Source organism: Pseudomonas fluorescens, from assembly GCF_001648775.1.
Lineage (GTDB): Bacteria > Pseudomonadota > Gammaproteobacteria > Pseudomonadales > Pseudomonadaceae > Aquipseudomonas > Aquipseudomonas fluorescens_M.
The window spans coordinates 57,672-115,342 of record NZ_LVEJ01000005.1; the positions used below are offsets into that span (position 1 = coordinate 57,672).

Sequence of the window (57,671 nt, forward strand, 5' to 3'; positions counted from 1 at the left end):
TCATCGCCTGCGTGCGCAATGTCGCCTGGGTGATGGACAGTCTCGAACGGCTGTACCGCGCCAATCCCTTTGAAAACACCAAGCTGTTTGGCGATGCCGTCGAGCGCAACACGGTGTACAGCCGTTGCGAAACCCTGGCGCAGCGCAATCGCCTGGTGGGTTTTGCCTGGGCAGCGCTCAAGGAAGCCTATTACGGCGAGCATGCCGACTCATTGCTGATCATCGATTACGACCTGCTGACCCAAGCGCCGGAGCGCGTGTTGCGGCTGGTTTACGAGTTCATTGGCGAGCCTTGGTTCGAGCACGATTTCGAGCACCTGGCCTATGACGCGCCAGAGTTCGATCAAGGCCTTGGCCTGGCCGGCCTGCACAAGGTCAAACCGAAAGTGGCCTTGCAGTCACGGCGCACCATTCTGCCGCCCGACCTGTTCAAGCAATACGCTGATTTGTCCTTTTGGCTCGATGGCTCAGCCAGCGCCGCCAATGTCATTCGTATGAAGTCCGACGCCGCGATCAGTTGATCGCGGCGTTTTTCATTGATGCCTTACGTACCTTCGTTCGAGTTCGGGTGAGCAACATGTGGTGGAGCATTTTTGGCGGTGCAAAGGTCAAGTCTCGGGTAACCGCAGGTCAGCGTTCGCTGGCCGCGCCGATGATCATGTCGCTGGAGCCGCGCATGCTGTTCGACGGCGCGGTGGCCGCCACCGTGGCCGATACCGCTGCACAAGCCGACAGCCATGCACCCACCGCAGCCGAAGCGGCCAAGGCGCCGACGGCTGACCATCCCGTGGCGAGCAAGGACACCCACGGCCAGGCCGATGCCACGCCGGCAGCCAGCCCGGTCGCGGTGCCCGGCCAGAGTGTGGTGTTCGTCGACTCGCGGGTGAAGGATGCCGACAGTCTGCTGCAAGGCATTGCTCCCGGCACGCAAGTGGTGAAACTCGACGCCAGCAAGGACGGCTTGCAGCAGATCGCCGACTTCCTCGATCAACATCACGGCGTCAGCTCGGTGCAGATCATTGCCCACGGCAATGCCGGCGATTTGTGGCTGGGCAACAGTTATCTGTCGGCGGACAACGTCGCTCAACGCAGCGCGATCCTGGCGGAAATCGGCAAGGACATGAACGCTGGCGGCGACATCCTGATTTACGGCTGTTACACCGCCGAAGGTGATCGTGGCTTGAGTTTTGTCGACTCGCTGGCGCAACTGACCGGGCGTGATGTCGCCGCTTCGAACAACCGTACCGGTGTCGGCGGCGACTGGGATCTGGAAATCGCCACCGGCACCATTGAAAGCGCCAACGTGCTGTCGAGCAAAGCCATGAGCGAGTACCAGTGGGGCCTCGCCACCTGGACCGCGACCAACAACCTCAATTCCGGCGTCGGCTCGCTGCGCGCGGCGCTGGCGTCGGCGCAGAACGGCGACATCGTCACGTTCAGTTCCGGCATGACCATTCAGCTCACGTCTGAGCTGCTGATCAACAAAAGCCTCACCGTCGACGGCGACCTGAATAACGACGGCGTCGCCGACGTGACCCTCGATGGCCAATACAAAACCCGCGTGGTGGAAGTCGCCTCCGGCAATACCGTGACTCTGGATGGTCTGGTGATCACCAAAGGTCTGGTGGCGGGCAACGGTGGTAATGGCGGCTCAGCGGCGGCGGGCGCCATGGGCGGCGGCATTTTCAACGCCGGCATCCTTACCCTGAGCAACGTGACCGTTACCGCCAACGCCGCTTCCGGCGGGGGTGGTGGCGGGGGTGTGACCGGCGGTTATGTCGGCGGTGGCGGTGGTGGCGGCGGCGGTATCGGCGGCCAGAACGGTGGCCATGGCGGTTCTTCCGGCCCGGCCACCGGCACCTATGCCGGCGGGGCGGGCGGTGCCAATGCCGGCGGCTACGGCGGCGGTTACAGCCCGACCGACATGGGTGGCCGGGGCGGCACCAGCACCGGTGGCGTGGGCGGCAATGGCGGCAGCGCCGGTGCCGGTTACAGTCATGGCGGCAATGGCGGTTCGGCGAGCAATGGCAGCCTGTCGATTGGCGGCGGCGGTGGCGGTTCGGGCTGGGACAAAGTCGGCGGCGTCGGCGGCAATGCGGCCGGCGGTATCTACAACGCCGCGAGCGGCACCCTGAAAGTCATCGGCACCTCGGTCATCAGCAACAACATTGCTGCCGGCGGCGGTGGTGGGGGTGGCGGTGGTGTCGGCAGCAACGGTGCCGATGGCGGTGCCGGCGGTCGCGGCGTCGGGGCGATCTGGAACAACGGCGGCGTGGTGCTGATCACCGCGAGCAACTTTGCCGCGATCAGCGGCAACGGCGCCGCCAGCGGTGCCGGTGGGCTTTCCAACGGTGGTTCGACCGGCACGACGCCGAGCGCACTGGTGGGGATCTACAACAATGGCGGTACGCTCAACACCGCTTACGTGGAGCCGCCGACCGCCACCATCGTGGTCGCCGACACCGCGCTGAATATTGGCGAAACCTCACTGGTAACCATCACCTTCAGTCGAGCGGTCAGCGGTTTCACCAACGCCGACCTGACCATTGCCAACGGCACGTTGACCTCGGTGTCCAGCGCCGACGGCGGAATCACCTGGACGGCGACCTTCACGCCGACCAACAACATCACCGACACCACCAACCTCATCACCCTCGACAACACCGGGGTGACGGCAGTCTCCGACAGCGTGGCAGGCGTCGGCACCACCAACTCGAACAATTACGCGATCGATACCCAGCGCCCGACTGCGACCATCGCCATGGCCGACACCGCGCTGAAAATCGGTGACACCTCACTGGTGACCATTACCTTCAGCGAAGCGGTGTCCGGTTTCACCAACGCCGACCTGACGATTGCCAACGGTACGCTGACCAATGTCTCCAGTGCCGACGGCGGCATTACCTGGACGGCGACCTTCACGCCGACCAGCAGCATCACCGATGCCACCAACCTGATCACCCTGAACAACAGCGGTGTCGCGGATCTGGCCGGCAACGCCGGCAGCGGCACCACCGATTCGTCCAACTACGCGATCGACACCGTACGTCCGACCGCCACCATTGTGGTGGCGGACAACAGCCTGTCAGTCGGTGAAACCTCGCTGGTGACCATCACCTTCAGCGAAGCCGTGAGCGGTTTCACCAATGCCGACCTGACGATTGCCAACGGTACGCTGACCAATGTCTCCAGCGCTGATGGCGGCATTACCTGGACGGCAACCTTTACGCCGAATAGCAATATCACCGACGCGACCAACCTGATCACCCTGAACAACACCGGCGTCGCGGATCTGGCCGGCAACACCGGTACCGGCACTACCGATTCCAACAACTATGCGATCGATACGCTACGGCCGACCGCCACCATCGTGGTCGCCGATACCGCGCTGAAAATCGGTGAAACCTCGCTGGTGACGATTACCTTCAGCGAGGCTGTCAGCGGTTTCACCAACGCCGATCTGAGCATTGCCAACGGTACGCTGACCAATGTCTCCAGTGCCGACGGCGGCATCACCTGGACGGCGACGTTCACACCGACCAGCAGCATTACCGACGCCACCAACCTGATCACCCTCAATAACAGCGGGGTCGCCGATCTGGCGGGCAACACCGGCACCGGCACCACCGATTCCAACAATTACGCGGTCGACACCGTGCGGCCGACCGCCACCGTGGTGTTCGCGCAAAGCACCTTGAAAATCGGCGATACCGCGCTGGTGACCATCACCTTCAGCGAAGCGGTGAGCGGTTTCACCAACGCCGACCTGACCATCGCCAACGGCACCCTGACGGCGGTCAGCAGTGCGGACGGCGGGATTACCTGGACGGCGACGTTTACGCCGAGCGCGAACGTCACCGATGCGACCAACCTGGTGACACTGGACAACACCGGCGTTGCCGATCTGGCTGGCAACGCTGGCAGCGGCACCACCGATTCGAACAACTACAGCATCGACACCCAGCGGCCGACCGCGACCATCGTCATGGCCGATCCTGCCCTGAGCGCCGGTGAAACTTCGCTGGTGACGATTACCTTCAGCGAGGCGGTCAGCGGTTTCAGCAACGCCGATCTGGCCGTGCCCAACGGCACGCTCACGGCGGTCAGCAGCGCGGACGGCGGCATCACCTGGACGGCGACGTTCACACCGACCGTCGGGGTCAACGACAGCAGCAACATCATCACCCTGGCCAACACCGGGATCGCTGACTTGGCCGGCAACGCCGGCACGGGCACGACCAACTCCGGCAACTTCACCATCAATACCGTGGCACCGACCGCCACCATCGTCGTCGCGGACAACAGCCTGACCATCGGCGAAACGTCGCTGGTGACCATCACCTTCAGCGAAGCCGTGACCGGTTTCAACAACGCCGACCTGACGATTGCCAACGGTACGCTAACGGCGGTGAGCAGCAGCGATGGCGGTATCACCTGGACGGCGACTTTCACCCCGACCAGCAGCATCACTGACGCGAGCAACCTGATCACCCTCGACAACAGTGGTGTGCAAAACGCTTCCGGCAACGCTGGCAATGGCACCACCAATTCGAACAACTACGCCATCGATACCCAACGCCCAACCGCAACCATTGCACTCGCCGACTCGGCACTGGGCGTCGGCCAGACCACCACCGTGACCCTCACCTTCAGCGAGGCCGTCAGCGGTTTGACCCTGGCCGACCTGACCGTGGCCAACGGCACGCTCTCCGGGCTGAGCACCTCGGACAACATCACTTACACGGCGACGTTTACGCCGTCGGTGGGCGTCACCGACACCAGCAACATCATCACCCTGGACAACACCGGCATCACTGACATCGCGGGCAACACCGGCAGCGGCACCACCGATTCGGCCAACTACGTGATCGACAGCCAGCGTCCGACCGCCACCATCGTCATCAGTGACACCGATCTGCGCCCGAGTGAAACCGCGCTCGTCACCATCACCTTCTCCGAGGCGGTCAGCGGATTCGACAACAGCGACCTGAGCGTTGCGAACGGCACGCTGAGCAATGTCTCGTCGAGCGACGGCGGCATCACCTGGACAGCCACCTTCACGCCGACCATCGGCGTCAGCGATGCCACCAACCTGATCGTGCTGAACAACGCTGGCATCAGCGATCTGGCCGGCAATGCCGGCATCGGCATCACCAACTCGGCCAACTACGCGGTGCAGACCGAAGTGCCGACGGCGACCATCGTCGTTGCGGACACCTCGCTCAAGGCCGGCGAAACCTCGGCGGTGACCATCACTTTCAGCGAGGCGGTCAGCGGTTTCAGCAACGCCGATTTGACTATCGCCAACGGCACGTTGAGCAACGTGGCATCCAGCGACGGCGGCATCACCTGGACAGCGACGTTCACGCCGACCACCAACATCACCGACACCAGCAACCTGATCACCCTCGACAACAGCGGTGTGACCAACGCCTCCGGCAACAGCGGCGTCGGCACTACCGATTCGAACAATTTCGCCATCGACACGGCGTTGCCGACCGCGACCATTGTGGTCGCCGACAATCGCCTGGGCATTGGCGAAACCACCACCGTGACCATCACCTTCAGTGAAGCGGTCAGCGGCTTCGATCTGTCGGACATCAGCGTCGCCAACGGCACATTGGCCAACCTGACCAGCAGCGATGGCGGCATCACCTGGACCGCCACCCTGACGCCAACCGCCAACGTCAATGACAGCACCAACCTGATCATCGTCGACACCGCCGGGGTGCAGGATCTGGCCGGCAACCTGGGCGCCAGCATCGCCATCTCCAACAACTACGCGCTCGATGCGACCCGGCCAACGGTGGACATTGTGGTCGCCAATCCACATCTGGGCATCGGCCAGACCACTACGGTGACCTTCACTTTCAGCGAGGCGGTGAGCAATTTCGACCTGTCCGACCTGAGCGTGACCAACGGCGATCTGAGCAACCTCAGCAGCAGCGATGGCGGCAAGACCTGGACGGCGACGTTCACGCCGACCGCCAGCGTCAACGACCCGAGCAACTTCATCGCGCTGGACACCAGCAACGTCACTGACCTGGCCGGTAACGTCGGCAGCACGGTGGCGGTGTCGAACAACTATGCGCTCGACAGCGAACGGCCAACGGCGACGGTGCTGATTGCCAATCCGAATCTCGGCCTCGGCCAGACCTCACAGGTGACCATCACCTTCAATGAAGCGGTCAGTGGGTTTGATCTGGCGGACATCAATGTCGGCAACGGCACTCTGTCCAACCTGAGCAGCAGCGACGGCGGCAAAACCTGGACCGCGACCCTGACGCCGAATGCCAACGTCAACAGCGCCAGCAACGCTATCAGCGTCAACAGTGCCGGGGTCAGTGATCTGTCGGGCAACAGCGGCAGCGGTGTCAGCAGTTCGAACAATTATGCGATCAACACTGTGCCGCCAGTCGTGCCACCGACGCCGCCCACTGCGCCAATCAGTGTGGTCATTCCCGATCCACTGATTCGCAGCAGCGATCCGGTGGTGCCAGCACCGCCACCGAGCTTGCCGCTGCAACCGATCATCTTCACTCCGCCCACCGGCGATCTCGGCTCACCGCTGACCTTTGCGCCGCTGTTCGAGCAACGGGTGATCGGCAACGGCATTCGCCCGCTGGGCGATATTTTCATCAACCACGGCGCCTTGAGCCCAAGCTTTATTGCTCAGGTGTTCGGCAGCAGCGACAACGCGGGTGACGGCTCCGGTCATGGCTTCCTCGGTTTTGGCGGCGGCGATGGCGGCGTCTTCGGTAGCAGCACGCTGTCGAGCCTGTTCAACCAGAACAGCGGCGCCGAGCGCGATTCGCTGAACGCATTTGGCAGTCACTCACTCAAGGCCGGCGACATTTCCCAAGGCCTGCGCGGCGTGTTTGGCGCGCCGACGCTGGGCCAGCAATTGCAAGAACTCAAAGACAGCGAGCAACACCGGGTCGACAACCTGGCGGCGGCGTTGCAACAGGTCGGTATCAGCGAAATATCGGCCTGAAAAAACCATAACTCAACACTGTGCGGGACCTAGGGGCGATCCAGGGATGAAGAAAAGTCAGAAGTTGTTCGGCGCCAGCCTGCTGGCGCTGGCGATCAGCGGATGTGCAGTGACCAGTGAACCGATTGAACGCAGCGTCAGTGAACAGCGCGCGAAAACCGACCTGCAAAGCATGTACAAGGATCAGGAACCGCTGCGCGGCCCGTTGACCCTGCATCAGGCCATGGCCCGCGCCGTGAAGTACAACCTCGAAGGCCGTTTGAAAATCATGGAGGAAGCGCTGGCCAAGCGGCAGCTCGACCTCGCCAGTTTCGACATGCTGCCGCGCATGGCGCTGGACGCCGGTTACGTCGGACGCAACAACGTCAACGCCTCCAGCAGCCAGAGCGTGCGCACCGGCACCCAGTCTCTGGAGCCGTCGACCTCGCAGGATCGCGACCGTGACGTCGCCGACCTGACCATGGTCTGGAACGTCCTTGACTTCGGCGTCAGTTACATCAGCGCCAAACAGCAGGGTGACCAGCGACTGATCGTTCAGGAACGGCGCCGCAAGGTGATCAACACCATCGTCCAGGACGTGCGCTCAGCCTATTGGCGAGCGATGGCCGCCGAACGCCTGCTCAAACAAATCGACAGCCTGATGGCACGGGTGCAGACCGCCCGCGACAACAGCCAGACCCTGAGCGATCAACGCATTGGCGATCCGGTGCAATCGCTCGGTTATCAGCGTTCGTTGATCGAAGCGACCCGGCAACTGGAAGAGCAGCGTCGCGCCTTGTCGCTGGCGAAAACCGAACTGGCGACGCTGATCAACTTGCCCTTGGGCACCAACCTGACGCTGGCCACTGATGACGGCTATCAGATTCCCGAGCTCAAGGTCGATCTGGCCAAACTCGAACAGGAAGCCCTGACCAGCCGCCCGGAACTGCGTGAGCAGGATTACCAGACGCGGATCAGCGCCGCCGAAACCCGCAAGGCCATGCTGCGTTTGCTGCCGGGTCTGGAGTTCTCCGCTGGCGGGCATTACGACAGCAACTCGTTCCTCGTCGAACAGGGCTGGGCCGATTACGGCGTCAAAGTCACCTGGAACCTGTTCAACGTGATCTCCGCACCGGCGGCGATCAACGTTGCCAAGGCTGGCGAAGAAGTCGCCACGGCGCGGCGGCAGGCGATGTCGATCGCGGTGCTGGCGCAGCTCTACGTGGCCAACGCCAATTACCAGGAGGCGCTGCGGCAGTTCAAGACTAACCAGCAACTGTCGGACATCGACGGGCAGATCGTCGGTCAGTTGCGCAACCGTCATCAGGCGGCCGGAATTGGTGAGCTGGACCTGATTCAGGGCGAGCTGAACAACTTGCAAGCAGACCTGCGCCGCGATCTGTCGTACGCCGATCTGCGCAATGCCTACGGCCAGATCTTCGCCAGTGCCGGCCTCGATCCGCTGCCGGATCAGGTGCAGTCGACCGAAGTGCAGTCGATTGCCACCGCGTTGGCCAATCGTGAGTCGGCGTGGGCGGCGGGTGATATCTCGGCGCCGGTGGTGGCGCATGCTCCGGCCCAGTGAGGCCTGGGTTCAACCATGAGCCGGCCGGCGTTTGCGCGCCTGCCGGTGACGGTGGATTTGCCGCTGCTGTTGCAAGCGCTGGAGGCGATTGCCGACGACGCCTGGCGCAGTCACTTCAACGCTGAATATTTCTCCGGCGACTGGAGCGGCGTCGCGCTGATTTCAGCGGTCGATGCGCTGACCGAGTTGTCGCCCGGTCGCGGCGTACCGCTGCAACGCGCGCCTTGGCTGCGGGATGAGCGTTGGCGACAGGGGCTGCGCAATCTGTCGCTGGATATCGTCAGTGCCCGGCTGCTGCGTCTGGGGCCGGGCGGGCAGATTCATGAGCATCGCGATTACGATCTGGAGGGCCCGCAGGCCGATTTTCGCCTGCACGTTCCGTTGCTCAGCCCGTCACATGTCGATTTCTGGCTCGACGGCCAACGCATGCCCATGCAGGCAGGTGAATGCTGGTTTCTCGATCTCGCGCGCCCGCACCGTGTGGATAACCGTGATACCTCGGCGCGGGTTCATCTGGTCATCGACTGCCGGCCCGGTACCTGGCTTGAGCAGATGATCGCCGAAGGCTTGCCGAGCACACCTGCGCCGGGTTTGGCCGAGACCGCGTTGCAACGCTTTCAGACACTGGTCGCGCAAGATGCTGCGCTATCGCACGCCTTGTGTGCGCTGCACGACCCAGAAGCATTCATCAGCCAGACGCTGGCACTTGCCGCTGAACGTGGCCTGTGGTTTTCCCGCGAGCAATTGCGCGCGGCAATGCGCAACGGGCGGCGGCAGTGGAACGAACAATGGCGCGCTTGAGCTTCGACGGCTGGTTGCCGATTCGTGCCTGGCCGGTCGATGGCCAGTGGCAGGTGGATTGGTGCTGGTTCGGTGACACGCCGTTGCATCAGCCGTTTTTCCGCGAAGCGGTGGATCAAGCGTTACGGCTGCCGTTCAATCAGGCCTTTCGACGGCAGACACCGTTGTCGGCACTCAGCGATTGGCAGGCGCAGAGCCCCGGGCTCGCGCCGGGTGCATTCATTCTGCACGCCTCGCGCTGTGGTTCGACATTGATCAGCCAGATGCTCGCGCGGCTCGACGATCACATTGTGGTGTCCGAACCGCCGCCATTGGACGCGCTATTACGCAGTGATTTATCCGAGAACGAACGGCGTGCGGCCATTCGCGGATTGCTCTCTGCGTACGGGCAGCGCCGTCGCGGCATCGAGCAACGGCTGGTGGTCAAGCTCGACGCTTGGAACATTGGCGAGTGGCCGCTGCTGCAGGAATGCTTTCCCGATACGCCGTGGTTGTTTCTCTATCGCGACCCTTTGGAAATTGCCGTTTCCCACCTGCGCCGCCCGGGCATGCACATGGTGCCGGGGATGCTCGGCAATTGCGTGTTGGAGGATGGTTTGCCGTTTGAGGGGCGCGAAGATTTCATTGCCCGGCGTTTGGGGCGGTTGCTTGAAGCGGGGTGGGTGCATTGCCGGGATTCGGCGGGGTTGCTGGTGAATTACAACGAGCTGCCCGAGGCAATGGCCGGTCGCCTGGCGCGGTTTTTCCGCTTGAGCGAAACACAGCGCCAGCAAGTGTTCGCAGCGACCGCACAGCATGCGAAGCAACCGTCGCAACCCTTCGTTGCCGATGGCGAAGACAAACGCCGCGAGGCCTCGGCGTTGTTGCAAATGCGCGTGCACAACTGCACCCGCGCGCCCTATGAAGCGCTGGAAAAACTTCGCCTGAGTGCCACTGGCCTGGCTTCATGACTTGCCGGACAAATCCGCCATGCCCTTGAGCAACTCGATCGGCAACGGGAAAACAATCGTCGAACTCTTGTCGCCGGCAATCGAACTCAAGGTCTGCATATAGCGCAACTGCATCGCCCCGGGCTGGCGGCCAAGCATCTCCGCTGCCTGCATGAGTTTCTCCGACGCTTGTAACTCGCCTTCGGCGTGGATCACCTTGGCCCGCCGCTCGCGCTCGGCTTCGGCCTGTTTGGCGATGGCGCGGACCATCGATTCGTTGAGGTCGACATGCTTGATCTCGACGTTGGCGACCTTGATGCCCCAGGCGTCGGTCTGCGCATCGAGCACCTGTTGAATGTCGATATTCAACTGCTCGCGTTCGGCCAGCAGTTCATCCAGTTCGTGTTTGCCGAGCACGGCGCGCAGGGTGGTTTGCGCCAATTGGCTGGTGGCTGACAGATAATCTTCAACCTGAATAATCGCCTTCTGCGGGTCGAGCACGCGGAAGTACAGCACGGCGTTGACCTTCACCGACACGTTGTCGCGGGTGATTACGTCCTGCGGCGGCACATCAAGGACGACCGTGCGCAGGTCGACACGGACCATTTGCTGGACCACCGGAATCAGCAGGATCAGACCGGGGCCTTTGACCTGCCAGAAACGGCCGAGCTGGAACACCACGCCGCGCTCGTATTCGCGCAGGATGCGAAACGTCGAACCGGCCAAGGCGATGACCAGTAACAGCAGCGCAACAAAACCGATTTGCAGACCCATGATCACTCTCCGAGTGGCGCCGCGTCAGTCGCGGCCACTTGCAGCAACAATCCCTTGCGCGCCACCACGCGCACCGGTTGCCCGGTGTGCAGCGGCGTGGCGCTAAGCACTTGCCAGCGTTCACCTTGCAGTTGCACCCAGCCGTTGCGGGCATCGCCCGGTTGCACCGTGGTGATCGCGGTCACGCTGCCGAGCAGGCCGGCATCACCGCTGACGGCTTGGCGTGGGCGGGTTTTCAGGGCGCGAATCAGCAACGCGATCAACAGCAGGGCGCTGATCAGGCCGAGGCCGATCATCATTGGCACTGGCAACTCGGCGTTGCTCAGAATCAGCGCACCGATGACGAACATGATGATGCCGCCCAGACCGATAACGCCGTAATTGGGCAGCGCCGCTTCAGCGATCAGAAAGACGATGCCCAAGGTAATCAGCCACAAACCGGCCGGACTCATCGGCGGCAACGGGGTGTCAGCGGCGAGGGCTGAGCCGCTGATCAGCAGGAGCAAGGCAAGCGCACAACATCGGCTGTTCACGTGACTCTCCGTGAGCGTCATGGGCTGGTTCTTTCAGTCTAGTTGAGGGTTGTCCTGCATGAAGTTTGATCAATGTGCAGATATGTCCGGTGAGCGGATTTCCCTGCGCCAGACCCCCGCCGAACTAGACTCAAAGACACGGCAATCACCGTTCAGCGCAACACCGAGGTGCATCATGCGTATGGCAAGAAAGGTGCAGAGCAGCCTGAATCGGGCGCACTGCGAATACGACGTCGTCGCCCACCGACACTCGTCCAGCAGCCTGGAAACCGCACGGGTCGCCGGGGTGCCCGCCGAGCGCGTGGCCAAATCGATCATCCTCGACGATCACCACGGCCACTACCTGATGGCCGTGCTGCCGGCCAGTCGTCATCTGGACCTGAGCAAGGTGCGCACCAGCGGCGAATGGCAACTGACCCGTGAAAGCAATCTGGCGCACATCTTCGACGACTGCGAACGCGGCGCGGTGCCGCCGCTGGGTGATTCCTACGGGCTGGACATGGTCATCGACCCGCTGCTGACGCGGCAGAAGGATATTTATCTGGAGGCGGGCAATCACAACTATTTGCTGCACATGAGCATGCCCGAGTTTCTGAAAATGGTGCCGCATGCCGAGGTGCGGGAGTTGAGTGATTAGGTTTTGTGGCGCTGGCACTGACGCCTTCGCGAGCAGGCTCGCTCCCACAGGTTGATCGCATTCACCTGTGGGAGCGAGCCTGCTCGCGAATAATCTTCCAAACACCCCATTCATCAAGGAATTGCTCAATGGAAAGCCCAACGCACAGCTTGCCATCCCTGTTCAAACAACTCGGCCTGGACAACGACCCGACCAGCATCGACCGTTTCATCGCCACCCATTCCCCGCTCAAACCCGAGCTGCACCTGGCCGATGCGTTTTTCTGGACGAAGAGCCAGTCGCAGTTTTTGCGCGACGAGATTCTGGATGACGCCGATTGGGCGGAGGTGGTGGATCAGTTGAATGTGATGTTGCGCAAGGGGCGGGATGCGTAGGGCTGGCGCAAAAACTTATTACAGATTGCCTGACTGATTTCAACCTACATCGGAGTAGCGTTCCGGTTCTGAGAACCAGGAGAGCGAAGCGATGCCCCCGTTTTTGCCTGTAGAAACAATCAATTTTGCGCAATTAGCAGACAAACTTGAGGCAATCATCCAAAGCAGCAGATTCGGGCCGATTGCTGTGCAGAATCAGGATCAAACGGTGGCTTATTTGATATCCGCACCGTTGTATGAGGATCTACTGAACACGCTGGATGATCTCGAACTGGCTTCCGTCGTTCACTCACGCCGTGAGGAGGTTGGCCTTCCTCACGAGATCGACGAACTCTAAATGTTCTCACTCTGGGAAGATTTGTTTCAAAACTTGACTGAAATTCCCCTCCAATGCGATATTGATAGTTAGCAAACTAACAGTGTGCATTTCCCCGTGCCGAACGATCTCGACGCTCTCCAGATGAACATCAGCAGTGCCATGGTGGTGGCCGCCAGGCATTGGCGGAAGATCTGCCAGACCACGCTGGTCAACTACGGAATCTCCGAAGCTTGCGCCGTGCCGCTGTTGATGATCGGCCGTTTGGGCGAGGGCGTGCGGCAGGTCCAGGTGGCGCAGGCGGCTGGCATGGAGAGCCCGTCGCTGGTGCGTCTGCTCGATCAGTTGTGTCATTCCGGCTACGTCTGCCGCACCGAAGATGCCCAGGATCGCCGCGCCAAATGCCTGAGCCTGACCGACACCGGTCGTGAACTGGTGCAAGCGGTGGAGATCGAACTGGTGCGCTTGCGTCATGAGGTGCTCGAAGGCATCGATCAAAGCGATCTGGAAGCTACGCTTCGGGTACTCAGAGCTTTTGAGGCGGCCAATCCGCCTGTGGTGGTCAATTCTTGAACGGTTTTTTCTCCGGCATTCCGCCGGCCCGCGACTGGTTCTACGGGATCCGTACCTTTGCAGCGTCGATGATTGCGCTGTACATCGCCTTGCTCATGCAAATGCCGCGTCCGTATTGGGCGATGGCCACGGTGTATATCGTCTCCAGCCCGTTTCTCGGGCCGACCAGTTCCAAGGCCTTGTACCGCGCCATCGGTACCTTTCTCGGCGCGGCGGCGGCGGTTTTTTTCGTGCCGATGTTCGTGCAGAGCCCGTATGTGCTGGTGGTGGTCATCGCGCTGTGGACGGGGATTCTGTTGTTCATGTCCCTGCATTTGCGCACGGCCAACAGCTACGCGCTGATGCTCGCCGGTTACACCTTGCCGCTGATTGCCTTGCCGGTGGTGGATAACCCGCTGGCGGTGTGGGATGTGGCCGAAGCGCGGACCGAGGAGATTTTCCTCGGCATTGCTGTTGCCGCCGTGGTCGGTGCGATGTTCTGGCCGCGTCGTCTGGCGCCGGTGTTCAACGATGCCGTGAGCAAGTGGTTCGCCGACGCAACCACCTACAGCCTGAAATTCCTCAGTCGCGACGTGCAACCCGAAGAAGTCACCGCGCTGCGCATGGCCATGGTCGCCAACTTCAACAGCCTCGAATTGATGATCGGCCAGTTGCCCCACGAAGGCTCGCGCCCGCAAACCGTGCGCAACACCAAAGAACTGCGCGGACGGATGATTCATCTATTACCGGTGATCGATGCGCTGGAAGATTCGCTCTACGCCCTCGAACGGCGCACGCCTGAGTTGGTGGAAAAATTCGAACCGCTGCTCGTCGCGACCCGCGAATGGCTCGGTCATGAAGACGCCGATCTCGATCGCTGGCAAGCGCTGAAAGGTCAGCTCGAAGCCCAGCAGCCGAGCGCCGAAGCGCTGGAAGATCGCCGGCAACTGCTGTTCTCCAACTCGATTTATCGCCTCGGCGAATTCATCGATTTGTGGCAGGACTGCCGCAGCCTGCAGGACGCGATTGTCTGCGAGCGTCAGGACAACTGGCGCGCGGTTTACCGTCACTGGCGATTGGGTCGGCTGACACCGTTTATCGACCGTGGGCTGATGCTCTACTCGGTGGCCTCGACCATTCTGGCAATCATCACCGCCTCGGTGCTGTGGATTCTGCTCGGCTGGCCGGACGGCGGCAGTGCGGTGATTCTGGCGGCGGTGGCGTGCAGCTTCTTCGCCTCGATGGACGACCCGGCGCCGCAGATCTATCGGTTCTTTTTCTGGACCGGGATGTCGGTGCTGTTCGCCAGCCTGTATCTGTTTTTGATTCTGCCCAACCTGCACGATTTCCCGATGCTGGTGCTGGCGTTTTCCATCCCGTTTATCTGCGTCGGCACGCTGACGGTGCAGCCGCGTTTCTACCTCGGCATGCTGCTGACGCTGGTCAACACCTCGTCGTTCATCAGTATTCAGGGCGCTTACGATGCGGACTTTTTCGCCTTCGTGAACTCCAACCTCGCGGGGCCGATAGGGCTGTTGTTCGCGTTTATCTGGACGCTGGTCGCGCGCCCGTTCGGCGCCGAACTGGCGGCCAAGCGCCTGACCCGTTTCAGTTGGAAAGACATCGTCGACATGACCGAGCCGGCCAACCTCGCCGAGCACCGGCAATTGGGCGTGCAGTTGCTCGATCGGCTGATGCAGCACTTGCCGCGTCTGGCCCTCACCGGCCAGGACACCGGCATTGCCATGCGCGAAGTGCGCGTCGGTTTGAACCTGCTCGATTTGCTCGCTTACACGCCACGGGTGACCGGCGCGCCGAATGCGTTGTTGCAGCAAGTGGTCAGTGAAGTCGGTGAGTATTTTCGCGCCTGCCTCAAGGCCGGCGAACGCTTGCCGGCCCCGGCCCCGTTGCTGATGACCCTGGATCGCACCCGTCGTGCGCTGAATGGCCACGGCGACGATGAAACCCGGCTAAACCTGTTGCACGCCTTGAGCGGATTGCGTCTGGCGTTGCTGCCCGGCGTCGAATTCGTTTCCAGCGCCGAGCCCGAAGAACCGCTGCCCGATGGAGCGCCCCTATGATCGGTGATCTGGACATCAGCGGTATTTTCCTGCCGACCCTGCTGGTGTTGATGGGCATCACTTATGTGCTGTTTTTGCTGGTGCATGCCGTGCTTACGCGCGTGCACTTTTACCGTCTGGTCTGGCACCGGGCATTGTTCAACGTGGCCCTCTACGCCGTGCTTCTGTACGGCGTGGACTCACTCAGTCGATACCTGATGACATGAAAAAACCGTTTTTGACCATCGGTCGCGTGGTACTGACCCTGCTGATCGTGACTTTTGCCGTTGTCCTCGTCTGGCGCATGGTGATGTATTACATGTTTGCGCCGTGGACCCGTGACGGCCACATTCGCGCTGACATTATCCAGATCGCTCCGGACGTGTCCGGGTTGATCCAGCAGGTTGAAGTGAAAGACAACCAGTTGATCAAGCGCGGCCAGGTGCTGTTCAGCATCGACCAGGATCGCTTCAAACTGGCCCTGCGTCAGGCCAAAGCGGCCGTCGCTGATCGTGAAGAAACCCTCGCTCAAGCCCAGCGTGAAGCCAAGCGTAACCGTGGCCTCGGCAATCTGGTGCCGGCCGAGCAATTGGAAGAAAGCCAATCGAAGGTCGCCCGTGCGCAATCGGCACTGGCCGAAGCCATGGTTACGGTGGACAGCGCTCAGCTTAACCTCGACCGCTCGGTGATCCGTAGCCCGGTGGACGGCTACGTCAACGACCGTGCGCCGCGTCCGCAGGAATTCGTCACTGCCGGGCGTCCGGTGTTGTCGGTGGTCGACAGCAACTCGTTCCACATCGACGGCTACTTCGAAGAGACCAAACTTGACGGCATTCATGTCGGCCAGTCGGTGGATATCCGCGTGATCGGCGACCGCGCCAAGCTGCGCGGGCATGTCGAGAGCATCGTCGCCGGTATCGAAGACCGCGACCGCACCAGCGGCAGCAACCTGCTGCCGAACGTCAACCCGGCGTTCAGTTGGGTGCGGCTGGCGCAGCGGATTCCGGTGCGGATTGCCTTTGACGATGTGCCGGAAGACTTCCGCATGATCGCCGGGCGTACCGCCACAGTGTCGATCATCGACGACGCCAAAAACGACGACAAGAAACAGGAGCCCGCGCAATGAGCAGGGCCCTGATGATCGCCGGGTTGGGCGTGATGTTGTCGGCGTGTCAGATGGTCGGGCCGGATTATCACGTGCCTGAAAATTCGGCCGTTCAGCGCAAGGATTTTCAGGGCGAATTGGCCGTCGACGGTAAACCTGTGGTCTCGGCGCCGGTGCCGGCAGACTGGTGGCGGCTGTATAAAGACCCGCGTCTGGATCAACTGGTGCAGCAGGCCATGGCCTCCAACACCGACCTGCGCGTTGCCGCCGCCAACTTGCAGCGCGCCCGTGCTCAGGTCGATGAGGCCGAAGCGGCCGGCGGCTGGAGCGGCGGAGTAAAAATGGGTGCTCAGCGCTTGCAGGAATCCGGACAGGCATTCCTGTTGCCGGAAAAAGTGCCGGTGGCCAACGTTGGCGATATCGGCATCAGCGCTTCCTACCAATTCGACTTGTGGGGCACTTTGCAACGCGGCATCGAAGGCGCGAAGGCCAATGCCGACGCGACACAAGCCGCCGCCGACACCGCGCGTATCACCTTGGTGGCGGACGTGGTTCGTGCGTACACCCAAGTCTGCGCAGCCAACGAAGAGCGGGAAATCGCCCAACATTCCCTCGACCTGCAATCGCAAGGCACCACGCTGATCCAGCGTCTGCGCGACGCCGGGCGTGGCGACGAAACCCAGGTCACCCGTTCGCAAACCCAATTCAAATCCTTGCGCGCCGACATGCCGCGTTATGAAGCGGCGCGTCAGGCCGGGCTGTTCCGTCTGTCGATGTTGCTGGCAAAACCGGTCGATCAATTGCCGGCCGGCACGGCAACGTGCGCTGAACTGCCGAAAATCGCTCAATTGGTGCCGGTCGGTGACGGCGCCGCGTTGCTCAAGCGTCGCCCGGACATTCGCCAGGCTGAACGACGTCTGGCGGCTGCGACTGCCGGCATCGGCGTCGCCACCGGCGAGCTGTACCCGGACATCAGCATCGGTGCGACCATCGGCACCGTCGGCATCATCGACGACCTCGGTGATCCGTCGACCAATCGTTGGGGTTTTGGCCCGTCGCTGAGCTGGAAAGTGCCGACCAACGGCGCTCGCGCGCGTATTCGTGAAGCTGAAGCGACGACTCAAGGCGCTCTGGCGCATTTCGACGGCGTGGTGCTCAACGCCATTCGCGAAACCCAAACCGGCCTCGCCCAGTACAACGCACTGCTGCAACGTCGCGATGCGTTGGCGGATGCCGAGCAGTCGGCAAAACTCGCAGCGGACCAGACCCACCGCTTCTTCCAGGCTGGCCGCGAGTCGTTCCTCGCCGACCTGCAAGCGACCCGCACCTACACCGACGTCACCGCGCAACTGGCCGCCGCCAACACTCAAGTTGCGATGAGTCAGATCGATTTGTTCCTCGCCCTCGGCGGCGGTTGGGAAAGCGGACGAACGCACGCTCCAGGCCCCAGCAAACCCTGAGGCCGTTGCTATGCTTTGAAGTGTTGGAAGGGCGCCCCGAGCAAGGCGCCCTTTCAGCGCACATTGCTAGCGCTGGTCTAGGGGAAACCAATAATGAAAAACCCTTACGCTCTCGGCTTCTGGTGCGCCCTCGCAGCGCTGGTGCTGCTCTCGGCCACCTATTTCTACGGCATCATGCTGGCCCACCAGATCGACAAGGCGATGGTGTTCCTCGACAGCGCAACGGCGTTGATCGCGGTCATGGCCATCGTCGTCGTGGCCTGGGCGTCGGTGCAGGTGCAGCGCGTCAAAAAAAGACAGCTTGAACAGGGCAAGACCCTGGTGCTGATCTGGGACACCAAAGTCGCCCTGCGCCGGGTCGAAACGGTGTTCGACCGGTATTTCTGGGGCAGCTACTGGCAACCCGGACGGACCTTCGCCGAAGTCATGGGCGAACTCACCGGCACACCGCTGGAAAAAAGCCTCGAAGCACTGAAAAAACAGTGCCTGGAACTCGACAAGCAGATTGCCGACGAGGGCTGGCACTGGCTCAACAATGCCCGTGAACTGTCCGATGTCGCCACGGCCATGGCCCGCGAGCGCTATCAACTGGACTTCTGCGACCCGCGCGCCGACGGGCCGGGCGGCGCGGTGATCGATCGGGATTTTGAGGTGCTGGTCTACACCTGGACCGCGCGGCTGAAAAGCTTTGATCATCAACTGGATGAGATCGAGGTTCAGTATTCGTGAGAGGCCCGGGATGGGGTTTTATCGACATGCTGGCATAATGGCCTCAGACTTTTTATGACGGCTGTATAAACTGATGCAAGGGAATGTAAAGGTTCATCTCGGGTACTTGAGCGCCGCATTGGCCGATGCCTGCAATCTGATGCCGGAACTGGAAAACGCATCGCGTGCCCTGACTCTGGAAGAAATCACCAACGGCCAGCTTTCCAGCCATTGCTGTAAATCGCTGTACGCGCAACGTCCCAAGCCGAAAACTGCCGAAACCGGGCGTAAGGCGGATGCGGATGAGGGTTGGCCGCTGCGCGTTATCGTTTGTCCGTTTCTGTTTGGTCTGCGACCAGAGCACGGACGCGCAAGCAAGCTCTTGCCTGAATTCATCGCACCGCTGTTCGTTTTCGGGTTGTTGGAGCGTACGGGCAAACTCAGCATTGACCCGGATAATCTGCTGCCCGTCACCCCACGGGATTTTCTTGAGCCAAGTGCCTACCAGGTCACGGTCGGCACCGTGCAAGAAGTCGACCTGATGTATGCCCGCCTGCCTCGGCCCACGGACTGGAACGGCCTCATATTGAACGCCAGAGCCTTTTGCCTCGAGGTATGCGGACAGGATTGGGAAACCCTCGAAGTTGACCAGTACGAAAGACTCAATCACCCACTGATCATGCTTGCCACCTCTACCAAAGGTGCGACGCAGAATATTCAGACCCTGCTGGATCATTTGCGTCACAACAGCGATACAGCGTTGGGGTTGCTCGAAACACTTATCACACCCGCCGCAGAGAAATCCCTGCTCACCGCTGAACAGCAATTGGCCCGTTCGATCGAGCACTTAGGGCAAATGGAGTGCCGTTACGGACTTTCTCCGTCGCAGCGTGAATCACTGGTGCACTTCTTTTCATTGCCGGATGCTGTGACAGCCGTCGACGGTCCCCCGGGTACCGGTAAAACAACTCTGCTGTTGAGTGTTATTGCTTCTCTGTGGATCAAACATGCGCGTGCGCAACAGGAACCGCCGTTGATTGTCGCTTCATCGACGAACAATCAAGCCGTTCTCAACATCCTCGAAGCATTTGCCAAGGTGAAGGAGCGGGAGGGGCCTTTGGCTGGCCGCTGGATCAAGGGTCTTGAAAGTTACGGCCTCTATTTACCTGCCAAGAGCCGGGAAAACGACAAGCAAGGATTCAGGGTTCATGCTTTGAAAGGCATGGGCAAAAAATCCGTGCATGATTTTCAGGTCACGGAAACGGCCGAGGGCCTGGAGCTGGCTCGCGACTATTTTCTTCAATGTGCACAAAACGCACTGGGCCAATTGCGCGAGCAGACACTTGAAGCCGCCATGGCGCAGCTTCATGCCCGCCTCGAGCAGTGCTGCGGCTTCATCGAAAGCGTGACAAACGACCTGATTGCACTCAACACCTTGTTCAAGGTTGCAGCCGTTTCTCAAGAAATGGTTGGTCGGGCACGATTGGCGCTACAAGTCGCGATCGACGAATACAAGAGCGATCTTGAAAAGACCACCGACAAGCTGCGCAAGAATCAGACACTGAAACTCGCCTGGAAGCGGCATGTTAGCCAGGAAAACATGTTCCTGAGATTTCTGGCCTGGTGCGGTCTGACGTCTCCAAGGACCCAGCGCGACGAAACATTCTTTGCTCAGGTTGCCATTGATCATGGCGATTCACTGAGCCGCAAAATCAACGAGATCAATAGCCGCGAGGCGTTTGACGCCTTGGTAACAGAACACGGGACAACGCTATCAAAAAGTGAGGAGCTGCTTCAAAAGCAATTGAGCGTGACGCGTAAATCCCTCCAAACGCTCAACGAAATCGTTTCTCGTCTGGAAAAATTCAGTGGCACCAATGGACCACTTGAAACGGCAACCATTCAAAATGCGCTGGATATGGGCCCGCGTTTCGACGCATTCAAATGGGCCACGCATTATTGGGAAGCGCGTTATCTACTGGAAGTCGAAGAGACCCTTGCGCGTTTTTCCAAGGTTGAAGACACCTTGTCACCCGATCGGATCGAGCGTCAGTATCGCCGTCTGGCCAAAATGTTTCCTTGTTCCGTTGTTACGCTCTACTCATTGCCCAACCGGTTCAGCGGTTGGAGCGGCCAGTACCAACCATTGCTCAATTGTATTGATCTGTTGATTGTCGATGAGGCCGGTCAGGTCGCTTCTCAGATTGGTATTCCGGCTTTCGCCCTGGCCAAGCGGGCGATGGTGGTCGGTGATGTTGACCAGATTGCGCCGGTGCATGGTTTGCCGAGATCGATCGATCAGTCGAACGCGCGGCATTTCGGCCTGATGGACAAGGGCTGGGAGGCATTTTGCGCGTCGGGCAAGTCTGCATCGAGTGGCAATCTGATGCAGGTCGCCCAGCAGGCAACGCCTTACACCAAACATGCAAAGCGCGGGCGTGGGATGTTTCTCAGTGAGCATCGTCGTTGCTGGCGCGAAATCATCGAGGTTTGCAACGAGCTGGTCTACAAGCAGTTATTGCAGCCCTGCCGTGAGGAGGGGCCTCGTCGCTTGAGTCCGAGTCTGGGCTATGTACACCTGACAGGTCTTGATCAACGTGTCGGCAAAAGCAGATGCAATCAGATCGAGGCGCAGGTGATCGCCCATTGGTTGCAGGAGCATCGTGCCGAAATCGAATCCTCGTTCGCCGAAGACAAAAAGCCGTTCAAGGATCTGGTCGCGGTAGTGACCCCTTTCGCGGCACAAACTTCGGCAATTCGCCAGGCACTGGATCGCCACCTCGGTGCGGATCACGGCATAACGGTTGGTACTGTCCACAGTCTGCAGGGTGCAGAGCGCAGGGTTGTTATCTTTTCACCGACTTATGGTCTGGATACCGACCCAGGTTCGCCTTTTTTCGATAAGGACGCAGGTTCGCTTTTGAACGTGGCGATCTCCCGGGCACAGGACGCGTTTCTGGTGTTCGGCAACATGAACCTGTTCAATCCAGTGGGGAAAAACCCATCTGCGATATTGGGCAGACATTTGTTCCGGGATGAGCGCAACGAACTCAAGGGAATCCCCCTGGAATGGTTGGTGCCGGCTTACAACCCTTATTTCACTGAGCAAATCAGCGATCTTGACGGTCACAGGAAAACCTTGCGATCAGCGTTCAAGAATGCACAGCATCGCCTGATTATTGTGTCGCCCTATCTCACCAGGGACGCGATTGAACAAGATGACATTCAGGCACTGATTCAGGAGGCTTGCACCCGAGGCGTCAGCGTCGTAGTCATCAGCAGCCTTGAACTTTGCCGCGTCGATCCGAAAAAAGTGGCGACATTCAATGAGTGTGTGCGGTTGCTCGAACAGGCCGGAGCAAAATTCAGAAATACCCAGGTGCGCAGCGTGCACGCAAAAATGCTCCTGGTCGACGATGCCTGGCTGGCCGTGGGATCTTTCAACTGGCTGTCTTCGGTGCGCCGTCCTTCGAGCAGCTACAGCTACTACGAATCGAGCATCCGTTATGACGGAGAGGCCGCCTCAGTGATGATTCAAGACAGTATGAAAGACTTGCGGGTGCTTTTGGGGGGCAAACCGACTCAGGCAACGGTATGACGACATCAAGCGCTTTCGGCATTGTAAAAAGCGAACCTCCACGGGTAACGAATGCTACCCTTTCAGCACTTTTAGCGGAGTCGAGCCGCGACCCGGTCACGGGTTCAGGGAAGACGACCACACTCACAGCCACGGAAATCGATCAGGTCATTCATGAATAAATCAGCAGGCGTGCTTCTCGGAATTGTTGTTGCCATCGGCGCGATCAGCGCAGGCGGGGCCTGGTACACCGGGACCAAGATCGAAGGCGTGCTGAACAATGCCGTCAGCAATGCCAACAAAGAGCTGCAGACCGCCATGGCCGGCTCCAACGGCACCGCGTCGCTGGAGCTGGTGTCGCTGGAGCGCCACACCTTCACCAGCACCGCGCACTACCGTCTCAAGGGTGAAGGCGAGATGTTCGGCGATGCACCGGTCGAGTTGCTGTTTGTCGATCACATCGAACATGGTCCGCTGCCGTTCTCGCGTCTGGTTTCGCTGAAATGGCTACCGGTCATGGCCACCAGCAACTACGAGCTGGAAAAGAACCCGGCCACCGAAAAATGGTTCGCCGCGACCAAGGGCGCCGCGCCGCTCAAAGGCGTGACCAGCATCGGCTACGACGAATCCACCACCAGTACCCTCGACCTGCTGCCGTTCGAAACCGCACTGGATGAGCAGTCGAGCCTGAAGTTTTCCGGCCTGACCATGAACATTTCTGCCAACGCCCAGGCACAGAAGGTCAAGGCGGACGGTTACATGGACAACCTGAAACTGGTCACCGTCGCTGAAGATCAGGCGCCGGTGCAGGTCGAACTGAACGGTCTGACTCTGGCCAGCAACCTTGCCAAGAGCAGCTACGGCTACTACACCGGCGAAAACACCCTGGTGCTGACCAACAGCAAAACCACCTTCGGCACCAAGCAATCGGTGCTCGGTGTGAAGAACTTCGAAATGAAGAACCTCACCGAAGAAAACGGCAGCAATGCGTCCGGCCGTGCGGACTACAAGATTGGCGAAGTCAGCCTCAACGACAAGAAAGTCGGCTCGGCGAACATGGCCATGAGCCTGAAAAACCTCGACATTCCTTCGACCATGTCGCTGATGCAGATCTACCAGACCAAACTGCAGCCTTATGAAAAAGCCGCTGCCGAGGCCGCTGCTCAAGGTCTGCCAGCGCCAGAGCTGAACCTGACCGAAGCGGAAAATGCCCAGGTCAAAGCCGACCTGCAGAAGCTGCTGGCCGCCGGCCCACAGTTTGCGCTGGAAAACCTCTCGTTCAACACCGCCAACGGCGAGAGCAAGGCCAATCTGGTGATCGACTTGACCAAGCCGCAATCGATGGACTTGCCGCCGGATCAACTGGGCAAACAACTGATTGCGCTGCTTGACCTGAACATTCAGGTGTCCAAGCCGATGCTGGTCGATCTGCTCAGCGTGCAGGCGCAACTCGACGGTCAGACCGATGCCAAGGCCATTGTCGATCAGTCCAAGGAAGCCGCCGACATGTTCGCCGGCATGGCAGTCGGTTCGCAGTTGGCCGTTGTCGATGGCTCCAATGTGGTGACCAAGCTGCATTACGCCGCTAATCAGGTCGAATTCAACGGCCAGAAGATGACCGTCGAGCAGTTCGTCGGCTTCCTGATGAGCAAGTTCGCAGGCGTCACGCAAGTGCAGTAATTCTGCGCTCTAAATAGCAACGCCCGGCCTCCGTATCGCACGGACGCCGGGCGTTTTGCTGTCTGGCGTTCGGGTTTTCGGTGTCGTGGCCGGGCCGCCGCTTCGATTCTGAACAAATATTGTGTTCTGAATTCTGGTCTACGCTTGCGTGCAAGACTGCCTGACTAAGCTTGGCCGAGTGCTGTCAGTTTCGGCCACCGTTACGAATGGGCAAGGAGGGCATTGCGACCCGGCTGGCCATGTAAGGATGCTGACGAATGCCGCGTATTGATGTTCCTGTATTACATCGTGGTTTACGCCCGTTGTTCCGAGTCGCGCTGTGCAGCCAGTTGCTCTGGCCGGCGCTGGCGTTTGCCGACACACCCTACGATCAGATGGTGCGCGACGCCCGTGCCGGGCAAACCACGCCCGCGCTGACGGTATTGCGTCAGGTGCCGCCGGGGCAGTCGACCACCGGGCAGATCAGCGATCACCTGCAAATCGCCAGTTGGGCCGGTCTCGACGCCGAAGTGGTGCAGGTCTATGAAACCCAGGGTCGCGACCGCGTCCTGCCGGTTCAGGCGCTGACAGCCACCGCCCGCGCCTATCGCAACCTCAAGCGCTGGGATCAGGCAACTCAGGTCTACAACAAAGCCTTGGCGCTGGAGCCGGATAATGCCGACCTGCAACTGGGTTTGGCCCTGACTCAGGCTGACGCCGGTAAACCCGACGAAGCGGTGACCCGCGCCAAAGCGCTGGTGGCAGCCAAACCCGATGATCCGTCGCGCCGTCTCGCCTTGGGCTACGCCCTGACCCGCGCCGGCAAGCAATACGATGCGCTGTTCGAATACGATCAGGCTTTCAAGCGCGCCGGCACTAAACCGGAGGTCGCTCGCGAATACGTGGTCGCCCTGCAAAAGGCGCGTCTGCCGGAACCGGCGCTGCGTTTGGCCAATCAACGCCCGGGGCTGATCGATCCGGTGACCTTGCGCCGCCTCGAAGGCGATCTGGCCGCCGAGCGCGTACGCCTCGCCGAATACGCCACGCGCAGTGAGAGTGAACGCTACGTCATCGCCGACCGCGCGCTGGCCGACTACGACAAACTGCTCGCCACCTGGACGCCTGACGCCACGGCGCACGACGATGTGGTTCGCTGGCGCATCGACCGCATGGGCGCGCTCAAGGCCCGGGCGCGCACCGCCGACGTCATCAGCGAATACCAGAAGCTGCAATCCGAAGGCGTGAAGATTCCGACCTACGCGTTGCGCTGGGTGGCGGCGTCTTATCTGGATCAACGCGAGCCGGAAATCGCCATCGATCTCTATCGTCAGGTGCTTTCCGCCCCGGACGCCGATGCCGGTGATCGCCTCGAAGACACCACGGCGCTGTATTACTCGCTGCTGGAAAGCGACCGCGCCGATGAGGCGCGAAAAGTCGCTGAAGACGCCGCCAAGTCCCAGCGCCCGCGTATCGAACTCAAGGGCTTGCCGATCGGCAACCCCAACGATGAATGGATGGACGCCCAGCAACTCGCGGCGCAGGCCGGCACCTATGGCTCCGATTTGCCCCACGGTGAGGAGCGTTTGCAGACCCTGGTCGATCAAGCGCCGGGCAACGTCGGTTTGCGTCTGGCCCAGGCCGATTTGTACCTTGCCCGCAACTGGCCGCGCCGCGCAGAAATGCAGCTCAAGGAAACCGAGAGCATGGTGCCGCACGACATGGGCCTGGAAATTGGTCAGGCCCACACGGCCATGGAACTGCAGGAATGGCGGCAAATGGATGCGCTGACCGACGACGTCGTCGCGCGCTATCCGGACAACCGTCAGGTGCAGCGTCTGGCCCGCGAACGCGAAGTGCATGACATGTCCGAGCTGCGCGTCGAAGCCTATGGCGGCAAGGCCAATGGTGGCGGCAGTGGCGATGCCGGCGCGGTCAGCGGCAGCCGCGACTTTGGCATCCAGACCACCTTGTACAGCCCGCCGATCGATGAAGACTGGCGCGTGTTTGCCGGGGCTGGCTATGCCACCGGCGACTTCGCCGAAGGCACCGGCAACCACCGCTTCCAGCGTGTCGGCCTGGAGCGGCGCACCCGCGACATGACCCTTGAAGCGGAAGTCTCCAACCATTCCTACGGTTTCGGCGACAAACAGGGCGCGCGCTTGGCGATCGCCCGTGACATCAACGATAACTGGCAGTACGGCGGCAGCCTCGAATACCTCTCGGCCGAAACCCCGCTGCGCGCGCTCAACAGCGACATCAAGGCCAATGGCGGCAGCGGTTTCATTCGCTGGCGCGCCAATGAAAGCCGCGAGTGGAAACTGTCGGTAAGCCCCTCGCACTTCAGCGACGGCAACAACCGCGTCGAGGCCTTGCTCACTGGTCGCGAAGGCGTTTACAGCGCGCCGAACGTGCAGGTCGACGCCGGTCTGGAAGTCGGCACCAGCCACAACTCCAAGTCCGATGACGTGCCGTACTTCAACCCCAAATCCGACTTCAGCGTGATGCCGCTGGTCAACGTCAATCACGTGCTCTACCACCGCTACGAAACTTCGTGGAGCCAGCAATTTCAGGCCGGCGCGGGGACCTACAGCCAGCGTGATCATGGCACCGGCGGCATGGCCCTGCTCGGTTACGGCCAGCGTTATGCCTGGAACGACGTGTTCGAGGTGGGCGGCTTGTTCAGTGTGATCAACCGGCCCTACGACGGTGATCGGGAGACCGATCTGCGTCTGCTCGTCGACCTCACTTTCCGCTTCTAGAAGAGTTTGAAGATGCCTTTGATTTCGCGTTTCATCCTTCTGCTGGGAGTGCTGCTGGTCAGCGCCTGCGCCCAGCAAGCTCCGGCCTTCGCGCCGCCGTCCGAGCGTCCGCTGGCGGCCAGTGAAAAACCGTGGCCGAAAAATCACGTGCTCGGCATTGCCTACCACGATATCGAAGACCGCGACCCCGATCAGGCCGTGGTGGCGGTGCGCACCGAGCGCATGATCGAGCAGCTCGCCTGGCTGCGCGAAAACGGCTACAAGCCAGTCACGGTCGACCAGATCATGGCGGCGCGCAGGGGCGGCCCGGAGCTGCCGGCGAAAGCGATTCTGCTCAGCTTCGACGACGGCTATTCGAGCTTCTACACCCGCGTCCTGCCGGTGCTGCGCGCCTATAACTGGCACGCATTGCTGGCGCCGGTCGGCAGCTGGATCGATACGCCGCTCAATCAACCGGTGGATTTCGCCGGCGCGCCGCGTGCGCGTTCCGACTTCCTGACCTGGGATCAAGTGCGCGAGATCTCGCAATCCGGTCTCGTAGAAATCGCTGCGCACACCGATGCCAACCACAAAGGGATTCTGGCCAACCCGCAGGGCAATATGCAGCCGGCGGCGGCGACCCGGCGCTACGATCCAGTGACCAAACGCTATGAATCCGAGGCCGATTTTCAGGCGCGGATTCGCACCGACGTGAATAACATCTCGGAGAAAATCCGCAAAGTTACCGGCAAGAAACCGCGCGTCTGGGTCTGGCCGTACGGCACGGCGGACGGCACCTCGCTGACCGTGGTCGGCGAGGAAGGCTACGAGATGGCCCTGACCCTGGACGACGGTCTCGACGCCCTCGACAACCTGATGAGCAGCCCGCGATTTCTCGTCGCCTCGGACCCTGATGGTGAACATTTCGCCAACAGCGTCGTTGGTGTGCAGTCGGATTTCGCCATGCGCGTGGTGCATGTCGATCTGGATAACGTCTACGACCCGGACCCGGCGCAGCAGGACATCAACCTTGGCAAACTGGTGCAGCGCATGGCCGACATGGGCGCCAACACGGTGTTCTTGCAGGCCTTCGCTGATCCTAAGGGCGATGGTCTGGTGCACTCGCTGTACTTCCCCAACCGTCACTTGCCGGTGCGCGCCGACATCTTCGATCGCGTCGCCTGGCAGCTGCGCACCCGTGCCCACGTGAAGGTGTTTGCATGGATGCCGGTGCTGAGTTTCGGCCTCGATTCGAAACTGCCTCGCGTTACCCGCTGGGATCCGAAAACCGGCACTACTGCGGTGGACCCGAATCAGTACCAACGCCTGTCGCCGTTCGATCCCGAGGTGCGGCGGATCATCGGTGAAATCTACGAGGACGTGGCGCGCCTGACCTCGGTCGACGGCATCCTCTATCACGACGATGCGCTGCTGTCGGACTTTGAAGATGCCAGCCCTGAAGCCTTGAAAGCCTACGCCGCCCAAGGTTTGCCCGGCTCGATTGCCGCGCTGCGCGATGACCCGGCAGCGATGCAGCGCTGGACGCGCTTCAAGAGCAAATACCTCATCGACTTCACCAACGAGCTGACCGCCAAAGTCCGAGCAATTCGTGGTCCGCAGGTGCAGACCGCACGCAATATTTTCGCCGAGCCGATGCTCAATCCACACAGCGAAGAGTGGTACGCACAGAACCTCGATGACTTCCTCGCGACCTACGACTGGACCGCGCCGATGGCCATGCCACTGATGGAAAAACAGACCCAGGCCGAGTCCGGCCCTTGGCTGGAAGCGTTGGTGGCCACGGTCAAGAAACGCCCCGGCGCGCTGGGTCGCACAGTGTTCGAATTGCAGGCTCGGGACTGGACGAAAAAGGATCAGGCCGACATCGATGGCGCGCATCTGGCGGACTGGATGAGCCGCCTCAAGCGTCAGGGCGCGACCAGTTTCGGTTACTACCCGGACAACTTCCTCGACAATCTGCCGGACCTGAAAACCGTAAGGCCTGCGCTCTCCAACAAATGGAATCCATAACATGCTGGATAGACTGTTAGCCCTGCTTGTTCTGGCGCTCGTGCTCGGCGTGCCGCTGGGCCTGATCTTCCTGGTCACCGGGCAGTTCCTGATGGACTTCGTGTTCTTCTACCCGCTGTTCATGTCCGGGTTGTGGATTGCCGGTGGTCTGTATTTCTGGCTGCACTGGGAGCGCCACTGGCCGTGGCAGGACGACACCTTGCCGCCGCCACTGGAAGGCGAACCGCTGATCTCGATCCTGATCCCTTGCTACAACGAAGGTGACAACGCCGCCGACACCATCCACGCGGCACTGGCCCAGCATTACCCGAACATCGAAGTCATCGCGATCAACGACGGCTCCAAGGACAACACCGCGCAAGTGCTCGACGCGTTGGCCAAGGAAGATCCACGGTTGCGCGTGCTGCATCTGGCGGAAAACCAGGGCAAAGCCGTCGCTCTGCGCATGGGCGCGATCGCGGCGCGCAGCGAATATCTGGTGTGCATCGACGGTGATGCGTTGCTGGCGCCGAACACCGCGGCGTATCTGGTCGCACCGATGCTGGATAACGCACGCCTTGGCGCGGTGACCGGCAACCCACGGATTCGCACACGCTCGACGCTGGTCGGGCGGGTGCAGGTCGGCGAGTTCTCGTCGATCATCGGGCTCATTAAGCGTACGCAACGGGTGTTCGGGCGGATCTTCACTGTCTCCGGCGTGATCGTTGCGTTCCGCCGTACGGCGCTGAACCGGGTCGGTTACTGGAGCCCGGACATGATCACCGAAGACATCGACATCAGCTGGAAGCTGCAACTCGATCACTGGAGCATCTTCTACGAGCCGCGTGCATTGTGCTGGATCCTGATGCCGGAAACTCTCGGTGGCCTGTGGAAGCAGCGTCTGCGCTGGGCCCAGGGCGGCGCCGAAGTGCTGTTCAAGAACATCCGTGGCATCTGGCAGTACCGCCATCGTTACCTGTGGCCGCTGCTGTTCGAATACTGCCTGTCGACCGGTTGGGCGTTCACCTTCCTGCTGTCAGTGATTTTCTGGGGCGTCGGCAAGTTCGTGGTCATGCCAGAGGCGATCGCGGTGGATCACCTGATGCCGCCGGCGTTTACCGGGTTGCTGCTGGCGTTTGTCTGCCTGGTGCAGTTCGCGGTCAGCATCATCATTGACCGTCGCTACGAGCCGGGGTTGGGCAAGACCATGTTCTGGGTGGTCTGGTACCCGATTGCATTCTGGTTTGTCAGTTTGCTGACCACGCTGGTCAGCTTCCCGAAAGTCTTGTTCGGCCAACATCAGAAACGTGCGCGTTGGGTCAGCCCTGACCGCGGCATCAAACCGATCGGGGACGACGAAGAGGAGGTCATCAAATGAAAATCATCCGGACCCGCCAGCGGCCTTTCCTGGTCGTGGTCGATGTGATTCTTACCGTGGTGGCGTGGGTGGGGCTGCTGTTCTTGCTGATCCGCGGATTGTGGCCCCTGATCGAAACCCACGCCGGCGGGCCGCGCATCGACAACTCGGCGTTCGAGGCGTTGGGCACGTTGCAGATTTATCTGTGGGTGGCGTTGGTCAACGCGGTGATCCTGATTTCCTGGGCGCGTTATCAACAGCGCAAAAGCCGCAGCTTCGCTCAGCGTCGCTTGCCTTCACCGGTGATCGACGATGAAGGGCTGAGCAAGAGCTTCAAGCTTTGCGACGACCGCTTTCAGAAACTGCGCACGCCTGGGGTGATGACCATTCACAACGATCAGGAAGGCGACATCAGCCACGTGGTGACGCATTTCTGGCCGGTGCAGCAGGAAGAACTGCCGCCGCCGCTGGCACCGCTGGAGCATCCGCGGGTGATTTTTCTGCATGCCGAGGATGACGATAATCGCGAACCGCTGACGCGCTGACCGGTTGATCGTTACCCACGCAGAGCGTGGGAACGATCAAGCGTAATCACGGATCAGTGTCCACGCATCTTCCATCGGCAGTGGTTGTTTCATGCGTTCGGCCAGTAGCGCCATCGCCCGTTCCTTCTCGCAAGCGACTGCAGCGACCAGAATGCCGTTTCTGCCAAACAACCCAATGAACGGCGGTTGCTCGGGTTCGCCAAGAAACTCCACCTCATCCCAGTGCTCAGCGTGGCCAAGGTAGTCGTAATTCTTGCCGAAGTGCCAGGTCCAGAAGAACGGAACGTCGAGGTAATGTTCGTCGCCACCGAGCATATTGGCGGCGGCGATGCGCGCATGCTGCTGAGCCAGGCGCCAGTGTTCGATGCGTTGCGGCTGGCCGTGCAACGGGAACGTCGCGATGTCGCCGATCGCCCACAGGCCTTCCGTGACGCGCATGCCGTCATCGACGCGCAATGACTGGTCTTTTTCCTTCGGCAGAGAAGCGAAAGCTTTGGTCGCCGGGTGCACACCGATCCCCGCCAGCACCAAATCCGCAGACAGGCGCAGGCCATTGTCCAGCAGCACGGCTTCGACCTTGCCGTCGCCGATGATCTCTGTCGCCTCGTGCTCGCTGATGAATTTCACACCGTTTTCTTCGTGCAACGCGCGAATCGCTTTACCCACGGCCTCGCCGAATTGCGCGGCGAAGGGAATCGCGTGGCGAGCCAGCACCGTGACGTCGAGGCCATATTGGCGCAGGGCCGAGGCGCATTCGAGGGCGATGAAGCTGTCGCCGATGATCACCGCACGTTGCTCCGGTTTGGCCGCCTTCATTATTTGCTCTGCCTGGGCTTTCGAGCGCAGCACGAAGACCTGTGGCAGGTCGGCACCGGGCAGTTCCAGCGGGTTGGGCTCGCCACCGGTGGCGAGCACCGCGGCGTCGTAGCGCAGCGTCTGGCCATCGTTGAGGTGAAGGGTTTTGTTCGAAGCGTCGATTGCGCTGATTTCGCCAGGTTGGCGTTCAATGCGCTGCTCTTTATAGAAGTCATCTTCACGCAGCGACGGTGTTTCGTTGGGCGGCATATCCCCGGCAAGGACAAATTTGCTCAACACGGTACGGTCGTAACCGGCATCCGCCTCGCGATCAATCATCACAATCCGGCCGCCGAAACCCTTTTCCCGCAACGCCGCCGCGCACGCCGTGCCTGCCGCACCGGCGCCGACAATCACAAAGGTGCGCGAACCATCCGCCGGCGGCGTGTGCGGATCCGGCAATGGCTGATCATCGACCCAGACCTCATCGCCACGCAGTTCCAGCGGATAACGCTTGAGGCTGTCGAGCGCCGGTGGCTCGCACAATGCACCGTCTTCAGCCCGAAACGCAGCCTTGTGCCACGGACAGACCAGGCGTCCGTGACACAACGCACCGTCAGCCAACGGCGCGCCGGCATGTGGGCATTCGCCCTGAAAGGCACGGAACTGGCCGTTGGTGCGCAACAGCACAATCTTGCAATCGCCGATTTCAACTTGCAGGCCACGGTCTTCAGGGACATCGGCGATTCGGGCGACAGGGTGCAGGGGCATGATTGGCTTCCTCGCGGGCATTTCTCTTGTGAGTTTGCGCGGTCGTGCGAGGTTCAGCCATTTGCTACTGCCACGGCACGAACGGTACGGCTATAGTTTGCAAGCCGACGACGGCCCCACTGCACAAGGTGCTCCCGGAATGACCCGATTGACCTCTCTCAACCCCTGGCTGGCAGCGCTCGCTGTCACCCTTTGCGTGCAGTTTCCGGCGCAGGCCCAGGAACGTTTCACCCTGAACATCCCGGGTGTTTCCGATAACCGCCTGTTCACCTCGGCAGCGGCCAGCGATGCGCCCGGTTGCGGCGGCAAGAACCAGTCGCCAGCCCTGAGCTGGAATGCTGGTCCCACCGCGACCCAGAGTTACGCGATCGTCATGCACGATCCTGACGGCCAGAAAGGCCTGGGTGTCGATCACTGGATTCATTACGGCATCAAAGCCACCACGCACCAGATTGCCGCGGGCGTAGGCGCCAAATCCGCGCTCGAAGGCGTCGGCGGTACCAACAGCAAGGGCAACACCCATTACATGGGGCCGTGCCCACCGGTGGGCGACAGTGCGCACCACTACATCATCCAGATCTACGCACTGGATCTGGCGCCAGACGCCTTGCCGGCCGGTTTGACCCGCGCCGAGTTGATGGAAAAAATCAAAGGCCACGTGCTGCGCAACAGCAGTGCGGTGCGGCGTTATCACCGCTGAAAATATTTTCAGCGGCGTTTAACCCGAACTGAAAGGGCTGCCCGTCTCAGTGGATGAATGATCAATTTCATCCCGAGGTCAGCCCCCATGTCCCTTTCTGAGTATTTCCTGCGGCCCGTAACGATCGGCGTTTTGCTGGCAGTGGCCGGTTGCGGCGTGTCCTCCAACCCGGAATCCGCCGCCGTGCCGGCACCCGCTCAGCCTGCGCAGATGATTCAGCAGGAGGCGGTGATGGCTGACAGCGCAATGGCCAAACGTGCGATGTACACGATGCCCAATGCGGGCAGTGCGCCGATGCCGTTGCGGGAAAGTTATCCACAGGGCTATCGCGACGAGCAGCGCGAGCAGTATCAGGCGTTGGCCGATAACCCGATCCACAGCGTTGCTGAAACGCCGGTTTCTACCTTCAGTGCCGACGTCGACACCGGCGGCTATGCCAACGTCCGCCGCTTGCTCAATCAGGGCCGCCTGCCGCCGGAAGGCGCTGTCCGTCTGGAGGAAATGGTCAACTACTTCCCCTACGACTACGCGCTGCCCAGCGATGGCTCGCCGTTTGGCGTGACCACCGAACTCGCCGCTTCACCGTGGAACCCGCACACCCGCTTACTGCGCATCGGCATCAAGGCGTCCGACCGGGCGGTGACGGAATTGGCCCCGGCCAATCTGGTGTTTCTGGTCGATGTGTCCGGCTCGATGGACCGCCGCGAAGGGCTACCGTTGGTCAAAAGCACGCTGAAATTGCTGGTCGATCAGTTGCGTGATCAGGATCGAGTGTCGCTGGTGGTCTATGCCGGTGAATCGAGAGTGGTGCTGGAACCGACTTCCGGACGCGAGAAAGCGAAAATTCGTACAGCCATCGAGCAATTGACTGCCGGCGGCTCGACGGCTGGCGCCTCCGGTATCGAAATGGCCTACCAAATGGCGCAGCGAGCCTTCATTCCCAAAGGCATCAACCGCATCCTGCTGGCCACCGATGGTGACTTCAACGTCGGCGTCAGCGACTTCGACAGCCTCAAGCAAATGGCTGTGGATAAACGCAAAAGCGGGATTTCGCTGACGACCCTGGGTTTCGGTGTGGATAACTACAATGAACACCTGATGGAACAACTGGCTGACGCTGGCGATGGCAACTACGCCTACATCGACAACCTGCGTGAGGCGCGCAAAGTGCTGGTAGATCAGCTCGGCTCGACCCTTGCGGTGGTGGCAAAAAACGTCAAACTGCAGGTGGAGTTCAACCCGGCGCAGGTCAGCGAATATCGCCTGCTCGGCTACGAAAACCGTGGGTTGAAGCGTGAGGATTTCAGCAATGACAAAGTCGATGCCGGTGAAATCGGCGCAGGACATACGGTGACCGCGTTGTACGAAATTGTCCCGGCAGGTGAGAAGGGCTGGCTGGAACCGCTGCGTTACGGCAATTCCGACGCCGCTGTTTCGGCAAAGAGCGGGGAATTGGCAATGCTGCGTGTGCGTTATCAACAGCCTGAAGGTGGGAAAAGTCTGCTGATCGAGCGGCCGATCGCCAACCAAGTCGCAACCGCCAGCGAAGATCTGCGTTTTGCCGCCGCCGTGGCCGCATTCTCCCAGCAACTCAAGGACGCTCGCTATACCGGCGACTTCAGCCTGAAAGACACCGAGGCCTTGGCCCGTGGCGCTCGCGGCGACGATCGCTTCGGTCTGCGCAACGAGTTCGTGCAACTGGTCGAGCTGGCGCAGAGCTTGCGCAACTCAACCGCGTCGAACGCGCTGGCCACTGAACGACGGATTGAATAAGTGAGTCGTCTGAAAGGCTTCATCAGTCAGCTGTTTGCCTCGGCAGACAGCTCAACCGCCAACAGCGATGAATCGCTGCTGGCGCGTTATCGCGACGGCGACGGCGCGGCGTTCGAGATCTTGTACGCGCGCCATCGTCAGGGTTTGTACCGGTTTCTGCTCGGATTGAGCGGTAAACCGGAACTGGCCGACGAGGTGTTTCAGGACACCTGGCTGAGCCTGATCCGTAGCAGCAGTCAGCCACAAGGCCGGGCGACATTTCGCACATGGTTGTTCCAGATTGCCCGCAATCGTCTGATCGACCATTGGCGCAAACACGGCGCCCGGCAACCGCTGCATGACAGCTATGACGAGCAACATCACGCGATCAGCGATGAAACGCACGATCCCGAACAGCTGCTCACTCTCAGCCGTGACAGCCAACGCCTGGACAGCGCCCTGCAAACCCTGCCCGCCGACCAGCGCGAAGTGTTCCTGTTGCGCGCCCACGGCGACCTCGACCTGGCACAAATCGCCAGCCTCACCGAAGCACCGCTGGAAACCGTCAAAAGCCGCTTGCGCTACGCCCAGCAAAAACTGCGTCGGCTGCTGGCCGAGGAGGTACTGACATGACTGACGCCCGCCAGACACCCGAAGATCCGCTGATCAAGCATGTACGCGAGCAGCACAATGCCGAACCGCCAGCGCACATTGATGCGTTGATCCTCAGCGCTGCGCATCGTCAAACCCCGGCGCCGAAACCAAGCCTGTGGCAACGCTGGCTGGACGCTTGCCGCAAACCACGCTGGCAAGTCGCGTTCGCCAGCCTCGTTGGCGTGGCATTGATGTTGTCACTGGTGCAGCGCGCCCCTGAGCCGCTGCGTCAGTACGACTACGCCCCAACCCCCAAACTTGCTGTCCCCATGACCGAAACGGACTCCGCGCAGATGCATCGATTGTCCGCCCCGGCCGGCGCCATGCCAGCACCTGTGCCGATGATGGAAATGGCCGCGCCGATGCAAGATCAAGCCATCAGCGCCGGTGAAGCCAAACTCAGCAAGCGTACCGCCGCCCCGGCCAATGGCCTCGACGCCCAACTGCGCGAAGTCCTGCGCCTGCGCGAATCCGGTCAGTCGCAAGCCGCCGATAACCTGTTCAACAACCTGCACAAACGCTACCCGAACACCGATCTCGACGCGCGTCTCGAACAGTTGCAGAAAAAATGACCGCTTGATCCCCCAGCCATTTGGCATTACCCCGCAAAAACGCGCACTATCGGGGCATTGCCGATGCGCTGGAGGACAACGTGGCATCAAAAATTGACCGCATCGCCCAACTGCTCAACTGCCCGGAGAAGGGCGAAGAGATGCGGCGCGCGATTACCGAAGCACGTAAGGAGTTTCTGCTGAATCAGCCGGAAGAGGATGTCGTTGATGAAGACGAGGTTTTTGAGGACGAGATTGAGGCGGAAGAGGACGACGAGGATTACGATGAATTCGATTGGACGACGGAGTAACGCCGCTCCAGTCCCTTTGCATCGGCCACAAAAAAGCCCCGGACCATCACAGTCCGGGGCTTTCTCGTTTAAATCAATGGTGCACCAGGCGGGATTCGAACCCACGACCCCTGCCTTCGGAGTCCTAAAAGTCGACGTTTAGATGGAATTAACCATGTAATCAACGAGCTATCATAGCTGAGTGCAGCGGGATTTCGCCCAAGTTAGCGGGGTGAGTGTGTCAATTTGTGGCATTCGATCAGTGGGTAAACCTATCCGCACACCTATTGATTGGACTCACCCAGAGTAGCCAGTAAAGCGGCCGGTATACCCTATAGTAAATATTTCGTTTTTTGTTTTTCAGTAATTTATAGACGCAAAACAAGGCATTGCTATCCGTGTAATGCCTTGAAATGGTCCCATTAAATCGCATTGCGGTCACACTAAGGGTGGCAGTCCCAGCTCTTTCAAGAAGGCATTGTGTTTGTCCCGTGACGCCTGAATTTTTTTTTCCAGTGTGACCAGTTCGGTGTTCACTTTTTGTAAATCAATCTCTGCCTCTGCGCTTGCCATGCTGACGTAGCGAGAAATATTCAGGTTGTAGCCGTTCTTCTCGATCTCCCCCATCTCAACCCGGCGGGCATAGTGAGGCTCCTCTTTACGGAACTGGTAGGTTTCGATGATATTGGTGATGTTCTCATCGGTTAGTTGGTTCTGACGCTTACCTTTAATGAAGTGTTCAGCCGCATTGATAAACAACACGTCATCCGGTTGCTTGCACTTTTTGAGCACAAGAATGCACACCGGGATACCTGTTGAATAAAACAGGTTGGAGGGCAAGCCGATCACAGTGTCGATATGACCGTCTTTTAGCAGCTTGGTGCGGATGCGTTCCTCGGCACCGCCACGGAACAGCACGCCGTGGGGCAGGATGATGGCCATCACGCCCTCGTCTTTCAGAAAATGAAAGCCGTGCAGCAGAAAGGCAAAGTCGGCAGCCGATTTCGGAGCCAGGCCGTGGTTTTTGAAGCGCACGTCATCGGCCATGGCTTCTGTTGGGTCCCAGCGGTAGCTGAAGGGCGGGTTGGCGACGACTGCATCGAACGCGGGTTTTTTAGCCGGGTTTAGCTCGCGCAAAATGTCCCAGTCGTTGCTCAAGGTATCGCCGTGGTAAATTTCGAACTCGGTGTCTTTCACCCCGTGCAGCAGCATGTTCATGCGGGCCAGGTTGTAGGTGGTGATGTTCTTTTCCTGGCCATAAATCTTGCCAATGCCATGCGCGCCCATACGCTTGCGTACGTTAAGCAGCAGCGAACCAGAGCCACAGGCAAAGTCCAATACGCTTTCCAAGCGTTTTTTCGGGCCGGTATTAGGGGCCTGGCTGTCCAGGGTGACGATGGCGGATAGGATGTCGGACATCTGTTGGGGCGTATAGAACTCGCCCGCTTTCTTGCCCGAGCCTGCGGCAAACTGGCCAATCAGGTATTCATAGGCATCGCCCAGTGCATCACTATCTGTGGAAAAGTCCGCCAGCCCCTCAGCGATCTTCTGGATGATGGTGCAGAGCTTAGCGTTGCGCTCCGTATAGCTCCTACCCAGCTTGGGGGAGCCCAGATCGATTTCTGAGAAAAGGCCTTGGAAGGTGCTCTCAAAGGACTCAGTTTCGATGTATTTAAAGCCCGCTTGCAGAGTTGTGAGCAGGTCATAGTCCTGGGTGCGGGCCATATTAGCGATGCTGTTCCACAGGTGCACCGGCTCAATGACGTAATGCACCTTACGGCGCATCTGCTTCTCGAAGGCTGGGATGTCCGCTTTGTTCTCCTCATACCAGACTTGCAGAGGAGTCGATGCCCCCGTTTTTTGCAAAACGTCGATGGGTAACTCTGGATAGTCTTTTCCAAGTTCCTTCTTGGCCGCTATCTCGTAGTTGTCGGAGAGATAGCGCAGGAAAAGGAAGGACAGCATGTAGTCGCGAAAGTCGTCCGCATCCATAGCTCCTCGAAGTTGGTCGGCAATGGCCCAGAGGGTGGAGCCCAGTTTCTTTTGGTTGGTGTCGTTCATGGCGTGCCTAGGGGAACTGATACGGGCGCTGGCGCGTGCAGCACAAAGTTGTACTTTTCCTTGAGGCCTTTGAATATCTTGTCAAAGGTCTTCAAGTTGTCGGGCACTACTTCATCGGATTCGAAATAGTAAACTTTTTTGTGCGAGAGCGTGTTAACGATGGTAGCTACTTCATCAGCATCCTCGATTCCTATCTGCTGGAGGACATAGCCAAACTGTCCTACCCCGAGGAACGAAGCAACGTTTTCTAAGACCTGACGAAGCAGTGCAAAGTGATAGGACTTCACTTCACCTGCAGCGTGCGCCTGCTCCAAAACTTGAAGAAGGCGGAGGTGGTAGAGAAAGACATCCTTACGGCAGCTCTCAAGTGAAATTTCACCGCTCTTTGAGCTGAGAGTGCAAACTCGCGCCTTGTCTTTGAATTTAGAGGCCTTCTCACCCTTCATCAGCCAGTCTGACATTACTGAAAAGAAACCGATGTGATGGGTGGTGATGACGAATTTCCGCGCTTTATAGTGCTCTTCAATCAAGTCAAAGAGGGTTGAGGCCGTGATGAATATATTGTGGTCGTCCAGGCTCGAAACAGGATCGTCAATGAAGAAGTGGGAAGACTGCTTGTCTGCCCATCCCTCGACCTCAAAAAGGGCGAGAAAAAAGCACCAAACAAAAATCCTTTCTTCGCCCCGCGAAATTTTGCGCGGTACCTTTGAAATATTGTTTGGATCTTTCGGGTCGGCGACCTCATCAAAGAACAGCACAGACTTGATCCCATCTTCAGGGTTGTCGTGAGGGATGAAGTCAAACCTGTAATCTGGACGGAATCTGTTCAGCTTGTTGCGGATGTCATCTTCAGAGAGTGAGCTGTGAAAGCGATTCAAGCTACTCTTTCGAATATCTAGCTGGACGTTTGCTTCACCGTTTTCAGAATCGTTGTCCCATATAAAAAGATCTTCGCTGTAAGCATTGTAGTAGACACCAGTATGGGTGCCATCTGCGCTCTTTGTGGCGTCTTTGAAAGCAACGGACAATCTTGTCTTTCCGGTCGCGTTGAAGGCGTAGATGAGCACGATCTGCTCCTTAGCCCCCGCAAGCTCGTTGGCGATTATTGCGTGATTCATGCCACCTTCTCTTGAGTCGGGAAAAGTTGCTGCATAAGCCCTTGCTTGTGTGACCTAAGGGTTTCGTGTTTTTGGATTTGTGCGGCGATCAGGTCATCGAGGCTGGTGAGGCACGAGGCGATGCGTTGTTGTTCGGCTTTGTCTTTCGGAAAGCCGAACGGGAGAGTGCGTATGAGTCCTTGACTCAAACTCCCCTGTCCAGCAGTGTTGCTTAGTGCTCGAATCTCTTCGTAGCGGCTACACAAATTCAGAAAAGTGAAGTTAGGAATCACGACCTCAGTTGGTAGGATTGCGGCACAGTTCTGGTTAGTCGACGCTTCGCAGTCGAGTAATGCGACTTTTCCGCGAGTTTTTCCTTGCCCAATCAGCGCGACCAGCACTGTATGTTTGGGAAATAACTTTGCCGAAGAGTTTTTTAAACCTTCATTAGTAATGAATTCTTCTGCGCAGCTGATGACATTGAAATCTACTAGAGATGTTGTCACCCACGGAATTGAGCCATTCCAATATTCCAATTTAGAACGCTCTGGCGTCCCACCTGCGGATGTGTCGAAAATGTCTCCTATCGTCTTCATCTCCCACCCCTCCGCGGTTTGGAATTCGGGGAAGCGGAACCGAGGTTGGGTTTCGCCTTTGCGGGGGAAAAGCTGCTGCATCAGCCCTTTTTGATGATACTTGAGTGCCGCCACTTTGCGGGCTTGCACGGCAATCAGCTCGTCCACCGAATTCAGGCACTCGGCGATTTTTTGTTGTTCGGCTGATTGCGTCGGAAGCGGCAAACGGCCAGAAAGGAAAGTCGTGTTTGTGATTTGGAGCGTATTCTTCGCACCCTTTTGGCAAAGAGGCGAAAGAAAGTCCTTCGACCGGTTTGGCGATTCAAAATAAGCTTCGATCATCAACCCTAGATGCTGGTTGAGCGGCGTGAAGACGCCGTAAAGAGGCGAGAGTGCTACTTCGCCGTCGAATTTGCATTGTTTTACAACTCCGAACGGGAAAGCCTTCAACGGACTCTTCGTGTAAACCACATCAAAGCGTCTACCTATCGTGTAGTTGGACGTGTCGGCGGCTGCGAAACTGCGGCCCAAGAGCTCAATCTGGTTGACGATCCCGTATTCCATCGAAACCGAAAAAACATCACGGCCGGCGGTGTTCTTTATTTTGTGTTCTTTGAGGGCCTTCGAGAGCGGGTCATATGACCAAGGCTCGTCGAAGCCCGGAAACCGAAGTTTCGGCACCAGCGTAGCCTTGCTTTCTTCCTTTGCGCCGGTTGTATTTGTCTTACTGTTCATAAGCGCTCAGTCCTGAAATTTCGCGACCTTGGGCGCGTTTAATAAGTAAGCCGTGCAGCTGTTTCATCAGCGCCAGTTCGGCCTGGGCGCGGGCTTTCCAGCCGAGGTCGAGCGGGGCCATAAGGTCGCTGAGTTGTTCGCCGTCGAAGACCATACGCTGCAGAATGCCCTCGACAAAATTTTGCAAGGCGGCTGGGGCTAGCCGGTGGTTGTTCGCAATATCAGCGAGTTCGGCAGCGTCTTTTTGTTGTTTAAAGCGGCTGTAGCCTTCGCGAATAGCCGTTTCGCTCAGGCCCTCACCAGCCTTGAGAGTGGCGATATAGGCGGCAATGTCTTCGCGCTCGTTAATAAACTTGGCATCTGCTTGGATCAGGCCAATAAGCTGATCACGGCTCATCTTCTGCTTACTGGGTTCTTGCTGCGAGAAGCGTGACATCAGACCCATGATGTAGTCGTAGTCGATTACGGCAGAGGCGAATAGCACGAATTCGAAATCGAGTTGGTCCACTGCATCGTTTTTGTCATCGGGGTTTTTGCTGTTCTTATCTTGCTGGGCTTTGAGGCGCTGGGCTGTTTCCAGATAGGCACCGCGAAACCCCAGCAGGCTGTCCTTGGGCAGAATCTGTTCGATGGCGGCGGCGTTGTCCGCGGTGAGGTCAGTGTATTGGTCGAGCTGGGTTTTGAGGCGCTGCACTTCCTTGAAGTGGCTGATAAAAGCGGCACGGGCATCGTCGCCTTTCAGGTTATGCACGGCCTCCGGCGCGCAGGCTACGCCTTGCGATTGCATAAAATCATCTAGCTTTTGTACGGCAGCCTGTAGTTTTTCAATCACCACGGGGGCTTTGTCCACCAGCCAAATTTCCCGGGCCTGTGGGCTGGACTCTTCACCAGAAAATAGGCTGACGGCTGCGTCCACGGCCTCTTGCTGATGGCGGAAGTCGAGGATGTTGCCGAACGGTTTTATCCCAGTAGGGCCCTTGTCCGGTGCCTGAGTACTACTGAGCACACGGTTGGTACGCGAGAAGGCCTGGATCAAACCGTGATACTTAAGGTTTTTATCCACGTACAGGGTGTTCAAGTATTTGGAGTCGAAGCCGGTTAGCAGCATGTCGACTACGATGGTGATGTCGATTTTCTGCGCATGCGGGTGGTCGGCATTTGGCCACTGTTGATCTTTAATGCGCTTTTGCACATCTTGGTAGTAGAGGTCGAACTCGCTGATGCTATGGTTGGTGCCGTAGCGGCCGTTGTAGTCGGCCAAGATGGCTTTGAGCGACGCTTTTTTGCCTTCTGGATCTTCTTCATTGTCCTGCTTTTCTTGCGGCAGGTCTTCCTGAATTTGTTTGACGTCCGCATTGCCTTCGGCAGGCGGCGAGAATACGCATGCGATATTCAGCGACTGGTAGTCAGAGTCGGCCAGTTGTTTGGCGTGTTGCAGTTCGGCAAACAGGCTATGGTATTCGATGGCGTCGTTGATGCTGGCCGTCGCCAAAATGGCATTGAAACGGCGCTGCGCGGTAGCCATGTCGTGTTTGGCGAGAATGGCTTCTACCACGGCTCGCTTGGCTAAACCTTCCCCTGGCTTGGGTGTTTTCTTGCCTTCTGGTTTGAAGTAATCGATATGGAAGCGCAGCACGTTGGCGTCTTCAATCGCGTGGGTAATGGTGTAAGCGTGTAGCTGCTTCTGGAACAGCTCATTCGTGGTTTGGTAAGACGCCTGCTGGTCTTCCACTTTTACCCGTGAGGCGTTCTCTTCAAAGATGGGCGTGCCGGTAAAGCCAAAAAGCTGGGCCTTGGGGAAGAATTCTTTGATGGCTTTGTGGTTATCCCCAAACTGGGAGCGGTGGCATTCATCGAAGATAAACACAATGCGTTTGTCGCGCAGTGGGGCCAACAGCTCTTTGTAGGTGGGCTGGTCGTTGCGTTGGCGCTGCTTGTTGCGTTTGCTGCTTTCATCAAGGGCGAGACCGAGCTTCTGGATTGTGGTGACGATGACTTTATCTGCGTAGTCCTCGGACAGCAGCCGACGCACCAGTGCAGCGGTGTTGGTGTTTTCTTCGACGCAGCCTTCCTGGAACTTGTTGAATTCCTCACGGGTCTGGCGGTCGAGGTCTTTGCGGTCCACTACAAAGAGGCATTTCTCGATCTCCGGGTTGTCCTTGAGCAAGGTGGACGCTTTGAAAGACGTGAGTGTTTTGCCGCTACCGGTGGTGTGCCAGATATAGCCATTGCCACAGTTTTGCTCGATGCAGTCGACAATGGCTTTGACGGCATAGACCTGATACGGGCGCATCATCATGAGCTTTTGCTCGCTCGCTATCAGCACCATGTAGCGGTTGATTGTTTGGCCAAGCGTGCATTTGACGAGGAAGGTCTCGGCGAAGCGGTCGAGGTAGGTAATCTTTTTGTTCGCCTCGTTAGCAAACTGATAGATGGGCAAGAAGCGCTCATCGGCGTTGAACGAGAAGTGACGGGCGTTATTGTTGGCAAAGTAGTAGGTGTTGTCGCGGTTGCTGACGATGAACATCTGCAGGAAGCAAAGCAAGGATTTGGTGTAGCCGTTGCCGGGATCGTTTTTGTATTCGACGATTTGTTCCATGGCGCGGCGCGGATTAATACCCAGCGTTTTCAACTCAACTTGAACGCACGGCACACCGTTGATGAGGATGAGCACATCGAAACGGTGGTGGCTGTTGTCGGTGTTGATGCGCAGCTGATTGACCACCTCGAAGGTGTTTTTGCACCAGTCTTTAATATTGACCAGTGTGTAGTTCAGCGGCGTGCCGTCTTCGCGGGTGAAGGCATTACGCTCGCGCAGGATACGCGCAGCAGCAAACACATCAGGGGTAACGATCTCGTCGAGCAGGCGAGCAAATTCGCCATCAGTGAGGCGAACACGGTTGAGGGCCTCGAATTTCTCGCGAAAATTTCGCTCTAGCGAGGCGCGGTCTGTGATGTCTGGGCGGTAGCTGTATTTGAGCTCAATTAGCTTGTCGATAAAGCCTTGTTCGATTCTTTGCTCACTCATGATGGTGCTCTGCAATCTTCGTATGGCCAGTAGTAAAACATGACTATTGTTGTTACCGCACACTCGAATCAGACTCAACCAGTTTGATTTTTCGTAAAGCACAAAAAAGCCCCAAACCCAAAGGGCCTGAGGCTTTCTCGTTTAAATCAATGGCGCACCAGGCGGGATTCGAACCCACGACCCCTGCCTTCGGAGGGCAGTACTCTATCCAGCTGAGCTACTGGTGCAGCGGGCGACATCATACCTAGGTCGGCTCGGGGCGTCCATGCTGGGTTTGAGCAGGTATTGTCAGTGCGCGTGTCGGCGCAAATCGCTGCATTCCATAAAGCTGTAACGTCCTGCAAAACCCTCGCTTGGCGCTTTCCCGGGACTGATCTAAGTTTTGCCTGCGGCTGGAGCTTTTTGCTCGTTGATCTGAAAATTTCCACAAACACGGCGTTTTTGTTCTTTTTTTCGAACGACCTATTGTCCTTTACCCCCTTTGATCCTACGATCCGTTTGAGATTTCAAACGCTCTTAGGCTGGGTGTTGCCGCGCTGGTGGTTCGAAATGTCCACGGTTGATGCGCCACACCCGGTCACTGATTTCCCTGACGGCAGCCTTGCGAGGCGCCTTTCTACAATCATAATTTGCTCCGCGCAGGCCGCGGTGCTGTTAAGGAAAGCCGACATGCAGCTTAAAGACACCCTGTTGTTCCGCCAGCAAGCCTTCATTGATGGCGCTTGGGTCGATGCGGACAACGGTCAGACGATCAAGGTCAACAACCCGGCCACCGGCGAAATCCTCGGTACCGTGCCAAAAATGGGCGCCGCTGAAACCCGCCGTGCCATCGAAGCTGCAGACAAAGCGCTGCCAGCCTGGCGTGCACTGACCGCCAAAGAGCGTGCTGGCAAGCTGCGCCGCTGGTTCGAACTGATGATCGAGAACCAGGACGACCTCGCGCGCCTGATGACCCTCGAACAGGGCAAGCCGCTGGCCGAAGCCAAGGGTGAAATCGTTTACGCCGCTTCGTTCATCGAGTGGTTCGCCGAAGAAGCCAAGCGCATCTACGGTGACGTGATTCCGGGTCACCAGCCAGACAAGCGCCTGATCGTGATCAAGCAGCCAATCGGCGTGACCGCAGCCATCACCCCGTGGAACTTCCCGGCCGCGATGATCACCCGTAAAGCCGGCCCGGCACTGGCTGCCGGTTGCACCATGGTGCTCAAGCCGGCTTCGCAAACGCCGTTTTCCGCTTTCGCCCTGGCAGAACTGGCTCAGCGTGCCGGCATTCCTGCGGGCGTGTTCAGCGTCGTGTCCGGCAGCGCCGGCGACATCGGCAGCGAGCTGACCAGCAACCCGATCGTGCGCAAGCTGTCCTTCACCGGTTCGACCGAAATCGGTCGTCAACTGATGGCGGAATGCGCCAAGGACATCAAGAAAGTCTCGCTGGAACTGGGCGGCAACGCGCCGTTTATCGTGTTCGACGACGCGGACCTGGATAAGGCCGTCGAAGGCGCGATCATTTCCAAGTACCGCAACAACGGCCAGACCTGCGTCTGTGCCAACCGTCTGTACATTCAGGACTCGGTCTACGATGCATTCGCCGAGAAGCTGAAAGTGGCCGTGGCCAAACTGAAGATCGGCAACGGTCTGGAAGACGGCACCACCACCGGTCCGCTGATCGACGAAAAAGCCGTGGCCAAGGTGCAAGAGCACATCGCTGACGCTGTATCCAAAGGCGCCACCGTACTCGCTGGCGGCAAGCAAATGGAAGGCAACTTCTTCGAGCCGACTATCCTGACCAACGTGCCGAAGAACGCCGCCGTGGCCAAGGAAGAAACCTTCGGTCCACTGGCGCCACTGTTCCGCTTCAAAGATGAAGCCGAAGTGATCGCGATGTCCAACGACACCGAGTTCGGTCTGGCTTCGTACTTCTATGCTCGCGACCTCGGTCGTGTATTCCGTGTCGCGGAAGCGCTGGAATACGGCATGGTCGGCGTCAACACCGGGCTGATCTCCAACGAAGTCGCGCCGTTCGGCGGCATCAAGGCCTCGGGCCTGGGTCGTGAAGGCTCCAAGTACGGCATCGAAGATTACCTGGAAATCAAATACCTCTGCCTGGGCATCTAAGCCCGGACAAGGATCGCTGCAAACGCAAAGGGCACGAGAGCGCTGTCCCTTTGCGTCGTTTCAAACCGGAATTTTCTCTGCGGCCAGGAACGCCGTGGCAGTCGATCATCGCATGCTGCCACCGTCGATTTCTCCCGCTTAATCCTTGAACCACGCCGCCCGATGAGCGGCGAATGAGGACTGTAATGAGCAAGACTAACGCTGAACTGATGGCCCGTCGTACCGCAGCTGTTCCACGTGGTGTTGGCCAGATTCACCCGATCTTCGCTGAGTCGGCAAAAAACGCTACCGTGACTGACGTTGAAGGTCGTGAGTTCATCGACTTCGCCGGCGGCATCGCTGTACTGAACACTGGCCACGTGCACCCGAAAATCATCGCTGCCGTGACCGAACAGCTGAACAAGCTGACCCACACTTGCTTCCAGGTGCTGGCTTACGAGCCGTACGTTGAGCTGTGCGAAAAGATCAACGCCAAGGTGCCAGGTGATTTCGCCAAGAAAACCCTGCTGGTCACCACCGGTTCGGAAGCCGTAGAAAACGCCGTGAAAATCGCCCGCGCCGCCACTGGCCGCGCTGGCGTTATCGCTTTCACCGGCGCCTACCACGGTCGCACCATGATGACCCTGGGCCTGACCGGTAAAGTCGTGCCGTACTCGGCCGGCATGGGCCTGATGCCAGGCGGCATCTTCCGCGCGCTGTACCCGAACGAACTGCACGGCGTGAGCATTGACGATTCGATCGCTTCCATCGAACGCATCTTCAAGAACGACGCCGAGCCGAAAGACATCGCCGCGATCATCATCGAGCCGGTTCAGGGCGAAGGTGGTTTCTACGTCGCGCCGAAGGAATTCATGAAGCGTCTGCGCGCGCTGTGCGACCAGCACGGCATCCTGCTGATCGCTGACGAAGTACAGACTGGTGCTGGCCGTACCGGTACGTTCTTCGCCATGGAACAGATGGGCGTTGCTGCCGACCTGACCACTTTCGCCAAATCCATCGCTGGCGGCTTCCCGCTGGCCGGTGTGTGCGGCAAGGCCGAATACATGGACGCCATCGCACCAGGCGGCCTGGGCGGCACCTACGCCGGTAGCCCGATCGCTTGCGCCGCTGCTTTGGCGGTAATGGAAGTGTTCGAAGAAGAGCAACTGCTGGACCGCTGCAAGGCTGTCGGCGAGCGTCTGGTCACTGGCCTGAAAGCTATCCAGGCCAAGTACCCGGTGATCGGCGAAGTCCGTGCCCTCGGCGCGATGATCGCGGTCGAGCTGTTCGAAAATGGCGACAGCCACAAGCCGAACGCTGCTGCTGTAGCGTCGGTGGTGGCCAAGGCGCGCGACAAGGGCCTGATCCTGCTGTCCTGCGGCACTTACGGCAACGTTCTGCGCGTGCTGGTACCGCTGACCTCGCCGGACGAGCAACTGGATAAAGGTCTGGCGATCATCGAAGAGTGCTTCTCCGAGCTCTGATCACCCCGTGTGACCTGATCGACAAAAAACCCGCTTCGGCGGGTTTTTTTACGCCCTCTGAAACACATCGGGCGCATTAGCGCTGTATCGAATGGCCAGCATTGGCTAAGGTTCAGGCATTGCAAGGGAGAGCGCGCATGACTGCCGTTGATTTACCCGCCGTACCTCGAGTGCTGATCGCCGAGGCTGACCCATGGTCTCGCGACCTGCTCAAACACGTGCTGCTGAACGTGCGTTGCGATGCGCGGCTGGACCTGTGTGCCGATGGCCAGCAAGCCATGTCGTTGCTCAGCGAAGTGCCCTATGACCTCGCCATCGTCGACTGGGAGCTACCCGGCGTCGATGGTCTGAATGTGCTGCGCAGCGTCCGTCAGCGCAAACGCAATCCGCCGTTGCCGTTCATTCTGATGAGCAGCCGCAATGACAGTGCCAGCGTGCGCGAAGCGATTCCGCTGGCGCCGACGGCGTATCTGACCAAACCCTTGAACATGGAAAGCCTGACCGAGCGTTTGCAGGGTTTGTTGCTCAATGCCGGTGAAGAAGTATTTTGCGAAGTGCCGGCACTGGCGCCAGGCATGACCTTGTCGGTGTTTCTTGAACGCCGCCGTGAGCAGGCCGATGGCGCGCCGCTGATGACCGACGTGCAAGTGGCGGTGAAGCGCAGCCTCAATCCCGATGGCCTTGATCTGAAGCTGTTGGAAGATGAGATCAAAACCGACCCGCAAATCACCGCAGTACTGATCGCGGCGGCCAACAGCGCGGCGCAGCACCATGGCGCGCCGGTGCAAACATTGGCGCAGGCCCTGCATCGGTTGGGCACCGGACAGAGCATGAACCTGATTCTGGGGCTGGCACTCAAGCGCAGCGCCAGGCTCAGCGATCCGTGTCTGGCGGATTACGCCGAGCGCTACTGGGGGCTGTCGCTGCACACCGCAGAATACGCGCGCACGCTGGCGCGCTTGCTCGATCTGGATCAGGAGCGCTGCTACTGCGCGGGCATGCTGCATCGTCTCGGCGATCTGGCGTTGCTGCGTTGTTTGCAGGAATGGCAGCAGGCCGGTGGTGAGCTGGATGAACTGGAGGAAGTCGGCGAGGCGCTGGCGGAATTTGGTGCGGCTTACGGTTCGGCGCTGCGCACCCGCTGGCGATTACCGTTGGAACTGCGTGAGTTGATTGCGTCGGTCTACCAGCTCGGTGGCGGGGTGTATTCGCGTGAGGCGCTGGTGATGAACATGGCGGCGCAGATGGCGCATCTGACTGAGCATGAGGGCGTTGAGGAACTGGCGAAGAGCCGCACGGCGCGTTTGCTGAAGATTGGCTTGCCGGAATTGATGCGGATGCGCAAATAACCTGCATCAGCACTGACTCTGTGGGAGCGAGCTTGCTCGCGAAAGCGGTGTGTCATTCAGCGCTACGTTGACAGACAAGACGCCTTCGCGAGCAAGCTCGCTCCCACAGTAGTCATGTGTTGGGTTTAGGTATTGGGCTCAGGCAGAAATGATGCGGTTTTTGCCCTGTCGCTTGGCCTCATACATGGCCGCATCCGCGCGGGCGAACAGGCTGTCGAGGCTTTCGTCTGCCTCGGTCAGGCTGGTCAGCCCCTGGCTGACGGTGATGCCAAACGTCTGTCCGTCATGGCTGAAGCTCAAACGCTGAATCTCTTGCTGCAACCGCTCGGCCACTTGCATGGCCATGTCCGGCGCGCAGCCGGGAAACACTGCGGCAAACTCCTCCCCGCCAATCCGTCCGAACAGGTCCCCTCGACGCAACGACCCGCGCCCGCACTCGGCAATCCGTTGCAGCACGTTGTCGCCTTCCGGATGGCCGTAGGTGTCGTTGATCATTTTGAAATCATCGATATCCAGTAGCAGAAAGGCCATTTGCGAACCTTGCACACGCGCCTCGTCAAATTCGCGGTTAGCGCATTCGAAGAAGTGTCGGCGGTTGCTGCTTTGCGTCAGCACGTCGGTGGTCGCCAAGCGATGCAGCTCGGTTTCCATCTGCTTCTTGTCGGTGATGTCCTCGGCGATGCCGACGATGATCACCGGTTGCCCCGGTTCGTCCTGACGGTTGATGAAGCATTTGTCGCTGAGCCAGCGCACCTGGCCGTCGGCGGCGATGATCCGGTATTCGCGATCTTCCACCGCGCCCTTGTGCAGCACTTCGGCGAGGCTGCGTTCGGCGTATTCCAGGTCATCGGGGTAAATGCTGTCGCGCCACTGGTTATAGTCGGCCAGCAACAGGCCGGCGGAGCGGCCGAAAATCCGTTCGTAGGCGGGGCTGACGTACAGCACCTGCCGGGTTTCCCAGTTGAACGCCCAGAGCACGGCGTTGACGCTGACCAGCAGCGAGCTAAACAGCTGTTCGCGTTCGCTCAGACGGGCGACTTCGCCCTGGGCGTGCATCAACGCCATGAGGGTTTGCGCGGCCTCGGGCCACTGCGGGAGGGATGAGTCTTTTTGGTTGTTATTGACCATCGGCACAGATCTCAAAGGACGTGCCGCAATTCGACAACGGCCACAGTACAGCCCGCCGGGATGGCGAAGTGTCTTTGAGATAGGCGATTTTTAGCGAAGTTCCGAAGGGTGCACCCGGGAGCCGGGTGCACCGATCAACGGTCTCAGACCGCCGCAGGGCGCAGCGAGTAGGTTTTCAACTGGTCAGCGAATTCACGCAGGGACTGGATGCCGCTGGCTTCTGCCTCGTGAATCCATTCCTTGATGGCGGCGAGCATGTCGTGGCCATTTGCGCTGGTCTTGACCCAGATCTGCTGCAGGGCCAGGCGTTTTTCGTAAATTACCTTCAGCGCCTGGCTGTGCTCGAGCATGGTCTGGATGCGCAAGTGGTGACGATCTTCCAGCAGGCTGGTTTCCCGCGACAACAAACGCTTGGCGCGGTGGAACTGGTGACGCACCGAATGATCGACCTTGGCCAGTTCTTGCTTGACCAGCGGGCCGATGACCAACTTGCGGTACTGGGCCATGATCTGGAAGCGGTTGTTGAGGATCGCCATGGCGGTGTCCATGTCCAGACTGCCCTTGCCTTCGACGCGGTGGGCAATCGGCGCTACACGCTGGACCTTGGCCAGACGCAGGAAGCTGAAGACTTTGATCCACGCCCAACCGAGATCGAACTCCCACTTCTTCACCGACAGTTTTGCCGAGTTAGGGTAGGTGTGATGGTTGTTGTGCAGTTCTTCGCCGCCGATCAGGATGCCCCAAGGCACCAGATTGGTTGCCGCGTCGCGGCATTCGAAGTTGCGATAGCCAACGGCATGGCCCAGACCGTTGATCACGCCGGCAGCCCACACCGGGATCCACATCATCTGGATCGCCCAGATGGTGATGCCGATGGTGCCGAACAGCAGCAGGTCGATGACGCCCATGATCGCCACGCCCAGCAGTGGGTAGCGGCTGTAGACGTTGCGTTCGATCCAGTCTTCGGGGCAGTTCTTGCCGTAGATGCGCAGGGTTTCCGGGTTCTGCGCCTCGGCACGGTACAGCTCGGCGCCGGTGCGCAGTACGGTGGAAAGGCCTTTGATGACCGGGCTGTGCGGGTCATCTTCGGTTTCGCACTTGGCGTGGTGTTTGCGGTGGATGGCGGTCCACTCGCGGGTGTTCTGCGCCGTGGTCAGCCACAGCCAGAAACGGAAAAAGTGCTTCAGGCCGGCATTCAGCTCCAGCGAGCGATGGGCCGAGTAACGGTGCAGATAGACCGTGACGCCGACAATTGTCACGTGGGTCATCAGCAGGGTGACCGCGACCAGAGACCAGGCCGACAAGCCAAGAAAACCTTCGTACCACATAGGCTATAGGGCCCTCGATAAAGATAAAAACAGCCGTTGCATTATCACCAAGCACACAGATAAAACCAGTCGCCCTTTCAGATAAGAGTCGCTGGATGTTTCTTGACCTATAATTCCAACCTTTTTGTAGGGACATGGACAGCCGAATGCCTGCCACTTACCGCGATGCTTTGCGTGCAGCGCTGCTCTATCTCGTGCTTGCCGCTATCTGGCTGCAAGGCACTGATCATTTATTAAACAATTTCTTCGATAACTCCGTCGATCTTGCCCGATGGCAACTGATCAACGGTTATGTGTTTGCGGCGCTCAGCGCCGGGCTGATCTTCCTGGCGCGGGCGCGTTTGTGCGAGTTCCTCGGGATCGGTGCCCGCTTGCGTGAGCGTCACGCCGATCGCGAACGCTTGCGCCAGGCGGCGGCCGTGTTCGATTGCACCCGCGAGGGCGTGTTGGTGACCAACCGTGATGGATTGATCGTGCACGTCAACCGCGCGTTCATGGCAATCACCGGCTATCAGCGCGAAGAAGTCCTCGGCCAGCAGCCGAGCCTGTTCAAGTCCGGCCACCATCCGCCGGGTTTCTACCAGTCGATGTTCGCCACGCTGCAATCGCAGGGTGAATGGAGCGGCGAGATCTGGAACCGGCGCAAAAGCGGCGAGATTTATCCACAGTGGCAGACCATCCGGGTCATTCACGATGATCAGGGCCGCCTCAGCCATTACGTCGCGGTGTTTTCCGATATCAGCGCGATCAAGGACTCCGAGCATGAGCTGAAACATCTTGCGCACCACGATCCGCTGACCGACCTGCCCAATCGCCTGCTGTTCAGTGACCGCGCCGAGCAGGCGCTGGCGTCGGCGCAGATCCACAAGCGTGGCTGTGCCTTGCTGATGCTTGATCTCGATCACTTCAAAATGATCAACGACAGCCTCGGCCATAACATCGGTGACCGCTTGCTCAAAGCCGTTGCGGCGCGGTTACAGGAACTGTTCGGACCTGTGATTACCCTGGCGCGGCTTGGCGGCGATGAGTTCGCCGTGCTCGCAGAAAGCTGTCCACAGCCAGGGCAGGCGGCGGCACTGGCCCAGCGCATCCTCGACGCGCTCAAGGAGCCGTTCTGCATCGATGGCCACGAATTGTTCATTAACGCGAGTATCGGCATCAGCCTGTTCCCCAGCGATGCGTTGAGCGCCGATCAACTGTTGCGCAACGCCGATGCGGCGCTGTTCAAGGCCAAGAGCAGCGGCCGCAACGGTTACGCCTTGTACACCGAAGAACTCACCGCCCACGCTCAGCAACGGGTCGAAATCGCTTTCGAACTGCGCCGCGCGCTGGAACAGCAAGAACTGCGGGTTTACTACCAGCCGGTGCATGAGTTGAAAACCAGTCGCCTGATCGGCGTCGAAGCGTTGGTGCGCTGGCAGCATCCGCAACGCGGTCTGGTCTCGCCTGCGGAGTTCATCCCGATTGCCGAACGCACCGGTTTGATTGCTGAAATCGACGCCTGGGTCATGCAGCAAGCGTGTCGGCAGATGTGCCAATGGCAGCAGGCCGGAGTGGTGCTGTCGTTTGTCGCGGTGAATGTCTCGTCGCGCCTGTTTGCCCGCCGTGAGTTGTATCAGCAGGTGGCGCAGGTGCTGCACGACACCGGGCTGGATCCGGCGTATCTGGAGCTGGAAGTGACGGAAAGCGCGGTGATGGATGATCCGGAAGTGGCGCTGGAGCAGATGCACCGGTTGCGTGAGTTGGGCATTCGTCTGGCCATCGATGATTTTGGCACTGGCTATTCATCGTTGTTACGACTCAAGCGCTTGCCGGTGCAAAAGCTCAAGATCGATCAGGGTTTCGTTGCCGGGCTGCCGTGGGATGAGGATGACGCGGCGATTGTCCGGGTGATTATCGCGCTGGCGCGCAGCATGGGCATGCAAGTCCATGCCGAGGGTATCGAACAGGTTGAGCAGGCGGCGTTTTTGCTGGGGCAGGAGTGTGATTTGGGGCAGGGCTACTGGTTTGGGCGGCCGAGTCCTGCGGCGGATATCGATTGGGCGCGTGCGCCCTTTATCGGCTGAACCCGAATCTGTGGCGAGGGAGCTTGCTCGCGCTCGAGTGCGAAGCGCTCGCAGTTTTCTTGGGCCCGCTGCGCAGTCCAGCGGGAGCGAGCTCCCTCGCCACAGGGGGTTGTGGTGTTCTTATGAGCCGCGAACAGCGCGCAAACCCTTGCCCGGCCACATAATGTTTTCTAGTTATATAAACATTCTTAAATAGTCTTTTTAAGAATATCCGTGCCTCTCTTATATTGCTCCCACGCCGAACGCAGTGCCGCCCACTGTCAGGCAAATCCCATTCAAAGGAGCAGCACCATGAGCGCATCCCTTCGCAGCGTTGACGGTCAGGACGAAAGCACCATCTTGCGTGAAATCCAGAGCGCCCTGCGCGATCTGCGTTTCGGCGCGGTGGAGATCACTGTGCATAACGCGCAAGTCGTGCAGATCGAACGCAAAGAGAAATTCCGTTTGCAGCAACCCGGTAAGCAACCGGGCTGAAAGATCGCCGCCTGCGCCAGTTCCTGCGGGGAGATTGATGCAGGAGCTGCCGCAGGCGGCGATCTTTGAACCGACACACCCGATTTGCGCAATACATAAGAAAAAGCCACCACCAAGAATTCCAGGAGCTTTCACCATGTCGTCGATTCGCCGTTACGCTTTGGCCGCCCTGGCCAGCGCTGTGTTTGCCGGTTCCGCGGTTGCCAAGGATTACGAGTTGCTCAACGTGTCGTATGACCCGACGCGCGAGCTGTATCAGGACTACAACGCTGAATTCATCAAGTTCTGGCAGAAAGATCACGCCGGCGACACCGTGAAAATTCAGCAATCCCATGGTGGTTCGGGTAAACAGGGCCGCGCGGTCATCGACGGTCTGCGCGCTGACGTCGTGACTCTGGCCCTGGCTGGTGACATCGACGAAATCGCCAAACTCGGCAAGACCCTGCCCGCCGACTGGCAGAAGCGTCTGCCGGAAGCGAGCACGCCGTACACCTCGACCATTGTGTTCCTGGTGCGCAAGGGCAACCCGAAAGGCATCAAGGACTGGGGCGATCTGGTCAAGAACGACGTCTCGGTGATCACCCCGAACCCGAAAACCTCCGGTGGCGCGCGCTGGAACTTCCTCGCCGCATGGGCCTACGGCCTGAAAGCCAACGGCGGTGACGAAGCCAAAGCCAAAGAATACGTACAGACCCTGTTCAAGCACGTGCCGATTCTCGACACCGGTGCACGCGGTTCGACCATCACCTTCGTCAACAACGGTCAGGGTGACGTGTTGCTGGCCTGGGAAAACGAAGCGTTCCTGGCGCTGAAAGAAGATGGCGGCGCCGACAAGTTCGACATCGTTGTGCCTTCGCTGTCGATCCTCGCCGAGCCGCCAGTGGCCGTGGTCGACAAGAACGCCGAGAAGAAGGGCAACGAGCAGATCGCCGAAGCCTACCTGAAGCACCTGTACAGCCCGGCCGGTCAGGAAATTGCTGCGAAGAACTTCTACCGTCCGCGTGACAAGGACGTGGCCGCGAAGTACGCCCAGCAGTTCCCGAAACTGGACCTGGTGACCATCGACAAGGACTTCGGCGGCTGGAAAACCGCGCAGCCGAAATTCTTCAATGACGGTGGCGTGTTCGACCAGATTTATCAGGCGCAGTAATCTGACTTCAGCCACACATCAAGCCTGAAGCCAGGCGCGGAAAATGTGGGAGCGAGCTTGCTCGCGAAAGCGGAGTGTCAGACGACGTAGAGTTGACTGATACTCCCTCTTCGCGAGCAAGCTTGCTCCCACATTGGTGCGTTCAGCGGAATGCTTTTTAACCAAGGACTTTTATGTCGCGTCGTATCTCCCCCGTCATACCCGGCTTCGGGCTGACGCTGGGTTACACCTTGGTGTACCTCAGCCTGATTGTGCTTATCCCGCTGGCGGCAATGTTCGTCCACGCCGCTCAACTCACCTGGGATCAGTTCTGGGCGATCATCTCCGCACCGCGCGTGCTGGCGGCGTTGAAGCTGAGCTTCGGCACCGCGCTGTGCGCCGCGATCATCAACGGCATCATCGGCACGCTGCTGGCCTGGGTGCTGGTGCGCTACACCTTCCCGGGGCGCAAGGTGATCGACGCGATGATCGATCTGCCATTCGCGCTGCCGACCGCCGTGGCCGGTATCGCGCTGACCGCGCTGTACGCGCCAGCCGGTCTGGTCGGGCAATTCGCCGCTGACCTCGGTTTCAAAATCGCTTATACCCCGCTCGGTATCACCCTGGCGCTGACCTTCGTCACGCTGCCGTTCGTGGTGCGCACGGTGCAACCGGTACTGGCCGACATTCCCCGTGAAGTCGAAGAAGCCGCCGCGTGCCTCGGCGCGAAGCCGTTGCAGGTGTTCCGCCACATTCTGGTCCCCGCGCTGCTGCCCGCGTGGCTGACCGGTTTTGCTCTCGCGTTCGCGCGGGGCGTTGGCGAGTACGGTTCGGTGATTTTCATCGCCGGCAACATGCCGATGAAAACCGAGATCCTGCCGCTGCTGATCATGGTCAAGCTCGACCAATACGATTACACCGGCGCTACCGCCATCGGCGTGCTGATGCTGGTGGTTTCCTTCGTCCTGTTGCTGCTGATCAACTTGCTGCAGCGGCGCATCGAAACCCCATAAGGAGGCGCGAACATGTCCCAATCGTCTATTGCGGCCGCCTCTTCGGCCAATGCTGCACGCCGTGGCAGTGCCACTTCGCGCAGAGTCCTGATCGGCCTTGGCTGGCTGGTTTTTTTCCTGTTTTTGCTGCTGCCGTTGTTCATCGTCGTATCGCAGGGTTTGAAGAATGGCCTCGGTGCATTCTTCACCGCGATTTTTGAACCGGATGCACTGTCGGCACTGAAACTCACCGTGTTCGCCGTATTGATTTCGGTGCCGCTGAACCTGGTGTTCGGCGTCAGTGCCGCCTGGTGCGTGAGCAAATATTCGTTCCGCGGCAAGAGCATGCTGGTGACGCTGATCGACCTGCCGTTCTCGGTGTCGCCGGTGATCGCCGGTCTGGTCTACGTGCTGATGTTTGGTGCGCAGGGCCTGTTCGGGCCGTGGCTGCAGGATCACGACATCCAGATCGTCTTCGCCTTGCCGGGCATCGTGCTGGCGACGATCTTCGTCACCGTGCCGTTCGTGGCCCGTGAGCTGATCCCGTTGATGCAGGAACAAGGCACGCAGGAAGAAGAAGCCGCGCGCCTGCTCGGCGCCAATGGCTGGCAGATGTTCTGGCACGTCACCGTGCCGAACATCAAGTGGGGCCTGATCTATGGCGTGGTGCTGTGTACCGCGCGGGCCATGGGTGAATTCGGTGCGGTGTCGGTGGTCTCCGGGCACATTCGCGGGGTGACCAACACCTTGCCGCTGCACGTCGAGATCCTCTACAACGAATACAACCACGTGGCCGCGTTCGCCGTGGCGAGCCTGTTGCTGATCCTGGCGCTCTTCATCCTGCTGGCCAAGCAGTGGAGCGAAAACCGTATCAACCGCCTGCGCGCCAGCGCCGCGGAGGAATAATTCATGTCGATCGAAGTGCGTAACGTCAGCAAGAACTTCAACGCGTTCAAGGCGCTGGACAACATCAGCCTGGACATTCACAGCGGTGAACTGGTCGCGCTGCTCGGCCCGTCGGGCTGCGGCAAAACCACGCTGCTGCGGATTATCGCCGGTCTGGAAACCCCGGATCAGGGCAACATCGTCTTCCACGGTGAAGATGTCTCTGGCCACGACGTGCGTGATCGCAACGTCGGTTTCGTGTTCCAGCACTACGCCTTGTTCCGCCACATGACCGTGTTCGACAACGTCGCCTTCGGCCTGCGCATGAAGCCGAAAAACCAGCGCCCGAGCGAAAGCCAGATCGCGGTCAAGGTTCACGAGCTGCTGAACATGGTGCAGCTGGACTGGCTGTCGGATCGTTATCCGGAGCAGTTGTCCGGTGGTCAGCGCCAGCGCATCGCTTTGGCCCGCGCCTTGGCGGTGGAGCCGAAAGTGTTGCTGCTGGATGAGCCGTTCGGCGCGCTCGACGCCAAGGTGCGTAAAGAACTGCGCCGCTGGCTGGCGCGGTTGCACGAAGACATCAACCTGACCTCGGTGTTCGTGACCCACGACCAGGAAGAAGCGATGGAAGTCGCCGACCGCATCGTGGTGATGAACAAGGGCGTGATCGAGCAGATCGGCTCACCGGGCGACGTCTACGAAAACCCGGCCAGCGATTTCGTCTATCACTTCCTCGGCGATTCGAACCGCTTGCTGTTGAGCGACGACAATCACGTGCTGTTCCGCCCGCATGAAGTGTCGTTGTCCAGGCATGAGCTGGAGGATCACCACGCGGCAGAGGTGCGTGATATCCGGCCGTTGGGCGCGACTACGCGGGTGACGTTGAAGGTGGAAGGGCAGACTGATCTGATCGAGGCCGAAGTGGTAAAAGATCACGACAGCCTGATCGGTTTGGCCAAGGGTGAAACCCTGTTCTTCAAACCGAAGGTCTGGCAGAAAATCGCCAGCCTTTAAGATCAAAAGCTTCGCGAGCAAGCTCGCTC

At 59.4% G+C, this 57,671-nt stretch carries 43 protein-coding genes and 1 tRNA gene (1 of these 44 only partly in view); 34 read left to right on the forward strand and 10 right to left on the reverse strand.

What is annotated here, in order from left to right; genetic code table 11:
- The 5 genes in view from A8O26_RS07430 to A8O26_RS07450 are tightly spaced (at most 56 nt apart) and all read left to right on the forward strand, a layout consistent with a single transcriptional unit that may run on beyond the window.
- Positions 1 to 521, forward strand: partial view of a sulfotransferase family protein gene (locus tag A8O26_RS07430; RefSeq protein WP_064117425.1) — the 3' portion only. It extends 325 nt beyond the left edge of the window; the window shows 521 of its 846 coding nt (coding positions 326–846); its start codon lies beyond the left edge, outside the window; its stop codon occupies positions 519 to 521.
- Between the two features lie 56 nt (positions 522 to 577).
- Entirely contained in the window at positions 578 to 6,994 is a 6,417-nt protein-coding gene (locus A8O26_RS07435; RefSeq protein WP_064117426.1) for an Ig-like domain-containing protein, read from the forward strand.
- A 46-nt stretch (positions 6,995 to 7,040) separates the two neighbouring features.
- The gene (locus A8O26_RS07440) at positions 7,041 to 8,558 is read left to right on the forward strand and encodes a TolC family protein (protein ID WP_064117427.1); all 1,518 of its coding nucleotides are present in this window, start codon (positions 7,041 to 7,043) and stop codon (positions 8,556 to 8,558) included.
- Positions 8,559 to 8,573: 15 nt separating this feature from the next.
- Positions 8,574 to 9,359: an aspartyl/asparaginyl beta-hydroxylase domain-containing protein gene (locus tag A8O26_RS07445; RefSeq protein WP_064117428.1), complete on the forward strand. Its 786-nt coding sequence runs from the start codon at positions 8,574 to 8,576 to the stop codon at positions 9,357 to 9,359.
- On the forward strand, positions 9,347 to 10,309 hold the full coding sequence (locus A8O26_RS07450; RefSeq protein WP_064117429.1) for a sulfotransferase family protein: 963 nt from the start codon (positions 9,347 to 9,349) through the stop codon (positions 10,307 to 10,309). The genes A8O26_RS07445 and A8O26_RS07450 overlap by 13 nt, the downstream gene beginning before the upstream one ends.
- On the opposite strand, the gene A8O26_RS07455 is transcribed toward A8O26_RS07450, so the two are convergent.
- Together A8O26_RS07455 and A8O26_RS07460 are read right to left on the reverse strand one after the other, a co-directional pair.
- Positions 10,304 to 11,062, reverse strand: coding sequence for a slipin family protein (locus A8O26_RS07455; RefSeq protein WP_007917711.1), 759 nt, complete (start codon positions 11,060 to 11,062; stop codon positions 10,304 to 10,306). The two genes, A8O26_RS07450 and A8O26_RS07455, sit on opposite strands and share 6 nt — an antisense overlap.
- A 2-nt stretch (positions 11,063 to 11,064) precedes the next feature.
- On the reverse strand, positions 11,065 to 11,616 hold the full coding sequence (locus tag A8O26_RS07460) for an NfeD family protein (RefSeq protein ID WP_064117430.1): 552 nt from the start codon (positions 11,614 to 11,616) through the stop codon (positions 11,065 to 11,067).
- A gap of 154 nt (positions 11,617 to 11,770) precedes the next feature.
- Between A8O26_RS07460 and A8O26_RS07465 the strand changes: the two genes are divergently transcribed.
- From A8O26_RS07465 to pgaD, 15 genes are all read left to right on the forward strand, one after another.
- A complete protein-coding gene (locus A8O26_RS07465; protein ID WP_064117431.1) occupies positions 11,771 to 12,232 on the forward strand; it encodes an aminoacyl-tRNA deacylase in 462 nt (153 codons plus the stop codon).
- A 128-nt stretch (positions 12,233 to 12,360) separates the two neighbouring features.
- Positions 12,361 to 12,606: a DUF2789 domain-containing protein gene (locus tag A8O26_RS07470; RefSeq protein ID WP_064117432.1), complete on the forward strand. Its 246-nt coding sequence runs from the start codon at positions 12,361 to 12,363 to the stop codon at positions 12,604 to 12,606.
- A 91-nt stretch (positions 12,607 to 12,697) separates the two neighbouring features.
- Positions 12,698 to 12,943 carry a hypothetical protein gene (locus A8O26_RS07475; RefSeq protein ID WP_064117433.1) on the forward strand — a complete coding sequence of 82 codons (246 nt, stop codon included), beginning with the start codon at positions 12,698 to 12,700 and terminating at the stop codon, positions 12,941 to 12,943.
- A 123-nt stretch (positions 12,944 to 13,066) separates the two neighbouring features.
- Entirely contained in the window at positions 13,067 to 13,495 is a 429-nt protein-coding gene (locus tag A8O26_RS07480) for a MarR family winged helix-turn-helix transcriptional regulator (RefSeq protein WP_064117434.1), read from the forward strand.
- A complete protein-coding gene (locus tag A8O26_RS07485; RefSeq protein WP_064117435.1) occupies positions 13,492 to 15,555 on the forward strand; it encodes an FUSC family protein in 2,064 nt (687 codons plus the stop codon). Before A8O26_RS07480 ends, A8O26_RS07485 begins: the two co-directional genes overlap by 4 nt.
- A complete protein-coding gene (locus A8O26_RS07490) occupies positions 15,552 to 15,761 on the forward strand; it encodes a DUF1656 domain-containing protein (RefSeq protein ID WP_007917703.1) in 210 nt (69 codons plus the stop codon). The genes A8O26_RS07485 and A8O26_RS07490 overlap by 4 nt, the downstream gene beginning before the upstream one ends.
- Positions 15,758 to 16,660, forward strand: a complete 903-nt coding sequence (locus A8O26_RS07495; protein WP_064117436.1) for an efflux RND transporter periplasmic adaptor subunit — start codon at positions 15,758 to 15,760, stop codon at positions 16,658 to 16,660. The genes A8O26_RS07490 and A8O26_RS07495 overlap by 4 nt, the downstream gene beginning before the upstream one ends.
- Complete coding sequence (locus tag A8O26_RS07500) at positions 16,657 to 18,099, forward strand: efflux transporter outer membrane subunit (RefSeq protein ID WP_064117437.1); 1,443 nt, start codon at positions 16,657 to 16,659, stop codon at positions 18,097 to 18,099. Before A8O26_RS07495 ends, A8O26_RS07500 begins: the two co-directional genes overlap by 4 nt.
- A gap of 93 nt (positions 18,100 to 18,192) precedes the next feature.
- Complete coding sequence (locus A8O26_RS07505) at positions 18,193 to 18,828, forward strand: hypothetical protein (RefSeq protein ID WP_064117438.1); 636 nt, start codon at positions 18,193 to 18,195, stop codon at positions 18,826 to 18,828.
- Between the two features lie 106 nt (positions 18,829 to 18,934).
- Positions 18,935 to 22,405: an AAA domain-containing protein gene (locus A8O26_RS07510; protein WP_172828128.1), complete on the forward strand. Its 3,471-nt coding sequence runs from the start codon at positions 18,935 to 18,937 to the stop codon at positions 22,403 to 22,405.
- A gap of 153 nt (positions 22,406 to 22,558) precedes the next feature.
- Positions 22,559 to 24,064: a YdgA family protein gene (locus A8O26_RS07515; RefSeq protein WP_064117440.1), complete on the forward strand. Its 1,506-nt coding sequence runs from the start codon at positions 22,559 to 22,561 to the stop codon at positions 24,062 to 24,064.
- A gap of 257 nt (positions 24,065 to 24,321) precedes the next feature.
- Complete coding sequence (pgaA, locus tag A8O26_RS07520; RefSeq protein ID WP_064117441.1) at positions 24,322 to 26,802, forward strand: poly-beta-1,6 N-acetyl-D-glucosamine export porin PgaA; 2,481 nt, start codon at positions 24,322 to 24,324, stop codon at positions 26,800 to 26,802.
- A gap of 12 nt (positions 26,803 to 26,814) precedes the next feature.
- Complete coding sequence (gene pgaB, locus A8O26_RS07525) at positions 26,815 to 28,812, forward strand: poly-beta-1,6-N-acetyl-D-glucosamine N-deacetylase PgaB (protein ID WP_064117442.1); 1,998 nt, start codon at positions 26,815 to 26,817, stop codon at positions 28,810 to 28,812.
- A 1-nt stretch (position 28,813) separates the two neighbouring features.
- Positions 28,814 to 30,169, forward strand: coding sequence for a poly-beta-1,6-N-acetyl-D-glucosamine synthase (gene pgaC / locus A8O26_RS07530; RefSeq protein ID WP_064117443.1), 1,356 nt, complete (start codon positions 28,814 to 28,816; stop codon positions 30,167 to 30,169).
- A complete protein-coding gene (gene pgaD / locus A8O26_RS07535) occupies positions 30,166 to 30,693 on the forward strand; it encodes a poly-beta-1,6-N-acetyl-D-glucosamine biosynthesis protein PgaD (RefSeq protein WP_064117444.1) in 528 nt (175 codons plus the stop codon). The genes pgaC and pgaD overlap by 4 nt, the downstream gene beginning before the upstream one ends.
- Positions 30,694 to 30,729: 36 nt before the next feature.
- Here pgaD and A8O26_RS07540 read toward each other — a convergent pair whose 3' ends face one another.
- Positions 30,730 to 32,259 carry an apoptosis inducing factor family protein gene (locus A8O26_RS07540; protein ID WP_064117445.1) on the reverse strand — a complete coding sequence of 510 codons (1,530 nt, stop codon included), beginning with the start codon at positions 32,257 to 32,259 and terminating at the stop codon, positions 30,730 to 30,732.
- A gap of 139 nt (positions 32,260 to 32,398) precedes the next feature.
- Here A8O26_RS07540 and A8O26_RS07545 point away from each other — a divergent pair, with 139 nt between their 5' ends.
- From A8O26_RS07545 to A8O26_RS07565, 5 genes are all read left to right on the forward strand, one after another.
- Complete coding sequence (locus A8O26_RS07545; RefSeq protein WP_064117446.1) at positions 32,399 to 32,959, forward strand: YbhB/YbcL family Raf kinase inhibitor-like protein; 561 nt, start codon at positions 32,399 to 32,401, stop codon at positions 32,957 to 32,959.
- An 87-nt stretch (positions 32,960 to 33,046) separates the two neighbouring features.
- Positions 33,047 to 34,732 (forward strand): vWA domain-containing protein, encoded by a 1,686-nt coding sequence (locus A8O26_RS07550; protein ID WP_064117447.1) that lies wholly within the window; start codon positions 33,047 to 33,049, stop codon positions 34,730 to 34,732.
- Between the two features lie 30 nt (positions 34,733 to 34,762).
- Complete coding sequence (locus tag A8O26_RS07555; protein WP_172828129.1) at positions 34,763 to 35,344, forward strand: RNA polymerase sigma factor; 582 nt, start codon at positions 34,763 to 34,765, stop codon at positions 35,342 to 35,344.
- Entirely contained in the window at positions 35,341 to 35,937 is a 597-nt protein-coding gene (locus A8O26_RS07560) for a hypothetical protein (RefSeq protein ID WP_064117449.1), read from the forward strand. Before A8O26_RS07555 ends, A8O26_RS07560 begins: the two co-directional genes overlap by 4 nt.
- Positions 35,938 to 35,957: 20 nt before the next feature.
- On the forward strand, positions 35,958 to 36,227 hold the full coding sequence (locus A8O26_RS07565) for a hypothetical protein (RefSeq protein WP_064117450.1): 270 nt from the start codon (positions 35,958 to 35,960) through the stop codon (positions 36,225 to 36,227).
- Between the two features lie 417 nt (positions 36,228 to 36,644).
- On the opposite strand, the gene A8O26_RS07570 is transcribed toward A8O26_RS07565, so the two are convergent.
- The 5 genes from A8O26_RS07570 to A8O26_RS07590 form a co-directional block, all read right to left on the reverse strand.
- Complete coding sequence (locus A8O26_RS07570) at positions 36,645 to 38,267, reverse strand: type I restriction-modification system subunit M (protein ID WP_064117451.1); 1,623 nt, start codon at positions 38,265 to 38,267, stop codon at positions 36,645 to 36,647.
- Positions 38,264 to 39,385 carry an AAA family ATPase gene (locus A8O26_RS07575; RefSeq protein WP_064117452.1) on the reverse strand — a complete coding sequence of 374 codons (1,122 nt, stop codon included), beginning with the start codon at positions 39,383 to 39,385 and terminating at the stop codon, positions 38,264 to 38,266. Before A8O26_RS07575 ends, A8O26_RS07570 begins: the two co-directional genes overlap by 4 nt.
- Positions 39,382 to 40,674 carry a restriction endonuclease subunit S gene (locus tag A8O26_RS07580; protein ID WP_064117453.1) on the reverse strand — a complete coding sequence of 431 codons (1,293 nt, stop codon included), beginning with the start codon at positions 40,672 to 40,674 and terminating at the stop codon, positions 39,382 to 39,384. Before A8O26_RS07580 ends, A8O26_RS07575 begins: the two co-directional genes overlap by 4 nt.
- On the reverse strand, positions 40,664 to 43,702 hold the full coding sequence (locus A8O26_RS07585; RefSeq protein ID WP_155740645.1) for a type I restriction endonuclease subunit R: 3,039 nt from the start codon (positions 43,700 to 43,702) through the stop codon (positions 40,664 to 40,666). Before A8O26_RS07585 ends, A8O26_RS07580 begins: the two co-directional genes overlap by 11 nt.
- A 150-nt stretch (positions 43,703 to 43,852) precedes the next feature.
- Positions 43,853 to 43,929, reverse strand: a tRNA-Arg gene (locus A8O26_RS07590).
- 442 nt (positions 43,930 to 44,371) lie between these two features.
- Here A8O26_RS07590 and gabD point away from each other — a divergent pair.
- The 3 genes from gabD to A8O26_RS07605 all read left to right on the forward strand — a co-directional run bounded on the left by gabD (position 44,372) and on the right by A8O26_RS07605 (position 48,626).
- Entirely contained in the window at positions 44,372 to 45,814 is a 1,443-nt protein-coding gene (gene gabD / locus A8O26_RS07595; protein WP_064117454.1) for an NADP-dependent succinate-semialdehyde dehydrogenase, read from the forward strand.
- 185 nt (positions 45,815 to 45,999) lie between these two features.
- Positions 46,000 to 47,277: a 4-aminobutyrate--2-oxoglutarate transaminase gene (gene gabT / locus A8O26_RS07600; RefSeq protein WP_007917687.1), complete on the forward strand. Its 1,278-nt coding sequence runs from the start codon at positions 46,000 to 46,002 to the stop codon at positions 47,275 to 47,277.
- A 137-nt stretch (positions 47,278 to 47,414) separates the two neighbouring features.
- Positions 47,415 to 48,626, forward strand: a complete 1,212-nt coding sequence (locus tag A8O26_RS07605; protein WP_064117455.1) for a response regulator — start codon at positions 47,415 to 47,417, stop codon at positions 48,624 to 48,626.
- Between the two features lie 138 nt (positions 48,627 to 48,764).
- Here the strand turns inward: A8O26_RS07605 and A8O26_RS07610 are convergent, their stop codons facing one another.
- Together A8O26_RS07610 and desA are read right to left on the reverse strand one after the other, a co-directional pair.
- Positions 48,765 to 49,754 (reverse strand): GGDEF domain-containing protein, encoded by a 990-nt coding sequence (locus A8O26_RS07610; protein WP_064117456.1) that lies wholly within the window; start codon positions 49,752 to 49,754, stop codon positions 48,765 to 48,767.
- A gap of 143 nt (positions 49,755 to 49,897) precedes the next feature.
- Positions 49,898 to 51,082, reverse strand: a complete 1,185-nt coding sequence (desA, locus tag A8O26_RS07615) for a delta-9 fatty acid desaturase DesA (protein ID WP_064117457.1) — start codon at positions 51,080 to 51,082, stop codon at positions 49,898 to 49,900.
- A gap of 146 nt (positions 51,083 to 51,228) precedes the next feature.
- On the opposite strand from desA, the gene dibA reads away from it, so the two are divergent.
- The 6 genes from dibA (at position 51,229) to A8O26_RS07645 (ending at position 57,642) form a co-directional block, all read left to right on the forward strand.
- Positions 51,229 to 53,148, forward strand: a complete 1,920-nt coding sequence (dibA, locus tag A8O26_RS07620) for a phosphodiesterase DibA (RefSeq protein WP_064117458.1) — start codon at positions 51,229 to 51,231, stop codon at positions 53,146 to 53,148.
- Between the two features lie 291 nt (positions 53,149 to 53,439).
- Complete coding sequence (oscA, locus tag A8O26_RS07625) at positions 53,440 to 53,622, forward strand: sulfur starvation response protein OscA (RefSeq protein WP_007917682.1); 183 nt, start codon at positions 53,440 to 53,442, stop codon at positions 53,620 to 53,622.
- A 136-nt stretch (positions 53,623 to 53,758) separates the two neighbouring features.
- The gene (locus A8O26_RS07630) at positions 53,759 to 54,772 is read left to right on the forward strand and encodes a sulfate ABC transporter substrate-binding protein (protein WP_038367242.1); all 1,014 of its coding nucleotides are present in this window, start codon (positions 53,759 to 53,761) and stop codon (positions 54,770 to 54,772) included.
- A gap of 173 nt (positions 54,773 to 54,945) precedes the next feature.
- Entirely contained in the window at positions 54,946 to 55,764 is an 819-nt protein-coding gene (gene cysT, locus A8O26_RS07635; RefSeq protein ID WP_008080019.1) for a sulfate ABC transporter permease subunit CysT, read from the forward strand.
- A gap of 12 nt (positions 55,765 to 55,776) precedes the next feature.
- Entirely contained in the window at positions 55,777 to 56,649 is an 873-nt protein-coding gene (gene cysW / locus A8O26_RS07640) for a sulfate ABC transporter permease subunit CysW (protein WP_034151824.1), read from the forward strand.
- Positions 56,650 to 56,652: 3 nt separating this feature from the next.
- Complete coding sequence (locus tag A8O26_RS07645; protein WP_064117459.1) at positions 56,653 to 57,642, forward strand: sulfate/molybdate ABC transporter ATP-binding protein; 990 nt, start codon at positions 56,653 to 56,655, stop codon at positions 57,640 to 57,642.
- The last annotated feature ends 29 nt before the right edge of the window (positions 57,643 to 57,671 follow it).

Bases quoted from the DNA above. Each gene is read 5' to 3' on its own strand.
- A8O26_RS07435 (WP_064117426.1), top strand. From the start codon at position 578: ATGTGGTGGAGCATTTTTGGCGGTGCAAAGGTCAAGTCTCGGGTAACC.
- A8O26_RS07440 (WP_064117427.1), top strand. From the start codon at position 7,041: ATGAAGAAAAGTCAGAAGTTGTTCGGCGCCAGCCTGCTGGCGCTGGCG.
- A8O26_RS07445 (WP_064117428.1), top strand. From the start codon at position 8,574: ATGAGCCGGCCGGCGTTTGCGCGCCTGCCGGTGACGGTGGATTTGCCG.
- A8O26_RS07450 (WP_064117429.1), top strand. From the start codon at position 9,347: ATGGCGCGCTTGAGCTTCGACGGCTGGTTGCCGATTCGTGCCTGGCCG.
- A8O26_RS07455 (WP_007917711.1), bottom strand. From the start codon at position 11,062: ATGGGTCTGCAAATCGGTTTTGTTGCGCTGCTGTTACTGGTCATCGCC.
- A8O26_RS07460 (WP_064117430.1), bottom strand. From the start codon at position 11,616: ATGACGCTCACGGAGAGTCACGTGAACAGCCGATGTTGTGCGCTTGCC.
- A8O26_RS07465 (WP_064117431.1), top strand. From the start codon at position 11,771: ATGCGTATGGCAAGAAAGGTGCAGAGCAGCCTGAATCGGGCGCACTGC.
- A8O26_RS07470 (WP_064117432.1), top strand. From the start codon at position 12,361: ATGGAAAGCCCAACGCACAGCTTGCCATCCCTGTTCAAACAACTCGGC.
- A8O26_RS07475 (WP_064117433.1), top strand. From the start codon at position 12,698: ATGCCCCCGTTTTTGCCTGTAGAAACAATCAATTTTGCGCAATTAGCA.
- A8O26_RS07480 (WP_064117434.1), top strand. From the start codon at position 13,067: ATGAACATCAGCAGTGCCATGGTGGTGGCCGCCAGGCATTGGCGGAAG.
- A8O26_RS07490 (WP_007917703.1), top strand. From the start codon at position 15,552: ATGATCGGTGATCTGGACATCAGCGGTATTTTCCTGCCGACCCTGCTG.
- A8O26_RS07495 (WP_064117436.1), top strand. From the start codon at position 15,758: ATGAAAAAACCGTTTTTGACCATCGGTCGCGTGGTACTGACCCTGCTG.
- A8O26_RS07500 (WP_064117437.1), top strand. From the start codon at position 16,657: ATGAGCAGGGCCCTGATGATCGCCGGGTTGGGCGTGATGTTGTCGGCG.
- A8O26_RS07505 (WP_064117438.1), top strand. From the start codon at position 18,193: ATGAAAAACCCTTACGCTCTCGGCTTCTGGTGCGCCCTCGCAGCGCTG.
- A8O26_RS07515 (WP_064117440.1), top strand. From the start codon at position 22,559: ATGAATAAATCAGCAGGCGTGCTTCTCGGAATTGTTGTTGCCATCGGC.
- pgaA (WP_064117441.1), top strand. From the start codon at position 24,322: ATGCCGCGTATTGATGTTCCTGTATTACATCGTGGTTTACGCCCGTTG.
- pgaB (WP_064117442.1), top strand. From the start codon at position 26,815: ATGCCTTTGATTTCGCGTTTCATCCTTCTGCTGGGAGTGCTGCTGGTC.
- pgaC (WP_064117443.1), top strand. From the start codon at position 28,814: ATGCTGGATAGACTGTTAGCCCTGCTTGTTCTGGCGCTCGTGCTCGGC.
- pgaD (WP_064117444.1), top strand. From the start codon at position 30,166: ATGAAAATCATCCGGACCCGCCAGCGGCCTTTCCTGGTCGTGGTCGAT.
- A8O26_RS07540 (WP_064117445.1), bottom strand. From the start codon at position 32,259: ATGCCCCTGCACCCTGTCGCCCGAATCGCCGATGTCCCTGAAGACCGT.
- A8O26_RS07545 (WP_064117446.1), top strand. From the start codon at position 32,399: ATGACCCGATTGACCTCTCTCAACCCCTGGCTGGCAGCGCTCGCTGTC.
- A8O26_RS07550 (WP_064117447.1), top strand. From the start codon at position 33,047: ATGTCCCTTTCTGAGTATTTCCTGCGGCCCGTAACGATCGGCGTTTTG.
- A8O26_RS07560 (WP_064117449.1), top strand. From the start codon at position 35,341: ATGACTGACGCCCGCCAGACACCCGAAGATCCGCTGATCAAGCATGTA.
- A8O26_RS07570 (WP_064117451.1), bottom strand. From the start codon at position 38,267: ATGAACGACACCAACCAAAAGAAACTGGGCTCCACCCTCTGGGCCATT.
- A8O26_RS07575 (WP_064117452.1), bottom strand. From the start codon at position 39,385: ATGAATCACGCAATAATCGCCAACGAGCTTGCGGGGGCTAAGGAGCAG.
- A8O26_RS07580 (WP_064117453.1), bottom strand. From the start codon at position 40,674: ATGAACAGTAAGACAAATACAACCGGCGCAAAGGAAGAAAGCAAGGCT.
- A8O26_RS07585 (WP_155740645.1), bottom strand. From the start codon at position 43,702: ATGAGTGAGCAAAGAATCGAACAAGGCTTTATCGACAAGCTAATTGAG.
- gabD (WP_064117454.1), top strand. From the start codon at position 44,372: ATGCAGCTTAAAGACACCCTGTTGTTCCGCCAGCAAGCCTTCATTGAT.
- gabT (WP_007917687.1), top strand. From the start codon at position 46,000: ATGAGCAAGACTAACGCTGAACTGATGGCCCGTCGTACCGCAGCTGTT.
- A8O26_RS07605 (WP_064117455.1), top strand. From the start codon at position 47,415: ATGACTGCCGTTGATTTACCCGCCGTACCTCGAGTGCTGATCGCCGAG.
- A8O26_RS07610 (WP_064117456.1), bottom strand. From the start codon at position 49,754: ATGGTCAATAACAACCAAAAAGACTCATCCCTCCCGCAGTGGCCCGAG.
- desA (WP_064117457.1), bottom strand. From the start codon at position 51,082: ATGTGGTACGAAGGTTTTCTTGGCTTGTCGGCCTGGTCTCTGGTCGCG.
- dibA (WP_064117458.1), top strand. From the start codon at position 51,229: ATGCCTGCCACTTACCGCGATGCTTTGCGTGCAGCGCTGCTCTATCTC.
- oscA (WP_007917682.1), top strand. From the start codon at position 53,440: ATGAGCGCATCCCTTCGCAGCGTTGACGGTCAGGACGAAAGCACCATC.
- A8O26_RS07630 (WP_038367242.1), top strand. From the start codon at position 53,759: ATGTCGTCGATTCGCCGTTACGCTTTGGCCGCCCTGGCCAGCGCTGTG.
- cysT (WP_008080019.1), top strand. From the start codon at position 54,946: ATGTCGCGTCGTATCTCCCCCGTCATACCCGGCTTCGGGCTGACGCTG.
- cysW (WP_034151824.1), top strand. From the start codon at position 55,777: ATGTCCCAATCGTCTATTGCGGCCGCCTCTTCGGCCAATGCTGCACGC.
- A8O26_RS07645 (WP_064117459.1), top strand. From the start codon at position 56,653: ATGTCGATCGAAGTGCGTAACGTCAGCAAGAACTTCAACGCGTTCAAG.